Source organism: Pseudomonas sp. B15(2017) (assembly GCF_002113215.1).
GTDB lineage: Bacteria > Pseudomonadota > Gammaproteobacteria > Pseudomonadales > Pseudomonadaceae > Aquipseudomonas.
Window position 1 is genome coordinate 1 of sequence record NZ_NEJZ01000016.1, and the last position, 57671, is coordinate 57671.

Genomic DNA, 57671 nt, shown 5'->3' on the forward strand with positions numbered 1-57671 from the left:
TGACGCCAAGGATGCCCTGACCGCCATTGTGGATTACGCCGGCATGCAGCTCGGTGACAAAATCATTGCCACCTGGACCGGTGCGGCGGGCACACCAGCAGGAGGCTCACACACGGCGCCGGAAAAAACCGTCACCGTGCTCGGGGCGCAGGAGATACCGCTGGCCAAGAGCGTGGTGGCTTTCAACCTGAACAAAGCGGTGACGGTCAGATACACGGTGAAACGCGGCAGCGGTGAGCCGTTACCGTCGGATGTCCTCCCCTTGGCGGTAAAGGCACTGGAGTTGAATCAGTCGAACGTGCCGAAGATCCTTCAGGCGGCCAACGGCGGCGACGGACCAGAGCTGGATCTGAGTGTGATCAAAACTGCCGCCACTTTTCGCGCCCCCAACTGGCCACTGATTGCCCTGAATCAATATGTGTGGCTGTGGATCAAAGGCACATTGGCCAATGGCGACACGTACGAAAAATTGCTCTGGACACCGCCAGGATCTAAAACCAATCCAGACTGGATCACGAGTCACTACGATTACAACACTCCCGCAGCGATCTTGAACGAACTTCAGGGGCTCAAGCATGACACGCCGTTCACCCTCGAACTCAAGGCCGGGTTGGGGGGGAGTCTGACCGAAGCCGAAGCGGTGTCCTTCCCGCTGCGAACCTATACGGTCAAGGCTATCCCGGATGTAAAACCGGTCATCACCCGAGCGGAGGATTCCGAAGGCGTCGAAATCCCCGACGGCGGCGTCACCGTCAAAACCAGCGTGACGCTCATCGGCACGGCCGCCGAGAACCAGAAGGTCGAGGTATTCGATGGCACGACGTCCAAAGGGCAGCCTCCCGCCGATCCGACGACCGGGATCTGGAGGCTGACAGTGACCGACCTGACCGTAGCGCCTCACAGCTTCACCGCCAAGGCGTTGTATGGAGATGGGGCGACTTCGGCAGCGTGGGACTTCACCGTAGTGGCCCCTCTTTCGATTAAAACCAGCGACATGAATTTGGACGGTTTTTCTGTGAAGTACGATGGTTGGCCAAAAACTGGACAAGACTCTGTTGGAAACACAGAAGTTCGGCAAGCTCAGGGAGGAAAAAAACCCTACACTTACTCGTCGCTTGCTCCCTTGGTCGCTTCTGTGGATCAAAGCGGAAAAGTTGTAGGCAACCGCCGTGGCACAACAACGATTACGGTCACTGACGCCCTGCAAAACAGTGTTCAATACCGAGTTGTTGTGAGCAATATCTTCCGTCTTGTTATAAATGAGCAGCGAACTTCCAGCGCAACAGCGATTGCATGGATGCAGTCTCTTGGAGGCATTTCAACGCACGGAACACAGGTAAGTCGTGATCTCTCCCGTGTTTATTTTGCCCCAGTGCCAAGGGCATCCGAATATTGGGCGTGTGCTCGACCCCCCGATGCCCCGTATCTCAACTATGTCATGCAGCAAACTGGTTTTACTTACGGTAGTCGATATGATGATATCTTAATTGGCGCATGGTGCTTGATCCCATTCTGAGAGCTGCAAAAACCTCGGAATAAAAGGGGACGCATTTATTTACCAGTCCCCACTATGAAAACCCGCACTTCCTTTCAAGGGGGAGTGCGGGTTTTGTCGTTTCCGAGCCTTCGGAAACCCTCGTTGAAGAGTGTTGAAACTTATGTCCGCAAAGCTACATAACCTTGCGCCTTTGCCTACGCATCCGCCAGAATCCGCCGGCTTGTGCGCCTTGAGGGCGGGCTCTATTGTTTGGCGGTCGCTGAAAAACAGCGATCGGGTTTAGCAGCCCGGATCTACTCTAGACGCACAATGCCGTTCGTTCGTGATCAGGCTCACGCCTGTCAGTTCACGTTATGGCGGCTTTGCGTGGGGCACTTCGGTGCGCCGGGTTCTAGAGTCCTGGTCTGCTAACCCGCGTACGGCCGCCACCTCTTTCGTTTAGCAGCGAAGCGTGGCGCCTCCACTACTCTAGAGGCTTTATCCATGGTCAAACCCACGCCAAACCCGCCGGAAGTCGATTCGACTTCCCCCTACGAAACCCTCGATTCCAAGAAATTCCACGAAGCCGCCGAACGCGCCCTCGATCATTACCTCAATCCGCTGCTCCCCCGAAAACCGCTGCTCAAACCCAATACCCGCTACCTCATCGCCCCCGGCATCCCGAGCGAAGAGCTGCTGGCAGACGCCTGCGAAACTCTGACCTCGGCCAAAACCATGGCCAGCGATTTCGCCGGGATGATCGATGCGCCGCAACGGCACGTGCTGCTGGGCATCGGGCAGCTGATCATGCTGGCGGAACTGGCGGTAAATCGGGTGCTGGATGATGTGGAGTTGAAAGCAGAAGCGCCGCTATAACCTGAGCAAAGAAAAACCCGCTGCCCCGATCACTCGGGGCGGCGGGTTTTGTCATCTCAGCCCCGGCTCACACCGTGTCCACCTTCAACGAATGATCATTCAACATCCCGTTGATGATGGTCGCCGTGTCATGCCCGCCGGCAATCACTCCGCCCGCCCCCGGTGTCACGCCGTAATGGCTGGCCAGGTTGACGCCCGCCAGGTCAATGGTCTGAGTCGGCGTAGCACCGGCCATGGCGCTGACGTCAATGGTGGTGACCACCGAAGCGCCGCTGCCAGTGACGGTGAAGTGCAGGTAGTCATCCAGTGACGCCGCCGTGCCGTTTTCACCTTGCAGCAGTTGCGACAGGTCGAGCTTGTCTGTGCCGGGGGTGAAGTCGGTGACGAGGTCATGGCCGCTGTTGCCCTTGAGCCACTGGAAGGTGTCGGCGCCCGGCCCGCCGGTCAGGGTGTTGTTGCCCATCCCGCCGATCAGCAGGTCATCGCCCCCGCCGCCGTTGAGGATGTCGTTGCCCAGGCCACCGTTGATGACGTTGTTATTGTTGTCGCCGGTCAGGGTGTCGTTGAAGTTCGAGCCGACCAGATTTTCGATGCCGGTCAGGGTGTCTGTCCCGGCGCCAATGGTGTTTTGCGCACCGAGCAGGCCGAGGTTGACCGTCACCCCGGCGGTCGCATGGGCGTAGCTGGCGGTGTCGATGCCGCTGCCACCGTCGAGCAGGTCGTTGCCCGGGCCGCTGTAGAGCAAGTCGTTGCCGGCGCCGCCGTGCAGTTCGTTATTGCCGGAGCCTGCGGTCAGCACATCGTTGCCGTCTCCGGCATTGATAATGTTGTCACCGGTGCCGGCCACCAGCACGTCATCGCCCGAAGTGCCGGTGAGGGTGTGGCCGTCCTGGTAGCTGATGGTCACGTTCGCCGTATCGCTGCCGCCATGGTTGTCGTTGGCGGTGTAGGTGCCGTGGTAGTCCGGGGTGATGTCTTGGGCCCCGGCGTAGTTGAGGGTCATGGTCAGCTGGTAGTTCTCCGCCGCATTGGCGTTGCTGCCCGTGGTGTTGGTGATGTTGGTGATGTGGATCTGATAGACGCCGTCGGACGTCGCGGTCAGGGTCTGGCCGTCCGCGAGGGCGATGTACGCGCCGCCGTTGATCGAGTACTCCATGGTGATGTGACCGGCCGCCAGGTTGTGGTCCAGGTTGAGGGTTTCGCCCTGGCGCAGGTTGACGGTGATGCGGTCTTCATCGTTGGCGTTGGTGTTGGTCACCGCACCGAGGTAACCGCTGACCACCAGCACGGCGGTCATGGTCGCGGCGTTGGCGCTGAACGCATTGCGCACGTTGGCCAGGTTCTGGTTGGCGGCGGTGTTGGCATTGGTGCCGGTGAAGCTGATCGCGCCAGTGCCGGTGAAGTCTGCCGATTTGGAGATCCAGCCGGTGTTGAACGAGGTTGGCGTGGCGTTGAGGGTGTCGCCGTTCGGATCGGTGTCGTTGGCCAGCAGCAGTTCGCCCGGCACCACGATATTGCCCGACAGCACGTTGGTGATGATGTGGTCGTCCACCGCCACCGGAGGCGCGTTGGGGATCACTTTCACGGTCAGGGTCGAGCTGGCGAGGTCGCCGTCGTTGTCGCTGAGGGTGAAGCCGATGTTCTCGGTGATCACCACGCTGGTGGTTTTCTGCGAGGTGTAGCTGTAGTCGCCGGTGTCGAGGTTGACCACCAGGGTGCCGCTGTTGTTGGTGGCGATGCTCAGGGTGTTGTTTACCGTGTTGAAGGTGCCGTGGTTGGCGCCGCCGCTGGCGACCAGTGAACCCTGGCCGCCGTTGGCTTTCGGGTCATAGGTGTAGGTGGTGCCGTCGACCACGATGGACTTGATGAACCCGCCATCCGCGCCGAACGTGCCGCCCTCGCCCAGCAGCGAACCGGTGACCGGCGCACCCTCGACAGTGCCGGAGAGCACCGAGTTGAGCTGGTTGAGATCGGTGACCACCACCGCATTGGTGTTGGTGTGCGTGATGCCGTCGTAGGCCAGCGGATCGAGGTTGGCGTTACTCACGCCGCTGCCCAGGCCGATCGCGTAGTTCTTGATGTTGTTGGCATCGAGGAACGCCTTGAGCGTCGCCTCGTCGGCGGTGCCGATGTCACCCTCGTTGGGTTTGCCGTCGGAGAAGAAATAGCCGACGTTCTGCGCCCCGGTGAGTTTGCCGGAGGTGTTGAACGCGTTGTACATGGTCGCCACGGCCGCATCGTAGTTGGTGCCGCCGCCCGCACTCAGGCCGGCCAGAAGGGTCTTGGCCGTGGCGACATCGACCCACACCGAAGTGCGGTCGGTGGCGTTGCTGCTGAAGGTGACGAGCTGCACTTTCACATCACCCAGATCGTCGTACTTGTCGAGCAAGGCACTGATCGCCTGCTTGGCCAGGTCCAGCCGCGACAGGCCCGGTACGCCGGAGGCGTCGGCCATGCTGCCGGAGATGTCGAGGACGATGAGGATGTTGGAGTCGATCTCCACCGCCGCCACCGAACGATCCGACGCTACCGCTTTGGGCACGTCGTCGACGATGTTGACCACGAGGGTGCTGGTGGTGCTGTTGCCCAGCGCATCGGTGGCTTTGTAGGTGAAGCTTTCGCTCAGGGTGTTCGGCCCGTCGTTGGCGTTCGGCGTGGTTTTCGGCGCCGAGGTCAGGGTGTAGGTGTAGGTGCCGTCGGCGTTGAGCTGGATCTGCCCGTAAGTGCCGGTGGCGCTGCCGACCAGGGTGTAGGTGATCGCCCCGCTGCCGCCGCTGACCGAACCGACCAATGTGCCGCTGGCAGTTTCGCCGGTATTGGAAGGATCGCTGCCGGTGACCGTGCCGGGGGCCAGATCCTGGCCGTCCTTGGTCAGATCGAGGGCTTTTTCGTAGACGGTCACGTCCTGATCGGTCGAGGCCACGAGTTTGCTGTCGGCGACGTTGACGGTGATGGTGGTGGTGCTTTCGTCGCCGTCACTGTCGCGGATGGTGTAGGTGAACGTGTCGGTGGCGCCCGGCGGGCTCACCGAGTTCGGGTTGCTGTGATAGACCGCGTTGCCGGCCGCATCGAGGGTCAGGTAACCGTAGCTGCCGTTGATGTTGCTGTTGAGCCCGCCGATGGCCGAGGTCGCAGTGTCACTGCCGGCACGCACGCCGACCACGACGGCCGCACCATCGGCACCGCTGACATCATTGCCCAACACGCTGATGTTGACCGTGCCGCCCTCCGCCACCGAGCCGGTGTCGGCCTTGGCGGTCGGCAAGTCATCGATGATGTTGACGTTGATTTGCCCGGTCGCAGTGCTGCCATCGGTGTCCGTCGCCACCACGTTGAAGTTCTCGGTGAGGCTGTTGGCGCCGTTGGCGTTCGGGTGGGTTTCGTTATCGACCAGGGTGTAGCTGTAACTCACCACGCCGGTAGCCGGGTTGTAACCGGTGATGGTCAGCGTGCTGCCCAGCGGAGTGACGATCGATTGCGGGAAGCCTGCGGCGACGCCGTTGGTCATCACGGCAATGCCGCCCACGGTCAGGGTTTGCAGACCGTCGAGGGCCGTCACAGTGAAGGTGCCGCTCTGGGTCAGCGCCGGGATGTCGGGGCTGGTGCCGTCGCTGAGGTTTTTCTCGTAGACGGTGAGTTCGCCGCCATTCACGTCGAGGCCGTTGAGGACCACCGGATCGTCGTTGTTGTGGATGTTCAGCACCAGGTTGGCGGTGCTGGTGTCGCCGTCGGCATCGGTCAGGGTGTAGGTGAAGGTCTCGGTGCCGTTGCCGCCGCCGTGCAGGTTTTTGAAGTCTGCGTCGTTGGTGTCGAGGGTGTAGGTGTACGTGCCGTTGGCGTTCAGCACCAGAGTGCCGTAAGTGCCGGTGAAGGTGCCGGGAGTGATCGGGCCGGCATTCGGACCGGTCGCCACCACGTCGGCGCCTTGCACGTCGTTGGTCAGCACGTTGCCGTTGAGGGTCAACAGGGTTTCCGACGCGGTGCTGGCGTTGCTGTCGTTGATCGCCTTCGGTACGTCATCGACGATGTTGACCACGATGGTGCTGGTGACGACGTTGCCCAGCGAATCGGTGGCCTGGTAGGTGAAGGTTTCGGTCAGGGTGTTGGCGCCGTCATCGGCGTGCGGGGTGGTGCTGGCCGGTGAGGTCAGGGTGTAGGTGTACGTGCCGTCGGGGTTGAGCACGATCTGCCCGTAGTTGCCGGTGGCGCTGCCGACCAGCGCATAGCTGATCGCACCTACAGCGCCGGTGACCGAGCCGACCAGCGTGCCGGACGCTGTTTCCCCGGTGCTGGCCGGATCGCTGCCGGTGACCGTGCCGGCGGCCAGATCCTGGCCGTCCTTGGTCAGGTCGAGGGCTTTTTCGTACACGGTGACGTCGTTGTCGCTGACCGCTTTGAGGCAGCTGTTGTAGACGTCGATGGTGATAGTGGTGGTGCTTTCATCGCCATCGGAATCGCGCACGGTGTACACGAATACATCCACCGCACCCGGGCCGCTCACGGCATTCGGGTTGCTGTGATAGACCGCGTTGCCGTTGGCGTCGAGGGTCAGGTAGCCGTAGGTGCCGTTGATGTTGCTGTTGAGGCCGCCGATGGCTGAGGTCGAGGTGTCGGATCCGGCGCGCACGCCGACCACGGCACCGCTGACAGCCGGGCCGTCGGCGCCGCCGATGTCGTTGTCCAGCACGTTGCCGCTGACGGTGCCGCCCTCCTGCACTGACGTTGCGTCAGGCTTGGCGGTCGGCAGGTCGTCGATGATGTTGACGTTGATCTGCCCGGTGGCGGTGCTGCCATCGGTGTCGGTCGCCACCACGTTGAAGTTCTCGGTGAGGCTGTTGGCGCCGTTGGCGTTCGGGTGGGTTTCGTTATCGACCAGGGTGTAGCTGTAGCTGACAACGCCGGTGGCCGGGTCGTATCCGGTGATGGTCAGCGTGCTGCCCAGCGGCGTGACCGCCGATTGCGGGAACCCGGCCGCGACGCCGTTGGTGATCACGGCAATGCCGCCCACGGTCAGGGTCTGCAGACCGTCGAGCGCGGTGACGGTGAAGGTGCCGCTCTGGGTCAGGGCCGGAATGTTGGGGCTGGTGCCGTCGCTAAGGTTTTTCTCGTAGACGGTGAGTTCGCCGCCATTCACGTCGAGGCCGTTGAGGACCACCGGATCGTCGTTGTTGTGGATGTTCAGCACCAGGTTGGCGGTGCTGGTGTCGCCGTCGGCATCGGTCAGGGTGTAGGTGAAGGTCTCGGTGCCGTTGCCACCGCCGTGCAGGTTTTTGAAGTCCGCATCGTTGGTGTCGAGGGTGTAGGTGTAGGTCCCGTTGGCGTTCAGCACCAATGTGCCGTAAGTCCCGGTGAATGTACCCGCCGTGATCGGGCCGGCATTGGGGCCGGTCGGCACGCGGTCGGCGCCTTGCACGTCGTTGGTCAGCACGTTGCCAGTCAATGTGAGGTTGGTTTCCGAGGCAGTCCCGGCGTTGCTGTCGTCCACGCCTTTTGGCAGGTCGTCGACGATGTTCACGTCCAGCGTGGCGTTGGCAGTGGTGCCGTTGTCATCGACCACGGTCACGGCGAACTGCTCGTTCAGCACGTTGGCGCCGTTGGCGTTTGGATGCGCTTCGTTGTCGACCAGGGTGTAGCTGTAGCTGACGACGCCGGTGGCCGCGTTGAAACCGGTGATAGTCAGCGTGCTGCCCAACGGCGTGACGATGGATTGCGGAAAACCTGCGGCTACGCCATTGGTGACCACGGCGATGCCGCCGATGGTCAGCGTGGTGACGCCGTCCAGCGCGGTGATGGTGAAGGAGCCGCTCTGGGTCAGGGCCGCCGAATCCGGCGCACTGCCGTCGCCGAGGTTTTTTTCGTAGACGGTGAGTTCGCCACCATTCACGTCGAGGCCATTGATGATCACCGGATCGTCGTTGTTGTGGATCTGCAGGACGAGGTTCGCGGTGCTGGTATCGCCGTCGGCGTCGGTAATGGTGTAGGTGAAGGTCTCGGTGCCATTGCCGCCGCCATGCAGGTTTTTGAAGTCCGCATCGTTGGTGTTGAGGGTGTAGGTGTAGGTGCCGTTGGCATTCAGCACCAGCGTGCCGTAAGTCCCGGTGAAAGTGCCCGCCGTGATCGGGCCGGCATTGGGGCCGGTCGGCACGCGGTCGGCGCCTTGCACGTCGTTGGTCAGCACGTTGCCAGTCAATGTGAGGTTGGTTTCCGAGGCAGTCCCGGCGTTGCTGTCGTCCACGCCTTTTGGCAGGTCGTCGACGATGTTCACGTCCAGCGTGGCGTTGGCGGTGGTGCCGTTGTCATCGACCACGGTCACAGCGAACTGCTCGTTCAGCACGTTGGCACCGTTGGCGTTTGGATGCGCTTCGTTGTCGACCAGGGTGTAGCTGTAGCTGACGACGCCGGTGGCCGCGTTGAAACCGGTGATGGTCAGCGTGCTGCCCAACGGCGTGACGATGGATTGCGGAAAACCTGCGGCTACGCCATTGGTGACCACGGCGATGCCGCCGATGGTCAGCGTGGTGACGCCGTCCAGCGCGGTGATGGTGAAGGAGCCGCTCTGGGTCAGGGCCGCCGAATCCGGCGCACTGCCGTCGCCGAGGTTTTTTTCGTAGACGGTGAGTTCGCCACCGTTGACGTCGAGGCCATTGATGATCACCGGATCGTCGTTGTTGTGGACCTGCAAGACGAGGTTCGCGGTGCTGGTATCGCCGTCGGCGTCGGTGATGGTGTAGGTGAAGGTCTCGGTGCCATTGCCGCCGCCGTGCAGGTTTTTGAAGTCCGCATCGTTGGTGTTGAGGGTGTAGGTGTAGGTGCCGTTGGCATTCAGCACCAGCGTGCCGTAAGTCCCGGTGAATGTACCCGCCGTGATCGGACCGGCGTTCTCGCCGACTGGTACGCGGTCGGCGCCTTGCACGTCGTTGGTCAGCACATTGCCGGTCAGCGTCAGTTGAGTCTCTGTTGCCGTGCCATTTTGGTCATCGAACGCTTTCGGCACGTCATCGGTGATGTTGACGTCCAGCGTGCCGGTCGCGGTGTCGCCATTGCTGTCGCCGGCGATCACGGTGAATTGTTCGCTGAGGTTATTGGCACCGTCGCCCGCCGCGTGGGTTTCGTTGCCGTTGAGGGTGTAGCTGTAGCTGACCGTGCCGGTGGCCGGATTGTAGCCGGTGATGGTCAGGGTGTTGCCCAGTTGCGTGGTGATCGATTGCGGGAAACCGATCGGCACGCCACCGACAATCACGTTGATGCCACCGATGCTCAGGCTGCTCAGGCCATCCGGCGCCGACACCGTGAAGCTGCCGGTCTGGGTCAGCGCGCCAGGGTTGGCAGCGGAACCGTCGGGCAGATTGGCTTCGTTGAGGGTCAATTCGCCGCCGGGTACGGACAGGCCGCCGAGGGTCACCGGGTTGTTGACCGGCGGTGGTGGCGGAACAATCGGGGCGGCCTGGCCGTCACCATTGTCGATCACGGCGTTATGCCGCTCTTCGGGAAACTCCGGAATGCCGTTGAACCCGGCCGTCGGGAAACCGATGACCGGATCGACCCGGCCCGCCACTTCGGTCAGCAACACAAAACTGTGGCCGCCGCCCAGCGCGCCCGGCACGCCACCGGTGGCTCCGGGGCCGGCCGCCGTCGCTTCGGCGGTTTGAGTCGGGTCATCGCCGGCGGCAATGGCTTTCTGAATCTGTTCGACGTCGGTCAGTTGCGACTCGCTCGGGGTCACCGCTTCCGGGGCATTGACGTGGGCGGCCTGATCGGCCAGCAACTGGCCGCTCATGGTCAGGCTGCTGTCGCGACCGAGGGTCAGTTCCTGGCCATTTTGCAGATGGACGGCAACCGCCCCTTCTGCTCCGGTGATCAATTGATCGCCTGCAAACAGACGATCACCTTCGACCAATGGGCGCCGACTGCCGTCTGCCGATTGAGCGAAAACCTGACCAATGACTTTAGTGACGATCCCGATGAGCGTTGCCATGTGCATTCCTCCGCTGCCGACCACCGTCGGCGCTGGTTCGCGAAGCAGCCCATGGCTCAAGCGGGTTGTCGGGGCGACGCTCGCACCTCGACAGTTCGTTTCGCAGGTTGCACAAATCCAGAAACGCCAATGCCATCAAGCAGTTGGAGTCTCTGTTCAATGCTGCATTCCCACTAGCGCTACGTAACGGTGGTGAATCACCCGAGTGACAAAAAACTGTCGCTCATCAGCCGCTACGCGTCCCTCCCCTTTAGCAGTACTTCGCCGTATGTCGCAAAGTGAGTGGAACTTTCCTCAAGCCTTTCTGTGCTCCCTAACGCGCATAAAACAAAGGCTTTCGAGTGGAACAATGTGCTGGATTTGGCGAACCGCATAAGTTTTTTTTGGCATAACCCATATGAAAATTTTTTCTTAGCTACGCTTCAGGATGTTCTTAGCTCTGTTGTTACAGGCATGAAACGCTTTTTACTAAAAATATCGTCAATAAATTGGCGACAGCGAAACACCATCAGGACTCAGGGAGATGCACCCATGCGCGTACTAACCCCCCTCTGCAGCGCGGTTTTGCTGGCCATGGCTTGCACTTCCCAGGCACAGGCCATGAACCTCACCGAAGCGATCCAGAGCACTCTCGCCACCCACCCGGAACTTGCCTCACGCGTGGATGCGCGTCTGTCGGCTGATGAACAAGTGAAGGTCGCCAAGGGCGGCTTCTATCCGTCGGTGGATCTGAACGCTGCTTACGGGCGTGGCTACAGCGACAACACCAACACCCGGGCCTTCGGTAACCACCACACCGAAATCCTCAATTACACCCAGTCCGAGCTGCGTCTGCGGCAGATGCTGTTCGACGGTTTCAACACTGCCAACGAAGTCGAACGCACCAAGGGCGTTTCCAACTCGCGCGCGTATTACGCGCAAGGCACCGCTCAGGACCTGGCCCTGCGCACCATCGAGGTCTACCTCGAAGTGCTCAAGCGCCGTGAACTGGTGACCCTGGCCAAGAACAACCTGCAGGCGCACTTGCGCGTCAACGACCAGATCGGCCTGCGTACCGAGCGCGGCGTGGGCAGCACCGCCGACTCCGATCAATCGGTTGCCCGTAAGGCGCTGGCGCAGAACAACCTCGACACCGCCGAAGTCGACCTGGCGGACGCCGAATCGAACTTCTACAGCGTGGTCGGGCGCATGCCCGATGAGCTGGAAACGCCCGCCTCGACCCGTGGCGAGTTGCCCGCCACCCTGCCTGAAGCCCAGCAGAGCATGGTCGAGAACAACCCGTATCTGAAATCCGCCCAGGCCGACGTGCAATCGGCCGAGAGCCAGTACGAAGTCGCCAAGTCGCCGTTCTATCCACGCTTCGATGCCGAAGCCGCGGTTGGCGCCAACAACAACGTGCAGGGCGACGAGGGCCATGACAACGAATGGCGGGTCGGTGTGGTGATGAACTACAACCTGTTCCGTGGCGGCAGCGACAAGGCGCGGCTGGCCTCCGATGCGCATCAGATCAACCAGGCGATGGACATCCGCAACAACGCCCTGCGTCAGCTCAACGAGAACATTCACCTGGCCTGGAACGCCATGGTCAACGCCAAGAAACAGACCCCGACCGCCCGCGAATACGCCGAGACCACCAAGCGCGTGCGCGCCGCGTATCAGGATCAGTTCGGCCTCGGCCAGCGCACCCTGCTGGACGTGCTCGACAGTGAAAACGAGCTGTACAACGCCAACCGTCGCTACACCGAAATCCGCTACACCGAGGAATATTCGATGTACCGCGTGCTGGCGAACATGGGCCAGTTGCTGAACAAGCAGCGGATCGTGCTGCCGGCCGATGCGATAGCCGCGACCGAGGTGAAGAACGAAGCGCGCTTGCCTGAACTGAAGTAGTTCCGCGTGCGGGCGCTGCCGAAGGCCGCAACCTGATCGTTCCCACGTCGAGGCGTCGAACCGTCCGCGTGGGAATGCCTCTGGGGACGCTCCGCGTCCAGTGACGCGGAGCGTCACGGGCTGCATTCCCACGCAGAGCGTGGGAACGATCAGTACGGTTGAACGCCTCGCAGTAACACAGGGTTGATGTGGATAGCCGAGCCAGTTCAACGGGAGCGATCAATATGACCAGCATGCAACCCGGTAACACCGGGATCGATCCGCGGCTGAGCTTCGATGACCCGTTGCTCGACGGTCTGTTGATCCTCTGCAAACTCCATGGCGCGACGGTCAGTCGCGCCAGCCTGAGCGCCGGCCTGCCCCTGGACAAACAACGCCTGAGCCTGGACCTGCTGCCCCGCGCCGCAGCCCGGGCCGGGTTGCAGGCGCGCTTGCTGCGCCGGGAACTCAACGACATTTCAACGCTCAACCTGCCGGTGCTGTTGCTGCTGGGCAATGGGCGTACGGCAGTGCTGCGGCGGTTTGCCGAAGACGGCAAGGCGCTGATTCTGCCGAGTGAAGCCGACGGCGGCGAGCAATGGGTCAGTCGTGAAGAACTCACCGAACACTACAGCGGCCAGGCCCTGTTCGCCCGTCCCCGGCATGAACTGGAAGACCTGCGCTCGCCTTTGGTGCCACGAGTGCAGGCGTGGTTTCGCGACACCCTGAAGCTGTCGAAATGGCTGTACAGCGACGCGATCCTCGCCAGTTTCCTGATCAACCTGCTGGGCCTGATGGTGCCGCTGTTCGTCATGCAGACCTACGACCGCGTGGTGCCGAATCAGGCCACATCGACCCTGTGGGTGCTGGCGATCGGGTTGTTGATCGGCACCGGTTTCGAACTGGTGCTGCGGGTGGTGCGCGCGCACCTGCTGGACACCGCCGGCAAGAAGACCGACGTGATCCTTTCCGCGACTTTATTCGAGCGCATCACCGGCATGGCGATGAAGGCCCGGCCGGCGACCATCGGCGGATTCGCCCAGAGCATTCACGACTTTCAGGGCCTGCGGGAATTTCTCACCGCCGTGACCCTGACCAGCCTGATCGACCTGCCCTTCGTGGTGTTGATGCTGGTGGTGATCGGCCTGCTCGGTGGCTGGCTGGTGGTGATTCCGCTGCTGGCGTTTCCGATCACGATCGTGTTCGCGATGATCATTCAGGCCCGTCTGCGCGATACCGTGCAGAAAAGCCTGAGCCTCGGCGCGGAGCGTCAGGCATTGCTGATCGAAACCCTCGGCGGCCTGGAAACCCTCAAGGCGTGCAGCGCCGAAAGCGAGCGCCAGCACAGATGGGAAAGCACCCACGGCGCCCTCACCCGCCTCGACAGCCATGCGCGCAATCTCTCGGCGCTGGCCACCAACGGCACGCTGTTCATCCAGCAATTTTCGGGAATGGCGACGATTGTGGCCGGTGTCTACAGCATCATCGCCGGTAACCTCAGCGTCGGTGCGCTGGTGGCCAGTTACATGCTCGGCAGCCGCGTGCTCGCCCCGTTGGGCCAGATCGCCGGGCTGATTACCCGCTATCAGCAAGCGCAACTGACCATGAAAAGCACCGACGCGCTGATGTCCCTGCCCCAGGAGCGCGACGGCAAACAGCGGCCGCTGGAGCGCACGCAACTGCAAGGCGCGCTGGACGCCAACGCAGTGACCTTCCACTACAACGGCCAGAACGCCCCGGCCCTGAGCAACGTCAGCTTCAGCGTCAAACCCGGCGAACGGATCGGCATCATCGGTCGCAGCGGCTCGGGCAAAAGCACCCTGGCGCGGCTGGTGATGGGGTTCTACGAACCGGAAGAAGGCCAATTGCTGCTCGACAACCTCGACCTGCGGCAACTGGACGTCGCCGACCTGCGCCAGCAAATCGGTTATGTCGCCCACGACCTGCCGCTGCTGGCCGGCAGCCTGCGTGACAACCTGACCCTCGGCGCTCGCTACATCAGCGATTCGCGGATGCTCGAAGTCGCCGAACTGACCGGCGTCACCGAACTGGCCCGCCAGCATCCGCAAGGCTTCGATCGGCCGGTGGGTGAGCGCGGTCAACTGCTGTCCGGTGGCCAGCGCCAAGCGGTGCTGCTGGCCCGGGCGCTGTTGCTCGACCCGCCGATCATGCTGCTCGACGAACCCACCAGCGCCATGGACAACAGCAGTGAAGACGTCCTGCGCCAGAAGCTGCACGGCTGGGTGCAGGGCAAAACCTTGCTGCTGGTCACCCACCGCACCTCGATGCTGAGTCTGGTGGACCGGTTGCTGGTACTGGACAACGGCCGGATCGTCGCCGACGGTCCGAAAGAAGCGGTCATCGATGCACTGCGCAAGGGCCGGGTCGGCTCGGCAGCGGTCTAGGAGTTGCCCCATGTCTGCTTCGTCTTCTTCAAAACCGCGCGGTTACTTCGACAGTTTCGGCAAAAGCGCCGAAGCCGAATTCATGCCGGAAACCGCCGGCGCCTCGTTGCAGGACGCACCGCGCTGGTCGCGCATCACCGTGTGGCTGGCGGCAGCGCTGTTGATCAGTGCGCTGGTCTGGGCCAAGTTCGCGGTGCTCCAGGAAGTAACGATGGGCGAAGGCAAGGCGATTCCGTCGAGCAAGGTCCAGGTGATCCAGAACCTCGAAGGCGGGATCGTCACCGAGATCTTCGTGCGTGAAGGGCAAATGGTCAGCAAGGGCGACACCTTGCTGCGTCTGGATGACACGCGGTTTCTGTCGAACAAGGGTGAGAGCGAGGCCGATCGTTATGCCCTGACCGCGCAGGTCGAACGCTTGTCTGCCGAAGCCGAAGGCCGCCCGTTCAAGCTTTCGGACGAGGTGATCGCCAAGGCTCCGCAAGTGGCCGAGGACGAGCGCGCGCTGTATGAACAACGGCAACGGCGGCTGGCCAGCGAGCAGCGGACACTGTCGGAACAACTGAGGCAAAAAACCCAGGAACTGGCGGAGTTTCGCTCGAAAGCCAGCCAGTACAGTTCGAGCCTGGCGCTGGTCAATCAGGAAATGAACATGTCCGAACCGCTGGTCAAGACCGGTGCCGTGTCGCCGGTGGAGATTCTGCGGCTCAAGCGCAGCGCCGTGGAAATTCGCGGTTCGTTGAATGCCACGACCCTGGCGATTCCCCGCGCCGAATCGGCCATCGCCGAGATCCGCAGCAAGATCGACGAATCGGAACAGACCTTCCGTTCCGAAGCGGCCAAGGAGCTCAACGAGAAACGCACCGACCTGTCGAAAATCACTGCGTCGAGCATCGCCATCGACGACCGCGTCAGCCGCACCACCGTGACCTCGCCGGTGCGTGGGGTGATCAAGCAGATGAAGGTCAACACCATCGGCGGCGTGGTGCAGCCGGGCAGCGACATGGTGGAAATCGTGCCGCTGGAAGACAACCTGCTGATCGAAGCCAAGGTCCGGCCGCAGGACGTGGCGTTCCTGCATCCGGGCCAGAAAGCCATGGTCAAGTTCAGTGCCTATGACTACACGATCTACGGCGGGCTCAGCGCCAGGCTGGAGCTGATCGGTGCCGACACCATCACCGACGACAAGGGCAACAGCTTCTACCTGATCCAGGTGCGCACCGACAAAAACCATTTGGGCGGGGATGTGAAACCGCTGCTGATCATTCCGGGGATGGTGGCGACGGTGGACATCATTACCGGGGAGAAAAGCGTGCTGGATTACCTGCTCAAACCGGTGCTCAAGGCCCGGACCGAAGCGATGCGCGAGCGCTGATAATTAACCGGATTTTTGATCGTTCCCACGCTCTGCGTGGGAATGCATCCAGTGACGCTCTGCGTCACCGTCGCGAAGGGACGCGGAGCGTCCCGGGCGGCATTCCCACGCGGAGCGTGGGAACGATCAGGGCGAGTGCGATCAGCCTCCGTGATTCTTTTGGAAAGTCTCCTCCCCCATCGCCGCAATCTGCCCCTCGATCAACGCCTCGAACGGCTTGAGCAACGGCTCGAAAGAGGCTGGTGCTTCCAGCGTCTGCAACGTCTGCACAATCGCCTCAATCGTCGACAACGCCCCCGGCCCCGGTGCCTTGCGCAGCCGATACCGGGAAACCCCGCCCTCGGCCAGCGTCACCCGTGGCAACGCCGCCAGCAGCGGATTGAGGTGCAACATCTTGCGCGCCTTGCGCCACGTGCCGTCCGGCACCACCAGCAGAAGCGGTTCATCGGACGCGGTGTACGCCTGCATCGGCTGCGCATCATCCGCCGGGAACAGCAACCGCGCCTGATAGCCCGGCCGGTTCAGCAGCGCGGGCAGATCCTTGAACACCTCGCCGACAATCAGTTCGGCATTGTTCAAACCGAGCGCCGCCAGCCGTGCTGTGTTGAGCGCGTGGCTGACCTCGCTCGGGTGCTGCAACAGCAACACCCGGGTGCGGCTGTCGAGGCTGGGGATCAGCGGGCACAGGCAATGGGTTTGTGGGCGCAGGCAGCGCGGGCATTGGGGTCTGGACATGTGCTTATGCCTGATTGAGCTGCGCTTTGAGCAGATCGCGGAAAGTCTGGATCAGCGGCTCGCGGCTGCGGCCACGGCGCATGATCATGGAAAACGGCGCCTGATAACCGAAGGTCGCCGGCAGCAGCACCCGCAGGTCGCCCTTGTCGGCCCAGGCCTGGGCGTAGTGCTCCGGCAGGTAGCCGATGTAGGCGCCGGACAGCACCAGAATCAGCTGCGCTTCCATACTTTCTACCGTCGCAGCACTGTGTTTGAAACCGTGGCGCGCCAGTTCGGCCTGGCTCCAGTAGCCCCGACCGACCATGCGTTGCTGAGTGATGACCTGCTCGGGAATCCGCCGCTCGTTGAACAACGGGTGACGGCTGCTGCAATACAGCCAGTGCTGTTCACGGTACAGCGGCATGTACACCAGACCGCTCATGCGTGTGGAGAATGCACCAATGGCCAGATCGAGGCGGTTGTCCTGCACGCCAAGTTGCAGTTCGTAGGGACTCATCACCGACAGATGCAAATGCACCGCCGGGTGTTCCTGGCTGTAGGCGCCGATGGCTTCGGCAAACGGCAGGGCTTTGTCGCTGACCGTGGAATCGATCACCCCGAGGTTGAGCGTGCCGCGCAATTCGCCCTTGAGCGCGGCGGCGTATTGCTCGAAACCTTCGAGTTCGGCCAGCAGGCGCAGGGTTTCCTGATGGAACAGTTCGCCCTTGCTGGTCAGGCTGAAACCGCCACGCCCGCGGTGGCACAGCACCAGACCCAGCGCGGCTTCGAGCTGGCTCATGTAGGTGCTGATCGCCGACGTCGACAGGTTGAGTTCCTGCTGCGCGTTGGCAAACCCCTGATGACGCACGACGCTGACGAAGATGCGCAAAAGTTTCAGGTCGGGTAAAGCGTTGGCCATGTTTACTCCAAGGATCGTTCTGCGTAGATCGTTCCCGTGCTGCGCGTGGGAATGCCGCCTTGGACGCTCTGCGTCCGCTTCACGGCTGTGACGCGGAGCGTCACCGGATGCATTCCCACGAGAGCGTGGGAACGATCAGCGAGAAGTCTATCCACCTCCCTGGCATTAGTTTAGAAAATTCTGAACTAAGTATTTGCCCGTAGCGATTCTTCCGCCGCACTACATTTCGCAGAATCGGCCCACAGCGGTGCCCGTGACCTTGCGAATGCGGCGCGCCGACATAAATAAAACAAAGACGATGAGGCCCTACCCGTGGACAAGATTCTTCACCAACCACTGGGCGGCAACGAAATGCCGCGCTTCGGCGGCATCGCCACCATGCTCCGACTCCCCCATGTACCGACCGCTGCCGGCCTGGACGCTGCCTTCGTTGGCGTGCCACTGGACATCGGTACTTCGCTGCGCCCCGGCACCCGCTTCGGGCCGCGCGACATCCGCACCGAATCGGTGATGATCCGCCCGTACAACATGGCCACCGGCGCTGCGCCGTTCGACTCGCTGTCGGTTGCCGACATCGGTGACGTGGCGATCAACACCTTCAACCTGCTCGACGCCGTGCGCATCATCGAAGAAGCCTACGACAACATCCTCGAGCACAACGTGATCCCGATGACCCTGGGTGGCGACCACACCATCACCCTGCCGATCCTGCGTGCCATCCACAAAAAGCACGGCAAGGTCGGACTGGTGCACATCGATGCTCACGCTGACGTCAACGATCACATGTTCGGCGAGAAGATCGCCCACGGCACGACCTTCCGTCGCGCCGTCGAGGAAGGTCTTCTGGACTGCGACCGTGTGGTGCAGATTGGTCTGCGTGCGCAGGGCTATACCGCTGACGACTTCAACTGGAGCCGCGATCAGGGCTTCCGCGTCGTTCAGGCCGAAGAGTGCTGGCACAAGTCGCTGGAACCGCTGATGGCCGAAGTGCGCGAGAAAGTCGGTGGCGGCCCGGTGTACCTGAGCTTCGACATCGACGGCATCGACCCGGCCTGGGCGCCTGGCACCGGCACCCCGGAAATCGGTGGTCTGACGACCATTCAGGCGATTGAAATCGTTCGCGGCTGTCAGGGCCTCGACCTGATCGGCTGCGATCTGGTAGAAGTCTCGCCCGCTTATGACACCACCGGCAACACCTCGCTGCTGGCCGCCAACCTGCTGTACGAAATGCTCTGCGTACTGCCGGGTGTGGTCCACCGCTGAGGGTCGGGTCATGAACGAACGTGATCAGGTTCTGAAAGCGGCCGCCGATCTGGTGTCCGCCTTCGCCCGCAACGATCGCGAAGCCTACTTCGGCGCGTTCAGCGCCGATGCGAGCTTCGTGTTCTACACCCTCGAACAGCCCCTGCTGTCGCGCGATGCCTATCAGGCGTTGTGGGACAGCTGGCGCGCCGAGGATGGCTTCGAGGTGCTGTCGTGCACCTCGAGCAACGCCTTCGTCAGCCTGCAAGGTGATGTGGCGATTTTCATCCATGACGTGGCCACCGAGCTGCGCATGCAAGGGGAGCAACACTTCAGCCAGGAGCGCGAGACGATTGTTTTCAGAAAACAAGCGTCGAGCCTAGAACAACAAGGCCATTGGCTGGCCTGCCACGAACATTTGTCCGCAATGCCGGAAGGGCTGCCACCCCCTTAGCCAAACAGGTGACGCTCACGCACGATGAGCGCGCCTTTGTGATCGGAGCAGATCATGAATAACAACAACAAAGACCAAAGCCTTACGCAGATTGAAACCCACGGGGTCGAACAGATCCCGGACAACGAACGCACCGCCGGTCCTGTGGACTTGTTCCGCATGATCTTTGGCGGCGCGAATACCTTTGCCACCGCCGTGCTCGGCAGTTTCCCGGTGCTATTCGGCCTGTCCTTTCAGGCGGGCGTCTGGGCGATTGTTTCGGGCGTGCTGCTCGGCTCGCTGATCCTCGCACCGATGGGCCTGTTCGGTCCGCTCAACGGCACCAACAATGCCGTGTCGTCCGGTGCGCACTTCGGCGTGCACGGGCGGATCGTCGGTTCGTTCCTGTCGCTGTTGACCGCCATCGCCTTCTTCTCGCTCTCGGTGTGGAGTTCGGGAGATGCGTTGATCGGTGGTGCGAAACGCCTGATCGGCCTGCCGGAAACCGACCTGACCCTGGGCCTGGCCTACGGTCTGTTCGCGATTCTGGTGCTGACCGTGTGCATCTACGGCTTCCGTTTCCTGCTGTGGGTGAACAAGGTCGCGGTGTGGAGCGCGAGCCTGCTGTTCCTGCTGGGCATCTTCGCCTTCGCCGGTCCCTTCGATTCGCACTACGCCGGCACCGTCAGCCTCGGTCAGCCGGGCTTCTGGGCCGCGTTCATCGGCGCCGCGCTGGTGGCCATGAGCAACCCGATTTCCTTCGGCGCGTTCCTCGGCGACTGGGCCCGCTACATCCCGCGTGAAACTTCGCGTCAGCGGATCATGGCGGCAGTGATTTTCTCGCAGATCGCCACCTTCATCCCGTTCCTGTTCGGCCTGACCACCGCGACCATCGTGGCGATCCAGGCGCCGGACTACATCGCGGCCAACAACTACGTCGGCGGTCTGCTGGCGGTGTCGCCGAGCTGGTTCTTCCTGCCGGTGTGCCTGATTGCGGTGATCGGCGGCATGTCCACCGGCACCACGTCGCTGTACGGCACCGGGCTGGACATGTCGAGCGTGTTTCCGCGCCTGCTGTCGCGGGTCAAGGCGACGTTGCTGATCGGCGTGCTGTCGATCGCCTTCATCTTCATCGGGCGCTTCGCGGCGAACCTGGTGCAGAGCGTGTCGACCTTCGCCGTGCTGATCATCACCTGCACCACCCCGTGGATGGTGATCATGATCATCGGCCTGGTGGTGCGTCGCGGCTTCTACTGCCCGGACGACCTGCAAGTGTTCACGCGCGGCGAGCAAGGCGGACGCTACTGGTTCAGCCACGGCTGGAACTGGCGCGGTCTGGGCGCGTGGATCCCGAGCGCGGCGGTCGGCCTGTGCTTCGTCAACCTGCCGGGGCAGTTCGTCGGCCCGCTGGGTGAACTGGCCGGCGGCATCGACATCAGCCTGCTGGTGACCCTGGGCCTGGCCTCGGTGATGTACCTGATGCTGCTGAGCCTGTTCCCGGAACCGGCGCTGGTCTACGGCCCGAAGGATCCCCGGAGCAAAGGCGCCCATGCGCCGGCTGAAGCGGCGCTGCGTCAGGCCGCCTGAAGAAACGAATCGCCTGTGGGAGTCAGCCTTCTCCCACAGTGTTCCACCTCATAAAAAAGACAATCGGAGACACGCCATCATGGCTTTGGATTTATTCGTCGTCCTCATCTACGCGGCCGGCATGCTCTTGCTCGGCTACTTCGGCATGCGCAAGGCCAAGACCAACGAGGACTTCCTCGTCGCCGGACGTAACCTCGGCCCGAGCCTGTACATGGGCACCATGGCCGCGACCGTTCTCGGTGGCGCGTCCACCGTCGGCACCGTGCGTCTGGGCTACGTGCACGGCATCTCCGGTTTCTGGCTGTGCGCGGCACTGGGTTGCGGCATCGTGGCGCTGAACCTGTTCCTGGCCAAGCCGCTGCTGAAACTGAAGATCTACACCGTTACCCAGGTGCTGGAAAAACGCTACAACCCGATGGCCCGCTCGGCGAGCGCGGCGATCATGCTGGCCTACGCGCTGATGATCGGCGTGACCTCGATCCTCGCCATCGGCACCGTGCTGCAAGTGCTGTTCGGCCTGCCGTTCTGGGTCTCGGTGCTGCTCGGCGGTGGCGTGGTGGTGGTGTACTCGGCCATCGGCGGCATGTGGTCGCTGACCCTGACCGACATCGTCCAGTTCATCATCAAGACTGTCGGCCTGATGTTCATCCTTCTGCCAATCTGCCTGTACCGCGTCGGCGGCTGGGATGAGCTGGTGCTGAAACTGCCGGCGACGGCGTTCAACTTCACCACCATCGGCTGGGACACGATCATCACCTACTTCATGATCTACTTCTTCGGCATCCTGATCGGTCAGGACATCTGGCAACGGGTGTTCACCGTCAAGAACGAAAAAGTGGCTCAGTACGCCGGTAGCCTCGCGGGCATCTACTGCATTCTCTACGGTCTGGCCTGTGCTCTGATCGGCATGGCGGCACACGTACTGATTCCGGATCTGGACAACGTCAACAACGCCTTCGCCGCGATCGTCAAACTGTCGCTGCCGGACGGTATCCGTGGCCTGGTGATCGCCGCTGCCCTGGCCGCGATGATGTCCACCGCCAGCGCCGGCCTGCTCGCCGCGGCCACTACCCTGACCGAAGACCTGCTGCCGAAACTGCGTGGCGGCAAACAGTCGAGCCTGGGTGTGAACCGCCTGTTCACCCTGCTGACCGGTGCCGTGGTCCTGGCCATCGCGCTGGTGGTCAACGACGTGATCAGCGCCCTGACCCTCGCTTACAACCTGTTGGTGGGCGGCATGCTGATCCCGCTGATCGGTGCAATCTTCTGGAAACGCGCAACCACCGCCGGCGCCATCGCCAGCATGGGTCTGGGTTTCGCCACCGCCCTGCTGTTCATGTTCAAGGACGGCCTGGACGCCAACACGCCGATCTACTACAGCCTGGCTGTGGGTCTGGTGAGTTTTGTGGTGGTCAGCCTGATGTCCCGTCGCCCAAACGCGGTGGCCAGCGCGATCTAAGCTGAACACAACGACTTGATGCTTTCTTCGGCGGGTGTGGCGTCGGTTGCCACACCCGTTTTTTTCGTCTGGAGAAAATGCTTGATGAAGATTGTTTCTCGCGATCAGTGGTTCGAAGTGCAAACCCTGAGTGACGGCATTCGGCTGATTCACGAGCCGTACATCCGCCCGTTCTATCGCTGCAACCTGTGGCATGTTCAGGGTCGGGACAAGGATCTGCTGCTCGACAGCGGTTCCGGGCTGGTCAGCCTGCGCGAGCAACTGCCATGGCTGACCGAGCGGCCGCTGGTGGCGGTGGCCAGTCACTGCCATTTCGACCACATCGCCGGGCATCACGAGTTTGCCGAACGGCTGGTGCATCCCGCCGAGGCGAACATTCTGGCAGCGCCTAATGGCGAGAACGATCTGAGCCGGGCCTTCGTCGGCGATGACATGTTCGAAGCGCACCCGGATTGCCCGTTGTGCTACGCCGAATACCGGGTCAAGGCAGCGCCCGCTACCGGGTTTGTCGAGGAAGGCGATGTGCTGGACCTCGGCAATCGCACGTTGCAGGTGCTGCACACGCCGGGGCATTCACCGGGCGGGATCAGCCTCTACGAAGCGGCCACGGAAACCCTGTTCAGCGGCGACATCATTTACGACGGCCAGCTGATCGAAGACGCCTACCACTCCAACCTCGACGACTACGCCGCCAGCCTGCGACGCCTGCAGGCGTTGAAGATCCGCACGGTGCACGGCGGGCACTTCGGCAGTTTCTCGGGAGAGCGCTTACGTTCGATGATTGACGAATGGTTGCGCCGACACGCCTGAGGCCTGCTGTACTCCAGTCAGACCAACAACCATAAATATCTGCCATGAGAAGAGCTGCCGTGCGTGCTGCCGTGCACCGGTTCATCCTGCGCCTGCTGGAAAATCGTGAATTCGACGACAACACCAGCCTCGCGCAGCTGGGGCTGGAAAAAGCGGATATCGAGGATCTGATCTTCCATCTGGAAGATGAATTCGGACTGACGGCCTTCACCGCCGAAGAGGACCGGATGCTCAAGACCGCGAAAACCGCGAATGACCTGAGCCGGTTTCTGATGGAAATCGGGCGTCACTGAAAAAACAAAAGATCGCACCCGGTCGCCACTCCATGGAATGGCGACCGGGTGCGATCTTCTGTCGTTTAAATCCTTTGATCCTTCAAAGCGGGGCATTACCGCCGACGTGGCTGACGCCGACGCTGTTCGTCATCGGTGCGAATCGGGACCGGTTGCAGAGGCGGTTCGATCAAGCCGAGGGCAACACCCAAATCGTGCAGCCAGTTTTGAATTTTCTCTTTCATCGTCATGCCCCCTTCAGGGTGGTGCTGAGCGTCCGGAATTCTGAGGCCGCTTCGCACTGATAATAGTCCGAAGTCCTACGCAATGCTCGGCCAAATCCGCAATGATCTGTTACTGAATTGATCCAAATCCCTGACCGTTCGTTCAAGCCGTTTCCCGCACGTCTTCGCCAGCCACGGGATAGAGCGCCTGCTGCTGTTCGATCCACGCATTGAGGTTGGCCCCAACCATGCCCCGCCGCCACATCAGCCATGTTGTCGCACTGGCAAAAGGCTCGGCCAGCGGATGCACCGCCACGCTTTCGCGCCCCGGCAGGCTGGCGAGCATCGACTCCGACATCAGCGCCACGCCACTGCCGGCAATCACGCAGGCGAGCATGCCCTGATAGGACTCGATCTCCATCGCCCGGCCCATCGCCGCCTGATAGTGGGCGAACCACGCTTCCAGCCGCGCGCGATAGGCGCAGCCATGGCGAAAGGTAAACACCGCCCGCCCTTCAACATCCCTGGCGCTGCGCACCGGCGGGTGATCGGCCTCGCTGATCAGCACCAGCCGCTCATTACACAAAGGCACACCGTCGATCCCGGCCAGTTGCGGCGGGCCGTCCACCAGTGCGGCGTCGAGGCGTCCGGTGAGCAGGCCTTCGAGCAATTCACCACTGGGCCCGGACTGCACCTGAAGATTCACCGCCGGATACTGTTTGTGATAGCGCGCCAGCAACGCCGGCAGATGAATCGCTGCCGTGCTGTACAACGTGCCGAGCACGAAATCCCCCGCAGGTTGCCCGCCCATCACCGCCGCACTGGCCTGATCGCGCAAGGCGAACAGTTTGCCGGTGTAGTCCAGCAGGACTTTTCCTGCAGGCGACAACTGCAAACGCTGACGCTCACGGACGAACAATTCGACACCCAGTTGCTCCTCCAACTGCTTAAGCCGGGTCGACAGGTTCGACGGCACGCGGTGCAAACGTTCGGCGGCGCGGGTGATCGAGCCCTCCTGCGCCACGGCCTGAAAGATCCGCAATTGGCTGAACTCCACAACCTTTCTCCTGAACAGAACAAGTTGCTCACTATTATTCAATTTTAAAGAAAGTCAATCAGTCCTAGCCTGACGGTCATTGAACCACCAACGGAATTCAGACCATGTCCCCGCTGATTCGCTTATCCGCCTGCTTCATCGCCCTGATGATGGCCATGGGCATCGGGCGTTTCGCCCTCACCCCGCAATTGCCGCACCTGCTCAGCGAAGGCCAGATCGACCTGACCGCCGCCGGTCTGATTGCGGCAGCCAACTACCTCGGCTATTTGCTTGGTGCGGTGGATGCGATGTTTTCCCGCCGGCCGGATCAGGTCCAGCGTCGCCTGCACGGCGGTCTGTGGTTGTGCGTGCTGCTGACGCTGGCGTCGTTCTGGGCCAACGGTTTCTGGTCGCACCTGCTGCTGCGCTTCGGCACCGGAGTGGCGAGCGCCTGGGTGCTGGTGATGATTACTGCGTTGAGTCAGCCGCTGGCTGCGGCCACAGGTCGTCCGCGTCTGGGAGCGCTGGTGTTTGCCGGGCCCGGGCTGGGGATTTTTCTGACGGGACTGCTGGCTCTGTTCTCACATCTGGCGCAGCAGACTTCCGCGACTCTGTGGCTGATTTACGCTGCTGTGGCGCTGGGGATGTTGCTGGCGATCGTGCGGATCCTGCCGCAACCGGGCGTCGGTGTGCCGACCGCACCGACCGCCGTGAATTCGTCGAATCGCGGCATCGGGCGCTTGGCGGTGGTGTATGCCTTGTATGGTGTGGGCTACATCATTCCGGCCACGTTTCTGTCGCAGATGGCCAACGCGCAGTTTCACGGGCAATGGCAGGCCGATCTGTTCTGGCCGTGCTTCGGCCTCGCCGCTGCGATCGGGGTTTTGCTGGTGAGTTTGCGTCGGCATGATCCAGACACCACCCGGCACTGGTTGATGGCGACGTTGTGGCTGCAGGCTGCAGGGGTTTTCGCTTGCCTGCTGGGCAGTGGCCTCGGCCTGGCATTGGGCGTGATCCTGTGCGGCACGCCGTTCCTGGCCTGCATGCAACTGGTGATGCAACGCTCCCGGGAACTGGCGCCCCACGCCACCCAGCGCAACGCCGGCCTGCTCACCGCGTGCTTCGCCGTCGGCCAACTCAGCGGGCCGTTGCTGGCGGCGCTCAGCAGCCATTTCAGCGGTGGCCTGCAACCGGCGCTGGTGATCGCCGGCAGCGGCCTGTTGATTGCCGGCGGTCTGGCGTGCAAATCGATTACGGCTGACCGAGGGCTTTGCGCAAACGCCGACGCACCCACTGTTCCGCGCTGACGAAGGTGATGCCGAGCAGCACCAGCACGGCGCCGATGATGAAGTTCAGGCTCAGTTCTTCGCCGAGCAACACCACGCCGAAGGTCACGCCGAACAACGGCGTCATGAAGGAAAACACCGCGAGGTTGGCCGCCAGATAACGGCGCAGTAACCAGAACCAGGTCAGGTAACTGAAGAACGACACGACCAGGCCCTGAAACAGCACGCTGCCCACCGCCACGACGGTCAGGCTGACGTGGGTGATCTGGCCGCTGAGCAGCGCAATCAGCAACAGACCGATGAAACCGACGATCAGTTGATAGAACAGGGTCAGCGTCACCGGAGCCTCCGACAGACGCGAGGCGCGCACCACCACAGTGGTCGCGCCCCAACTGGCGCCGGCCAGCACGCCGAGGGCATCGCCCATCAACATGCGGCGGTCGAGGTTGGCCCACGACACACCGCCGGCAAACGCGATGGCAATGCCGACGAACGCGAGGAAAATCCCCAGCCATTGCACCGGCCGCAGACGCTCGCTGGGCAACAGGAAATGCACGCCAAGCGCGGTGAAGATCGGCGCGGTATAGAGGAACACCGACATGTGCGCGGCGGTGGTCAACTGCAAGCCTTCGGAGATGAACAGGAACTCGAGCCCGAACAAGGCACCGGCCAGCAAGCCGCCGCGCCAGGTCGTGCCGACCTGATCCCAGCCACCCTTCCAGCAGATCAACAGTCCTACCAGCAATGCGGAAATCCCCGATCGCCCCGCCGCCTGCATCACCGGCGCAATGTCGGTCGCCGCCCACTTGATCATCACCTGCTGTACGCCCCAGATCAGGCACAGGCCGATCATCACTTGCAGGGCAAAACCGTCGGCACTGCGCCGACTGACGCTCACCTCGACACCTCGAACACACAAGACATGGCAGTTTTTCCAATGGTCAAACAAAGCCCCGGCTCTTCGTCCGGGGCGAAAAATAGTGAGTGAATTATTAACCAGTCAGCCAGAAAAAGCCGTCTGGAAAAGACATCTGATGCTCCTGCAACGTCAGCGGCGAATGGCTGACGGCTGCACCGTCAATCGCTGGCAAGGCGTCAGTTCAAACAACCAAAAATCAGCGGGTTGATCTGCCAAACCGGCCAGCCACAACAAATCCGACCGAACAAGCCAGCGCCGTGGCAAACGTCCCCCAGGCCCAATCCATCAGCGACACCTGCGCCGACCAGCCGCGCAGCGTCGCCCAGTTGGTCAGGTCGTAAGTGCCATAAGCGACCACCCCTAGCAGCGCCCCCATCCGGGCGGCGCGTTGCCAGGTCAGCGACGGCATCACCACAAACACCACACAGCCGAAAACGTACAGGCAATAAAAAACCGTTGCCGGCACCAGCAACGGTTTATCGAGCATCAGCGAACCGAGCAGTTCGCGATAGGTCGGCGCCATCAACACACCGAGCCAGAGCCCGTCGAGCAAAAGAAACGTCAGCAGCGTGGCGACGTAGGCAATCAGTGCTTTTTTCATCTGCCCGACCTCGAGTAAGCCCATGCAACATGGGCCACGGGAGACTCAGGTTAGTTCAATGCGATCGGCGTGAATGACGATCTTGCCTTCCTTGTACAAGGAACCGATGGCCTTTTTGAAGTTGCCCTTGCTGACACCGAACAGGCTGCTGATCAGCGCCGGATCGCTCTTGTCGCTGACGGCCAGGGTGCCGTTGCTTTCGCGCAACTTGGCGAGGATCTTCGAACTCAGGCTGCTGGCCGCTTCCTGCCCTACCGGTTGCAGGCTCAGGCTGATCTTGCCGTCGGCACGCACTTCCTTGATGAAACCTTTCTCGCGCATGCCGGAACGCATGAACTTGAAGATTTCGTTCTTGTGAATCAGCCCCCAATGCTTGTTGTTGATGACTGCCTTGAAACCCATGTCGGTGGCTTCGGCCACCAGCAGATCAACTTCCTGGCCCACGCTGTAATTGGCCGGGGTCTTGTCCAGATAACGATCCAGGCGCGCGGTGGCGGTGATGCGGCGGGTGTGCTTGTCGAGGTAGACGTGCACCACGCAGTACTCGCCAGCGGTCATCTGGCGTTTTTCTTCGGAGTAAGGCAGCAGCAGATCCTTCGGCAGACCCCAGTCGAGGAACACGCCGATGCTGTTGACTTCAACAACTTTCAAACTGGCAAATTCACCGACCTGAACTTTTGGTTTTTCAGTGGTGGCAATAAGTTTGTCATCGCTGTCCAGATAAACAAAAACATTGAGCCAGTCTTCATCTTCGCTGGGAATATCTTTAGGGATATAACGGTTGGGCAAAAGAATTTCGCCGTCGGCACCGCCGTCCAGATATAAACCGAAGTTAGTGTGTTTAACCACTTGCAAACTGTTGTAACGCCCGACTAAAGCCATTTCCAATACCCTCATTGCGTGGGCGGCATTCTACCCGGTTTTGCCGGGTTCGTTGGTCGCCAGATCGGAGGACCGAATGAAAATCCGTGGGAAGCCTTGATTTTCCTGGATTTCGCGCCGCACATGTGCCATTCGTCAGGCCAGCGTGGCGGCTTTCGCCTGGTCCCGACGTAGCGCGGCATCCTCACATCGAATAAATGTTGTTATTTAAAACAGCGGGTTAGCGGGATATTTCGAATAATTAATCAAGAATAATCCACCTGCCCGCTGGGTTATTCCGGGGGATATTTACCAAGCAATTGTCAACTTATTCCTGTACGATGCCTGGCCGAGTTACTTTTCTACAGGTTAATGGCCGCCATGCGTGTAAAAGCATCCACCAGCAAAGCAAAGCCAGCTCCAGCCGTTGAAACCAGCGAATCGATCAACGATCAGATCGCTGCATTCCTCAAGTCCGGCGGCGAGATCCAGCAAATTGCCAAGGGCGTCAGCGGCCAGACGTTCGGCCCGTCCAAGCAGATCAGCCTGGGCAAGAAGTAACCCCCGCAGCACACCAGTCCAAAGGCGCTTTGAGCTTCGAAGCGTCTGGACCGGATCCCTCGCAAGAACTCTCTGGCGTTTAACCAAACATTCAAAACTACAGAAATCGACGAACGGCCATCGATGCCGATCATTCGCCGGTATCCTTGCACGCGTCTGGATCAAGCGTTTCAGCAGGTTTATCCGCCCTGCGCTCGCTGCTCACGGAGTGACGCATGTTCAAATATTCCTGTTTATTACTTGTAGGCCTGCTGGCGAGCCCTGCGGCGCACGCGCAGATTTTCCAGCGTGAGCTCGGCGATTTCGACCTCAAGCTCGGCACCACGCCCAGCCGCAGCATGGCTCAGGGGCTGGTCAAACCTTCGGCGGTCGGCTCGTTTCACGGCGGCCTGGACCTGAGCCACGACAGTGGCCTGTATGTCGGCCAGTACGCACCGAGCATGGGTCTCACGCCGGGGAAGAATCTCGAAATCGATTCCTACATCGGCTTTAAACAACCTTTCGATCAGACCCTCGGCTACGAAGTCGGGATGATCCATTACAGCTATCCCAAGGTCGACACCCTCGACAGCCAGGAATTGTTCGGTGGCCTGACCCTGCTCGGCAGCCGGATCGGCATCGCCCTGAGCAACGATCCGGATAAACAGAACAACACCCTGTTTGCCGACCTCGGCGGCAATGAGCCGTTCGGCATCGGGATCAGCATGAAATACACCACCCATCAGCTCAACACGCCGGTCTCGGTTGACGGGGGTTATGTCAGCAGTTTTACCGATTGGTCGGTGAAATTTTCCCGCCCGTTCATGGGCATCGACCTTGACCTCATCTACAGCAACTCCAGCCTCAGCGGCAGCGACTGCTCAGCCTATTCCGGGCATAACAGTCAGTGCGACGGGCTGGTCACGCTCAAGGCCGAACGCGCGTTCTATTGATTGGCTGAACTGCCGGGTCCATCCTGCGTTCACATGAGAATCAGACCCTCAAGGCTGGCTTTCGCAAGGACTCGCCCATGTCTAGCTGGTTCAAACGCCTCGCCGTTCTACTGATCCTGACCCTCGCACTCGGTGCCTGCAGCCGTGTCGGGCTGGCCTATCGCAATCTCGACGTGATCATTCCGTGGACGCTCAGCGACTACCTGGACATGAACGGCGAGCAGAAAGGCTGGTTCAACGAGCGCCTCAAGGAACATTTGAGCTGGCACTGCACCACGCAGTTGCCGGGTTATCTCGACTGGCTCGATCGCCTGCAAACCATGGTCGAGACCAATCAGGTCACCGACGACGCCCTCCAGGCCCGTACCGAAGAAGCCAAGCAGGCGATCGCCGAAACCGCCCGGGAAATCACCCCGTCGGCGATTGAATTGCTGCAAGGGCTGGACGACCGGCAAGTTGCCGAGATGAACGATGCCTTCGCCAAGGACCTGCAAAAGCGCCAGAAGGAATATCTCAAACCGCCGCTGTCGCAGCAGATTGCCGAACGTGGCGCGCGCATGGACAAGCGTCTCAACGACTGGCTCGGCCCGTTGAGTCCTGCTCAAGAGCAACGCGTGATGGCCTGGTCAACTGCACTGGGCGATCAGAATACTCAGTGGATCGCCAACCGCGCCCATTGGCAGAAGCAGTTCAGCGCGGCGGTGGCGCAACGCAAAAGTCCTGAATTCCCACAGCGGATCGAGACGCTTCTGGTCAATCGTGAGCGTTTATGGACAACGGATTACCAAAAGGCCTACGCCAATACCGAGGCGCAGGCCCGTTCGCTGTTCGTCGATCTGATGGCTGACAGTACGCCGCAGCAAAGGCAGCGCCTGTTGAAAAAGATCGAGGGGGTGCGCAAGGACTTCAATGATTTGAAGTGCCTGAAGGCTGCGCAGAAGAGCTGAGACGCCGCAGAAAGTGGGAGCGAGCAAGTTCGCTCCCACTTTTTGTACAAAGCCTCAGGCAATCTGCGCCTTGGAAGCGACCTCATCGAACGTCAGTTCATCCAGCGCATCTTCTTGGTCATCCAGCACTTCACGCGGATGATCATTGCCGGGAATGCTGCTGTCGATCAGGCTCAGCAGGCTGGAGCCGCGCGGGGTCAGGCTGAAGTTATTGCCGGTGCTGCCTTCGTCATCGCCACGGGGCTGGATGTAACCGCGCAACAGCAGCAGTTGCTCATAGTCGCAGGCCAGCGTTTTCAGGTGATCCAGATTCTCGATCGGCTGGCCCGCCGCCGCTTTTTCCGCCGCGTAGTCTTCGGCAAAAGACCGTGGCGCAAAGCTGTGGCCCGCGCCGTTCTGCACTTCATGCAGCAGGCGTTCAATCAAATCCCAGTTATAAGTCGTCATCCTGATTCAACCTCCGGTGCGCGTGATTTTTTGGCGCGTTCACAGGTTGTGACCGGAGCGTTGCGCCACCGTTCAGGATTATTCGGCGCCCCGACCGACCGGCGGTCTGTCGATTCCCCGGCGTGTTGAACGACTAGTCTGAGACAGACGGCTTCAACCCCGCAGGAGAAATCATCATGAACGTTGAGAATCATCCGGTGGTATCGCGCGAAGAATGGCTCGCCGCCCGCAAGCAGCATCTGGCCGATGAAAAAGCCTTTACCAGGGAACGCGACCGCCTCAGCGCCAAACGCCGCGCCCTGCCCTGGGTGAAGGTCGACAAGGATTACCGCTTCATGGGACCGAACGGCGAAATAAAGCTCGCGGATCTGTTCGGCAAACACAGCCAGCTCGTCGTCTACCACTTCATGTTCGCCAAGGGCTGGGAAGAAGGCTGCCCGGGCTGTTCATTCCTCAGCGACCACATCGACGGCGCCAACCTGCACCTGGCCCATCACGACATTGCGCTGGTGGCGGTGTCCCACGCACCGTTCGCCGAATTCCAGGCGTTCAAGCGGCGGATGGGCTGGAAGTTCGACTGGGTGTCGTCGGACGGTTGCGATTTCAACTACGACTTTGGCGTGTGCGCCCGCGCTGAAGATGTTGAAGCAGGCAAGGCTACGTACAACTACGAAAAGACCGACAGCGTCGAGGAAGAAATGCCCGGGCTCAGCGTGTTTTATCGCGCCGACAACGGCGAGATTTTCCACACTTACTCAACCTACGCGCGAGGGCTGGACATGCTGGTCGGCGCCTACAACTACCTCGACCTCACGCCCAAAGGCCGGAATGAGGACGAAATCATGGAGTGGGTGCGGCATCATGACCGGTATGACGGGGCAGCAAAATCCAGTTGCTGCCAAGGTGACTGAGCCCCAAACACACTGAACTTTTCACGGGTGACAGCCCTCAACCGGTTAACCCGCCTTAACCGGAACTGAGGCCTGCCCCCATGAAAATCCTGCTCAAACTCACTCTCGCCGCCACGCTCGCCTGCGCCCTGCCCGTCTGGGCCTGTACGCCGGAAGAAGCCACCGCCAAACGCGAACAACTGGCCCAGGAAGTCGCGAAGCTCACCGAGCAAAACCCGACCAAGGCCAAGGAAATCAACGCCGAGTTGCAGAAAATGGACCTGGGCACGGCCTCCGCCGATCTGCCGGACAAATGCCAGTTGATCGATCAGCGCTTGAAGGAACTGGGTTCGGCCGAGAAGAAAAGCGAGGGGTAACACCCGCTCAGACAACGGCAGGCTTTGGCATCGATCAGGCTAAATCGATACCAAAGCCTGCTTCCTTTCGCTCGGAATTTGCATTAGTGCATTTTGTTATTTGCATAAATGCATATTCAGACCTAGGGTTACCCCGAGCCTGATCGGAACCCGCCATCGGAGATGGCAACCGTTGAACACCGATTGCTCGGCAATACCGTTATCCCCGCAAATGCGGAACGTTTGTTTTCATTCATGGAGGATTGAAAAATGTTAACCACTGAAACAACGGCATTCACCGGCAATACCCTGCCCGAATGTCTGATCGGCCATCTGCTCGACCCGCAACTGGTCGAGGTCGAAACGGCTTTACAACAACGCGATCTGGCGGCCGCCAGCCTGAACTTCACGATGCAGCAACAAACCCGGACCAACTGGTGCTGGGCCGCCGCTTCCGCCTCGGTCGGCAATTATTACGGCACCGGGTCCTGGACCCAATGCGCCGTTGCCAGCGCCGCGCTGGATCGCAATTGCTGCAATCAGCCGGGGCCGTGCAACGTGTACGGCTATCTGGACGTTGCGCTGAAGATCACCCGCAGTTTCAACGGCATGAATTCGGGTTCGCTGCAGATGTCGGCCATTCAGAACCAGATCAATATGGGCCGCCCGATCGGCCTGCGCTGTGCCTGGTACGGCGGCGGTGCGCACTTCCTGACAATCTATGGCACCAATGGCAACTACGTGCTGGTCGCGGACTCGATCTACGGCTATTCGACCCGCGCACTGAACTCGTTCCCCGGTTCCTACAACGGCGGCGGCAACTGGACCCACACTTACTTCACGGCAAAAAATTAGGAGGGCGACATCATGCAACTGACTTATCCAAAGGCGCCTTCCAACGGCGTGCAGACATTGCGTCCGGTGCTGCAGGCTGCGTTGCAGACCCAGGGTTTTGGCGTCAATCGCCAGTTCGCCAGTGCTGCGCCCGCCGGGATCAGCCTCAGCGAAGCCTATCGCGGCTATTCGCTCAGCCTGGACGACTTGAGCCAGGGCAAAGGCCTGAAGCAAGCGCGAGTGGGTGACTGGCATTACCTGGTGTTTTCCGGCGGGGTGTCGATTGCCGATGCGCAATTGGCCGAAGTACGCGGTCACGTCGAGTTTGCCTCGTTGAACCACGGTAACCTGGCGAGCGCCACGGTGGATGCGCTGAAACTGGCGGAGCAATCGCCGCAACTGCAGGGCAAAACCGTCGAACTGCGGATGCTGTTTGTGTCGGCGCTGCACCTCGTGGCGATCTGGCTGCACGCGGCGGGCGAAGACGTGCTGATCCCGATCGAGCCAACCCCCAAGGAACTGGCACTGACCGGGCTGTACAGCGAGGCCGCCCTGCTCGCTCAGCTCAAACCGGCAGCCGATCAGGCCAAGCGGCGCTTTGATGCCGACACCACTGGTCTGCTGGGTAGTTGATAAACGCTGGCAATAAAAACCCGGACCATGTCCGGGTTTTTCTTTGCGTGCCTGAAACGGCTTATTCAGCCGCCGGCGCTGTCGGCTTGCGACGCTTCAGCGGGGCCATGCCGTCGCTGCTCACCAGAGAGTCCGGCTTTGGACGGTTGGCGCTCTTGCGCTTGGTCGGGGTCTTGGCGGCGGTTTTCTTCTTGTCACCCTTGGCGTCGGTCTTTTTCTTCTTGACGCCGACGGCTTTGCCCGAGGCCTTGACCTTTTTCGGCCCACCGTAGGTGCCTTTGACTTCCTTGATGGTGCGGCGCTCGAAGCTCTGCTTCAGATAGCGCTCGATGCTCGACATCAGGTTCCAGTCGCCATGGCAGATCAGCGAGATCGCCAGACCGTCGTTGCCGGCACGGCCGGTACGACCGATGCGGTGCACGTATTCGTCACCGCTGCGTGGCATGTCGAAGTTGATCACCAGATCCAGACCGTCAACGTCCAGACCACGGGCCGCCACATCGGTGGCCACCAGAATCTTCACGCCGCCCTGCTTCAGACGGTCGATCGCCAGTTTGCGATCCTTCTGGTCTTTCTCGCCGTGCAGCACGAACGCCTTGTATTCCTGAGCGACGAGGCGACCATAGATGCGGTCGGCCATGGCCCGGGTGTTGGTGAAGACGATGGCCTTCTGGTAGGTCTCGTTGGCCAGCAGCCAGTTCACTATCTGTTCTTTGTGCTGGTTGTGGTCGGCGGTGATGATCTGCTGACGGGTGGTGTCGTTCAGCTGGCTGACCGCGTTGAGCTGCAGGTGCTCAGGATTGTTCAGCACCTTGGCGATCATCTCGCGCAGGCCGGAACCACCGGTGGTGGCGGAGAACAGCATGGTCTGCTGACGGTTCGGGCATTCGTCGACCAGACGCTGCACGTCTTCGGCGAAACCCATGTCGAGCATGCGGTCGGCTTCGTCGAGCACCAGCACTTCGACTTCCTTGAGGTCGAGGTTGCCGGCGTTCAGTTGCTCGATCAACCGGCCCGGGGTGCCGATCAGGATGTCCGGCACCTTGCGCAGCATGGCGGCCTGGACCTTGAAGTCTTCACCGCCGGTGATCAGGCCGGACTTGATGAAAGTGAACTGCGAAAAGCGCTCGACTTCCTTCAGGGTCTGCTGGGCCAGCTCGCGGGTCGGCAGCAGGATCAGGGTCTTGATACTGACGCGGATCTTGGCCGGGCCGATCAGGCGGTTGAGGATCGGCAGGACGAAAGCGGCTGTCTTGCCACTACCGGTTTGTGCCGTCACCCGCAGGTCACGCCCCTGAAGCGCCAGCGGAATGGCCGCGGCTTGCACAGGCGTTGGCTCGACAAATTTCAGCTCGGCCACGGCTTTGAGCAGGCGTTCGTGCAGGGCGAATTGGGAAAACACGGGTGCTACCTCGAAGATATGCAAAAAATCAGCTGCATAGGTTACCGGTTTCGAGCGCTCAGGCCGAGTTTCTTTATGAAATACGCTGTAATCCGTGGCTTTTTTGTTGCTCGATTTGTCTCCAACGGTAATACACAGTGTCTTAAATGCTCTAATCCCCCGTCGTGTCTTACAGAAGAATCTTCTCTCTCATGGATTTCAAACAGCTCTGGCTCAACGCCCAAGACCTCTGGGGTACCCTCGAACAGCACCCGCTCCTGCACGCCGGCCTGGCTTTGATTCTGCTGCTGGTGATCGCGCTCATCCTCGGACGAGTGGCGCGCTACCTGATCCTGCACGCCAGCCGCATGCTCGGTCGCCAGCCCGCGCTTCACTGGATCAACGACTTTCGGCATAACAAGGTGTTTCAGCGTCTGGCGCAGATGACGCCGTCGCTGGTGATCCAGTTCGGCCTGCGCCTGGTGCCGGAGCTGAGCAAGACCGCCACAGTGTTCCTCGGCAACGTGGCGCTGGCGTTCACCATTCTGTTCCTGCTGCTGTCGGTCAGCGCGTTGCTCAACGCCCTGCTGGATATCTACGCACGCACCGAACACGCACGCACCCGCTCGATCAAGGGTTATGTGCAACTGGCGAAAATGGTTCTGTACGTGTTCGGCGCGATCATCATCGTCGCTACCCTGATCGACCGTTCGCCGCTGTTGTTGCTGTCGGGTCTGGGTGCAATGTCGGCGGTGATCCTGTTGGTCTACAAGGACACCCTGCTGTCATTCGTCGCCAGCGTGCAACTGACCAGCAACGACATGCTGCGGGTCGGCGACTGGATCGAAATGCCGCAGGTCGGCGCCGATGGCGATGTGGTGGATATCACGCTGCACACGGTCAAGGTGCAGAACTTCGACAAGACCATCGTCTCGATCCCGACCTGGCGCCTGATGTCCGAGTCGTTCAGAAACTGGCGCGGCATGCAGCAGTCGGGTGGGCGACGGATCAAACGCAGCCTGTTCATCGACGCCAGCGGTGTGCGCTTCATCCGCGACGATGAAGAAGAAAAACTCTCCCAGGTGCACCTGCTGACCGCGTACATGGGCCGCAAGAAAGCCGAGCTCAAGGCCTGGAACGAAGCGCAGGGCAACGTCGCGGCAATGTCGGCCAACCGCCGGCGCATGACCAACATCGGCACCTTCCGCGCCTACGCGCTGGCCTATCTGAAGAGTCATCCGGAGATCCAGCCGAACATGACCTGCATGGTCCGCCAAATGCAGACCACGGCCCAGGGCATTCCGCTGGAAATCTACTGCTTTACCACCACCACGGTGTGGGCCGATTACGAGCGGATCCAGGGGGATATCTTCGATTACCTGCTGGCGGTGCTGCCGGAGTTTGGATTGAGCCTCTATCAGCAGCCGAGCGGCGGGGATTTGCGTTCCGGGATATTGCCGGCAGTCCTTGGCGCAAGCCACACTCCACAAGCCGAAAAACATCTGATGTAAAGCCACAAAACCTGTGGGAGCGAGCTTGCTCGCGATGAGGGAGTATCAGTCACTTCATCACTGACTGAACCACCGCCTTCGCGAGCAAGTCGAATCGTCGCACCGTCGCTCCCACAAGTACTGCATCTATTTCGAAATGCCGACTTGTCAGGCCTGCCGTTGCGGTGCCTTGTGCACCATGGTGTAGGCGTAATCGACGCCCATGCCGTACGCGCCGCTGTGTTCCAGCACCAGGTCCATCACCGCTTGATAAGTGTCTTTGTGCGCCCAGTCACGCTGGTACTCGAGCAACACTTGCTGCCAAGTCACCGGCACTGCACCGGCCTGAATCATCCGCTGTACCGACATGTCATGAGCTTCTTTGGTGGTACCGCCGGACGCGTCGGTGACGATGTACACCTCGTAACCTTCGGCCAGGGCTTCCAGGGCCGGGAAGGTCAGGCAGACCTCGGTCCACAACGCGGCGATGATCAGCTTCTTGCGCCCGGTGGCCTTCACGGCGTCAACCAGCGCCTTGTCTTCCCAGGAGTTCATCGAGGTGCGCTCGATCGGCTTCTGCTCCGGGTGTACCGCCAGCAGTTCAGGCCAGATGTAGCCGCTGAAGCTTTCGGTTTCGACCGAGGTGTAGATGGTCGGTACGTTGAAGATCTTCGCTGCCTTGGCCAGGCCGACGGTGTTGTTCTTCAAGGTCTGACGGTCGATCGACTGCACGCCGAAAGCCATTTGTGGCTGGTGGTCGATCAGGATCAGGGCGGAGTTGGTTGGGTTGAGCAGTTCACGGATAGACATGGCGCGTTCCTTTTGATGTCGATTCAAAGTTTCGATTGGGTATTGGGTGAGTCGAGGCGTTTTGCCGTCTTCGGCGTTGTTGTCTCGGCTTGGATGTCACTTTAGGGGCTAGCCGATAAAGGGACAATTACCTAAAATCGAGAATCATTGATTCTAAAAAAGGGACAATCATGGATCGCATCGAATGCATGCGCGCCTTCGTAGTGACGGTCGGCGAGAACGGCTTCGCGGCCGCCGCCCGGGCCATGGACGTGCCCCGCTCGAAAGTCAGCAAACAGATTCAGGCGCTGGAAGAAGCCATCGGCGTGCAGCTGCTGCAACGCACCACCCGCAGCCTGCACTTGACCGAGGCTGGTGCCGAGTATTTCGAAGCAGCGCGGGAAGTGATTGCGGCACTGGACGAGGCCGAGCAGCGGGCGCGGGACGGGGTGGGTGAGTTGCGCGGCGTACTGCGCGTAAACGCACCGATGTCGTTCGGCCTGCGGCGACTGGGCAAGCTGATTCCGCTGTTCCACGAACAGCACCCGAACATCGAGCTGCAACTGGTGCTCAGCGACCAGCAGGTCGATCCGGTGCGCGGCGGGTTCGATGTGACGATCCGCATTGCGAGCATGCCCGACTCGACCATGATCGCCCGGCAACTGGCGCCGGCCCCACGCATCATGGTCGCCTCCCCCGCTTATCTCGAACGTGCGGGCACACCGCAGACACCGCAGGATCTGCGCTCACATCAATGCTTGAACTACGGTTATCTGCAAAGCGGCGTCAGCCTGCAACTGTGCAACGGCAAGGAGACCCAGCGCGTCAACGTCACCGGGCCGCTGCACGCCAACAACGGCGACTTGCTGGCGCAAGCGGCCGAGGCCGGCATGGGCATTGCGCTGCTGCCGGACTTCATCGTCGAAGAAGCGCTGGCGGCCGGGCGACTGGTGCCGGTGCTGTGCGAATGGCAAGCTCCGGCGATCACCATCAACGCGGTGTATTCGTCTGCGCGGCGGGTGCCGCAGAAGACGCGCGCGTTTATCGAGTTTCTGGTGGGGCAACTGGCGCCGAAATAATACCGGCAGGGTTTCTGAACATCACATACAGGGGCTCGAAGCCCGAGCCCTGAGGGAAAACCACCACATAGTCATCAAATCGAGCAGTTACCGAATCGCTGATTGTCTCCAGCACAGGCACTGGACTCGAGCGCAGAAATCCCAGCCGCGGCTCCCTTGCATCGTAAGGTGCCGGGGACGTTTCGAGTGTTTCGAGAGGGCACCAGTTTACGGTCAGCAGCCCGGCTTCATCAGTGGTGAAAGAGTAGGCTCGCACATGTTCATTCCATAACGCACCGCGCACTCGCACATGAGATAACGATTGGTTTGATGCCAGTGTCACCTGATGCAGCGTCTTGATCTCCCTAATACCTCGGTGCATGGTTTTCGCGGGAACGGTGTAACTTCCGCTGCTCATTCTGAAGGGCATCGCAACGGTTCCTGCCGTCACCGCCAGTTGCTGCCAATCCAGCCCCTCAAGCGGAAGGAATTCGGCCAAAGGAACGCATACGCCATACCAGCCCACCTCGGCTCTGCTGGAAAAGTCGAACTGCAGCACCGCTGCATGTTGACGCCGAGTGGCCTCTGCGCCCGAACTGACTTGCCAGGTCAAGTCTGCCACGACTGAACGAATGGACTTTTGCAGTTCGATTCGATGCTCTTCCAGTGATCCTGACAAAGCACCGTCGAGCATGATCGCCGGGCGTGCGTTAGCGTGCGCGAGTGGTGCAAACAGGTTTACTGGCAACCGCAGCGACCCGACTCCCTGATTACGCTGCTCGATCAGACATGCCTGCGCAGTCGTCAACAATGACTCTGCTTCAATTTGAGCCACTGACAAACGCTGATAGAGATCATTTGACCTAGCCGAAAAGCGGTCGCCCGTGGTACTGACTTGCAGGGCAATATTTTGCCATTGCCCCTGCTCTGAACGAGCGAACGTCACGTCACGCTGGGCACTCTCTCTTCGGAACTGAATACGCATTTTCCACGAGCCATATCGAGCCACGGCGGCACGCGAGTCGGCTTCCGCAACTTCCAGAGCACGAATATCCGCCTCTCTTTCAAGGAGATCCAACTGGGCACTTTGCCTCTCGCGCATCTGCCGGATTCGTTGTTGCAGTAAAACAAGAGAGGCCTCTGCAGTCTGTTCTGCTGCAGCCAGTTCCGCGTTCATTTTTTGAACATCCACCAGACTCTGGGCAAGACGCTGCTGCGCCCAGTTCGTTGTCACTGGAGGACTTGCAACGTTGGCCAGAGCCTGCCCTTTGAATATGGCTCGCCCCTGTTGGTGATGCCACGCCTTAAGGTATTCGACAACGGACTCGGATGAGTTGGGATTCGAAGTATCCTCCGGATAGAACAGCAGATCGGCCCCTTTGGCGTGACCTGAAATCTGATCGAAATGATTGATCAACCGGTCGTGGTCGACTTTTGCCAGATCAACTGCCCAGATCCGGTCAACCAATGCCTTGAACTCGGTTTCTGTATATTCATTGAGAGCGGGTTTCAGCTTCATACATTTAAACTTCCTTGTTTTTTGCACGTCGCCATGGATGACATCCAGAAAGGTGTCACCCATGAAGGCTCATTTGATATGAAATTACTCTGGTTTGAATCCAGGCTTGTTATTGAGTGCGCGCCACTCCTTCACTTCTTTCAGGATGCCTTCGGGGCTGTCTTCACGTCCCTCCTTGGGATAGAAGATGACGTCCGAGCGGTCGGGGTGTTCGGTGACTAGCTCGAAATGAGCGACAAGTTTGTCCAGATGGGCCTCTAACGCTACCCCCTCTAACCCGCTGGGAAAGTGCACGAATCCTTGTAGAAAAGATAAAAACTCGGCTTCGGTGTAGTACTCAAATTTATCTTTAAATTTCATTTCCTTTTTTCTCCTGGTGCAGTTGTATGTGTCGCCGTGGCGTCATCACCAAAATATTGTCGATCCCATAAACCTCACCTCCGCTTATAACTTCCACATCATGATGAAGTTCAAACGTCTTTCTTCCTCCTCTCTGATCTGCAACCGGTGGGAAAGGAGCAATGCCGGCCTGCATTCGCCTCAAATTGTGATCAGAAAACTGAAAGCTGAGATCTGAATCAGCAGCCACAGCCCTCCAAAACGCCTCTCTGAACCGATGAAAATTGGCAAACTCCTTCCCTCTCAACTGATCGGCAATCTGCACAGGAATTGACGCCCCCACAGTTCTCGCCGCCTCCCCCAACCAAACTCCGGTAACCGTTTTTCCGATTCCCGTCGCAACCCCCGGATCATCCCTTCGATCCAGAAACAGCACATCCGGCGAAGGCAGCTCCATATCCCCCGGGAACCCCGGAATACTCGCACCCGCCTGCCCTTCATCAACAGCCGGAAACGTCTCGTTTGCCGGTAGGATCGGGATGAGCGGGTTGCCGGGATAAGCCGTGGGGGTCGAGGGGGAAATCGGTGTGGTGGTCGGCCCGAGGTGTTCGCTGCCCGGTGGCACCAGAGGGGTCCAGGTTCCAATGCCCACCGGGGGAATCGGCCATGGCTGGACCGCAGGTAGAACGCCACGTCGTCCGTGGGCACTTTGCGGCGTGACGATGCTGACCCGGTCGAGATTGAACGGGTTCTCGCCGACTGACGCATCGTTCTGAAAGCGCAGTTCGAACTCCCGGCGTTCACCCACCCAGGTACTTTTCGGCGCATAAGGGGCGAAGCCTTGCTCGACGCGTTTTTTGTTGACCTCATCGAACTGGCTGGTGAGTGCCGATTGCTCACCCAATGTCCGCCACAGCGCGTCGCCAAATGCGCCGAACGACTGAATCTCCCGCCCGCGCAACTGGTCGCCGATCTGACTGGGAATGGCTGCACCCGTGCTGCGGCTGGCCGTGTTCCACCAGTCAGCCTTGGCGGGTTGCCCCTTGCCGGTGACGACGCCCGCGCCCAACGGTGGCAGGTTGAAGGACAGGTACATCGGCGCCGAACCCGGCACGCAGATGATGCAGTCCTGAATGCGCAGGTCGACGCCCTTCGGCAAGTCCTGAACAACCGGTGGCAGCAGCGCTATCCGGCCCTGGCTCGGAACCTCTTTGGTGATGCTGGCATCCGGCGTGAACTGCAGGTGTCGGGCCGGTGAGCCTGGGACTTCTGCGGTGTAGTTGCCCGTCAGCGGATCAAGCACCGCGTTGATGACCGGCACACTGGCGCTGATCTCTTTACCAGTGGTGACGGCGATGACGGCGGTACCTTGTGGTACGGCCTCGGGTTTGAGCCGATAAGGCATCTCCACTGATCCGCCGGTGTCAGCAATCGAGCGCAGCGCTTGCTCATCAGAAAGCCCCAGCGCCTGGGCAGGTACGGCGACAGACTGAAACAATCGTCGTCGCTGCTCCGGTGTCAGTTCTCCATCGCCCAGCGTTGGCGAGTACACCATCCCGGCGACGAACACCGTGAGCGGCTTGGGAGCCAGAGTCGCAAGGGAAGAAAGGGAAAGATGTCTGACCGCTTGCTGTACAGCAGCCTCGATGATTTTGCCCGTTTGCTGTGCAGCGCCCTCAATGATCTTGCCCGCTTGTTGGGCAGCGCCCTCAATGATCTTGCCCGCTTGTTGGGCCGCCTGCGCCCCGGCGTTCGTCAACACCATCGCGCCGTGCGTCATCGACGACATCGGAACGGTCAGCGTATTGGCCTGCCGGGTTCGACTTACCCGCGCATCTTCATCAGCCTGTTGCTTGAATCGAACCCGTGCCTCGCGTTGCGCAGCGTATTGGCGCTGAGCCTCCCAAACCGCTTCCCTTGCACGCCAGACCACGGTCTGCTCGGCGTGATGCCTGCCCAGAGCTGCGGACTTTTCCCGCAGGGCATGGATCTGCGAGGTGAGTAATCGCGCCTCATGGGCGGCGGTGTAAGCGCTTTCCCAGATCCGGTGGCCGTCGTCGAGCGCCTGGCCGAACTGGCCGAGTCGTGTCAGATAGTCGTGGGACGAGCGCGTCAGCGGGTCATGACCATCAAAGGAAAGGGCTGCCGCGTTCTTTGCATTGAGTTCCGCGGATTTGCGGGCGAGCAGCCCGTCGATTTCGCCTTTTTCCTTTGTGATCAGGTAAAGCTGCCAACGCTCACTGTCATCGCTGTTCGGTGGCTTGCGCGAAGCGAGGACTTCTTGCTCCAGTGATGTCGAGAGTTGACTGGCCCTTTCGGCAAATCGACGATCGACCTCGGCCCTGATGGCGTCATGTCGCTGCGCCAATCCCGCCAGGAACTGCATCAGCGCTTGTTGACGCGCCTGTTCCTGAACCTGTGCGGCGGCTGCCTGTGCCTGTGCCGCTTCGGCTTGTGCCTTGGCTGTTGCCTCAGCCTGCTCTTCCTGCTTTTTTTGAGCTGCCTCGGCTTTGGCCTTGGCCCGAGCCTTTTGTTTGCTCTTGCTGACCTTGCCGAAGCCGCCCGATACCCCGCCACCGCCGCCAAAACCACCGCCCGATCCGCCACTCGAAGCGGGCGGCCCGGTTCGGATGACGACGCTTCCCGACGTTCCATCGTTGAAATTGTTCTGTGCCATACAGTCACTCCTTGTCTGTAGGGCACAGCGTGTCGATCAAGCAGTAGTCAGGTGCGGTACATACTTATCGCGGTGGAAAAATGGGGTTGATAGGCGATTCAGCCAATGGCCTGCGGCTTGCGAATCCCCAACCGGCTGATCCACACCGCCGCCAGAATCACGCTGCCACCGAGGAACAACCGACCCAGCTCCTCATGCTGATTCCAGATCAACAGGTTCAGCAGCAAGCCCACCGGCACGTGCAAGTTGTTCATCACCGCCAGGGTGCCGCCGTTGACCAGGCATGCGCCCTTGTTCCACCAGTACAAACCGAGTGCGGTCGAGACCAGGCCAAGGAACAACAACACGCCCCATTGAAGCGGTGCTTCCGGCAGGAAGTTGGATTTGCCGAACAGCAGGAACGCCGGCAATGCCACCGCCAATGCGCCGAGGTAGAAGAAGCCGAAGCGTCGGTAATGCGGCAGATCGCTCGGGTGTTTCGCCACCAGATGCTTGTACAGCACCTGCCCGGCGGCGTAGGTGAAGTTGGCCAGTTGCAGCAGCAGAAAGCCCATGAAGAAGTCCGGGTTGATCCGGTCGTAGCGAATCACCGCCGCGCCCGCCACCGCCACCAGTGCGGCGATCAGCGCCCACGGGTTGAAGCGTCGGTTGAGCGCATCTTCGATCAGCGTCACATGCAATGGCGTGAGGATGGTGAACAGCAACACTTCCGGCACCGTCAGTACGCGGAAGCTCAAATACAGGCAGACGTAGGTCACGCCGAACTGCAACGCGCCGATCAGCAGCATGCCGCGCATGAACGCCGGCTCCACCGAGCGCCAGCGCGTCAGCGGGATGAACACCAGCCCGGCCAGCACCACCCGCACCAGTACCGCGAAGTAACTGTCGACATGACCGGCCAGGTATTCGCCGATCAGACTGAAGGAAAACGCCTGGATCAGCGTGACAAAAAGTAGATAGCCCATGCTCGCCTCGATTTCGAATGGCGGCGACGATAGCGGTTTTTGCTTCTGATCGCGAACCCTCAGACAACGGTGGCCCCTGTGGGCGCGGGCTTGCTCCCACAGGGGATGTGCTGCGTTGCAAAAAATCCCGGGCAAAAAAAAGCCCGATCTCGCTAAAGCGTTCAATCGGGCTAGAGCACTCAGGAGCAACAAGTGCAAAGGGAGGTTCGATGCGCGTAGAGCCTTGAAGGGGTTGCGCCAGGTCACTAAAACAATCGGCGATTATCTGGCGATTAACTTATCAAGCGACCTGAGACAGTTTGGCATTGGCCTGGTTGAGGCCTTTCTCCTGGAAGTCGCCGCCCAGGTTCATGCCTTCGGCGTGGATGAAGGTCACGTCGTGGATGCCGATGAAACCCATCACCTGACGCAGGTACGGTTCCTGATGATCCGCCGGGCCGCCGGCGTAGATCCCGCCGCGAGCGGTCAGCACGTAGGCACGCTTGCCGCTGAGCAGGCCTTGCGGGCCGGTTTCGGTGTACTTGAAGGTCACACCGGCACGCAGCACGTGGTCGAGCCAGGCTTTCAGGGTGCTTGGAATCGCGAAGTTGTACATCGGCGCGGCCATCACCAGCACGTCGGCGGCGAGCAATTCATCGGTCAATTCGTTGGAACGGTCCAGCGAAGATTGCTCGCTGTCGTTGCGCTGCTCGGCGGATTTCATCCAGCCGCCCAGCAGGTTGATGTCCAGGTGCGGCACCGGGTTCACGGCGAGGTCACGAACGGTGATCTGATCGGCCGGATGCGCCGCTTTCCACTGACTGATGAAGGTCTGGGTCAGTTGACGGGAAACCGAGTCTTGCTGGCGGGCACTGCTTTCGATGATCAGAACGCGGGACATGTTGTGTAGCCTCCATCCGAGAATGTTGTAAGTCGATGGAGTGAAGGTTAAACAGAGTCATATCGATGAAAAAGCGCAAATAATTGCTGCAAAGCATCGAAAAATTCGTTTAGATGCGAGCCATACCCTGTGGGAGCTCGCCCCCACAGGGACCGTGACGCTATTTCGGGGTGCAGCTCAACTTGATGCGCAGCTTGATGATGGTCCGGGTGAACTTGGCCGTGGCGTTCTTGTGCTTGCCCGCAGCCACGTCGATGTTGCGGGTGCGCGGCGCTTCCGGGCCGTTGGTGAACACCACCTTGCAGGTCGCGTCGACGTCGCCGTAGTTGTTGACCTGGATGGAGCCGATGTCGCTATCGGTGTCGAACGCGTTGTAGTCGATCTTCAGGCCGTTGAGATCCTTTTCCACATCGATCGGGTACGCGAATGCAGTCAGCGGAAGCAGCGCCAGCAACACACAACAGAATTTTTTCATTCGGCAGTCTCCATGAGGGACCGCCAGCTTAGGACAAGAGGAGCTATTGATGAAAGCGCCCCGCGTGACCCTTGATCAATGGCGAACGTTGCAGGCCGTGGTCGACCACGGCGGATTCGCCCAGGCCGCCGAGGCTCTGCACCGCTCGCAATCGTCGGTCAGTTACACCGTCGCCCGCATGCAGGATCAGCTCGGCGTGCCGCTGTTGCGCATTGATGGCCGCAAGGCTGTGCTGACCGAAGCCGGCGGCGTGTTGCTGCGCCGCTCGCGACAACTGGTGAAACAGGCCAGCCAGCTGGAAGACCTCGCCCACCACATGGAACAGGGTTGGGAGGCCGAAGTGCGGCTGGTGGTCGATGCCGCCTACCCGAGCGCCCGCATCGTGCGCGCGTTGACCGCTTTCATGCCGCAGAGTCGCGGCTGTCGCGTGCGTCTGCGTGAAGAAGTGTTGTCGGGTGTCGAGGAAGTGCTGCTCGAAGGTGTCGCCGATCTGGCCATCACCGGACTGAGCATTCCCGGTTACCTCGGCGCAGAGTTGAGCGATGTCGAGTTTGTCGCCGTCGCCCATCCTGATCATGCGCTGCATCGGCTCAACCGCGAGCTGAATTTCCAGGACCTGGAAACCCAGATGCAAGTGGTCATTCGCGACTCCGGCCGCCAGCAACCCCGGGACGTCGGCTGGCTGGGCGCCGAGCAACGCTGGACCGTCGGCAGCCTCGCCACCGCAGCGACATTCGTCAGCAGTGGCCTGGGTTTCGCCTGGCTGCCACGACACATGATCGAGCGGGAACTGAAAGACGGCTCACTCAAGCTGCTACCGTTGGACAGAGGCGGCAATCGCAACTCCAGTTTCTATCTGTATTCGAACAAGGACAAACCCTTGGGTCCGGCGACGCAAATCCTTATCGAACTGCTGCGTACCTTCGACACCATGCCGCTGGACGCACCGTTCGCCGCTCCCGAACAAGCCTGACATGGAGTTCACCGATGGCGTATTTCGAGCATGAAGGTTGCAACCTGCACTACGAGGAATATGGCCACGGCGATCCGTTGCTGCTGGTTCACGGTCTGGGCTCCAGCACCCTGGACTGGGAAATGCAGATTCCCGCGCTGGCCGCGCACTACCGGGTGATCGTCCCGGACGTGCGCGGTCACGGTCGTTCCGACAAACCCCGCGAGCGCTACAGCATCGCCGGTTTCAGCGCCGACATCGTCGCCCTGATCGAGCATTTGAAGCTCGGCCCGGTGCATTACGCCGGGCTGTCCATGGGCGGCATGATCGGCTTCCAGTTCGCTGTCGATCAGCCGCAGATGCTCAAGAGCCTGACCATCGTCAACAGTGCGCCTGAGGTCAAAGTGCGCAGCCGCGACGATTACTGGCAATGGTTCAAACGCTGGAGCCTGATGCGTGTGCTCAGCCTCGCCACCATCGGCAAGGCTCTTGGCGCCAAGCTGTTCCCCAAACCGGAGCAGGCCGATTTGCGCCAGAAGATGGCAGAACGCTGGGCAAAAAACGACAAACGTGCTTATCTCGCCAGCTTCGATGCGATTGTTGGCTGGGGGGTCCAGGAACGACTTTCCCGGGTCACCTGTCCAACCCTCGTCGTCAGCGCCGACCGGGACTACACCCCCGTTTCGCTGAAAGAAACCTATGTCAGACTGCTGCCCGATGCGCGGCTGGTGGTGATCGCCGATTCGCGCCACGCCACTCCGCTCGATCAGCCCGAACGCTTCAATCAAACGCTGCTGGAGTTCCTCGCCACAGCCGATAACCACCCTCAGGATCACTGACCCATGCTGAAAAAACTCGCCCTCGCCGCCGGCACCGTGCTGTTTGCTGCCAACCTGATGGCTGCCACGCCGGCCAAGGCGCCACACGTCGAACTGGTGACCACCAACGGCACCATCGAAATCGAGCTGGACCCGGTCAAGGCGCCGATCAGCACCAAGAACTTTCTCGATTACGTCGACAGCGGTTTCTACACCAACACCATTTTCCATCGCGTGATCCCGGGCTTCATGGCCCAGGGCGGCGGCTTCACCCAGCAGATGCAGCAGAAAGAAACCAAAGCCCCGATCAAGAACGAGGCCAGCAACGGCCTGCACAACGTTCGCGGCACCCTGTCGATGGCCCGTACTTCCGATCCGAATTCGGCCACCAGCCAGTTCTTCATCAACGTCGCCGACAACGCCTTCCTCGATCCGGGCCGTGACGCCGGTTACGCGGTGTTCGCCAAAGTGGTCAAGGGCATGGACGTGGTCGACATCATCGTCAACTCCCAGACCACCACCAAACAGGGCATGCAAAACGTGCCGGTCGACCCTGTGATCATCAAGTCGGCCAAGCGCATCGACTAAGCTTTACAGGGCATATCGAGCGGCGCTGACCTGATGTCACGCCGCTCACACTGATAAAAGGAGAGCCCGTGCTCCGGGCGGTTATCTGATGCTCTATCGCCGTTTCGAACAACTGATCGACATATTCCGCGATGCCCCGACTGCATCCCCGCCGGACCGCGTTCTGCCCTTCTATACCTATTACCTGAAGCAGGTCTGGCCGAGTTTCGCCGCCCTGCTGATCGTCGGCCTGTTCGGTGCATTGATCGAAGTGGCGCTGTTCAGTTACCTGAGCCGCATCATCGACCTCGCCCAGGGCACGCCCAACGTCGATTTCTTCAAAGTGCATGGCGCCGAACTGGCGTGGATGGCGGTGGTGGCATTGCTCCTTCGCCCTTTGTTCCTGGCCCTGCACGACATGCTGGTGCACCAGACCCTGAGCCCGAGCATGACCAGCATGATTCGCTGGCAGAACCACAGCTACGTGCTCAAGCAGAGCCTGAATTTCTTCCAGAACGACTTCGCCGGACGCATTGCCCAGCGCATCATGCAGACCGGCAACTCGCTGCGCGATTCAGCCGTGCAGGCGGTGGATGCGTTATGGCATGTGCTGATCTACGCGATCAGTTCGCTGGTGCTGTTCGCCGAGGCGGACTGGCGCCTGATGATTCCGCTGCTGACGTGGATCGCCGCCTACATCGGCGCGCTCTATTACTTCGTGCCACGGGTCAAGGACCGCTCGGTGGAAGCCTCCGATGCGCGCTCGAAACTGATGGGCCGGATCGTCGACGGCTACACCAATATCGCCACCTTGAAGCTGTTCGCCCACACCAATTTCGAACAGCATTACGCCCGCGAGGCGATCCAGGAACAGACTGAAAAAGCCCAAATGGCCGGCCGCGTGGTCACCAGCATGGACGTGGCGATCACCACCATGAACGGCCTGCTGATCGTCGGCACCACGGCGCTGGCCCTGTGGCTGTGGACGCAATCGCTGATCAGCGTCGGCGCGATCGCCCTGGCCACTGGCCTGGTGATCCGCATCGTCAACATGTCCGGCTGGATCATGTGGGTGGTCACCGGGATCTTCGAAAACATCGGCATGGTTCAGGATGGTCTGCAGACCATCTCGCAACCGGTCAGCGTCACCGACCGGGAGCAGGCCAAACCGCTGGCCGTGGCCCGTGGCGAAGTGCGTTTCGAGCACGTGGATTTTCACTACGGCAAGAAGAAAGGCATCATCGGCGACCTTAACCTGACCATCAAACCGGGCGAGAAAATCGGTTTGATCGGCCCGTCCGGCGCCGGCAAATCGACTTTGGTCAACCTGCTGCTGCGCCTCTATGACGTCGAAGGCGGGCGGATCCTGATCGACGGCCAGAACATCGCCGAAGTTGGCCAGGAAAGCCTGCGCGCACGGATCGGCATGATCACTCAGGACACCTCGCTGCTGCACCGCTCGATCCGCGACAACTTGCTGTACGGCAAGCCCGACGCCACCGACGCCGAGCTCTGGGAAGCAGTGCGCAAGGCCCGCGCCGATGAGTTCATCCCGCTGCTGACGGACGCCGAAGGACGCACCGGATTCGACGCGCATGTAGGCGAACGCGGGGTGAAACTGTCCGGTGGTCAGCGTCAGCGGATCGCGATTGCGCGGGTGCTGCTCAAGGACGCGCCGATCCTGATCATGGACGAAGCGACCTCGGCGCTGGACTCGGAAGTCGAAGCCGCGATCCAGGAGAGCCTGGAAACCCTGATGCAGGGCAAGACCGTGATCGCCATCGCCCACCGCCTCTCGACCATTGCCCGCATGGACCGACTGGTGGTGCTGGAAAACGGCAAGATCGCCGAAAGCGGCACCCACGCCGAACTGCTGGCCCATCGCGGCCTGTATGCGCGGTTGTGGGCGCACCAGACGGGAGGGTTTGTCGGCATCGACTGAACCGCGCTTCTGATCGTTCCCACGCGGACGGTTCGACGCCTCGACGTGGGAACGATCAACGTGAGATAAAACCGCCAGAGCCCTTTAACCACGGGCCCTGGCGGTTTTTTATCGCCTGCTGGAAATCCGCCCAAACCCTGCTGTACTGAGCCAAGGCTCCGGAACGGAACCTGTCGTAAATCTGCAGGGAAGCACCACTCGATCCAGTCTCGATAGCACGTCTATCAAGGACTCTCTCATGTCTCTGTTCAAACGTTCAGTTACTGAGTTGTTGGGTACGTTCTGGTTGGTTTTGGGCGGTTGCGGCAGTGCGGTAATCGCCGCGTCTTCACCATTGGGAATCGGCGTGCTGGGGGTCGCCCTGGCGTTTGGGCTGACGGTCTTGACCATGGCATTTGCCATCGGCCACATCAGCGGCTGCCACCTCAACCCGGCGGTGTCGGTCGGACTGTCCGTTGGCGGTCGATTCCCGCCCAAGGAGTTGCCCGCCTACATCATCGCCCAGGTGATCGGGGCGACTCTCGCGGCGGCGCTGATTGTCTACATCGGCAGTGGCAAGGAAGGCTTCGAAGTCGCCAACGGCCTGGCCTCCAACGGTTATGGCGAGCACTCGCCGGGCAAGTATTCGATGGCCGCAGGCTTCGTCACCGAACTGGTAATGACCGCCATGTTCGTGGTGATCATCCTCGGCGCCACCGACAAGCGCGCCCCGGCAGGACTGGCACCGATCGCCATCGGCCTGGCCCTGACGCTGATCCACCTGATCTCGATTCCGGTCACCAACACGTCGGTCAACCCGGCCCGCAGCACGGGACCGGCGCTGATGGTTGGCGGCTGGGCTATCGCGCAGCTGTGGATGTTCTGGGTCGCGCCGCTGCTCGGTGCGGTGGTCGGCGGCGTGCTCTATCGCTGGCTCGGCAAGGAAGACAGCTGAGGGTGCCGGCGAGGATCAGGCTTGCCGATACGGCAAGGCGTTCCTCGCCTCTTCGGCATAGGCCAGAACACCGGCGCGCTCCTGGTGCAGGAAGTCTTTGACCGCAGCTTTCAGACCGGGATGGCGCAGGTAATGCCAGGAATGGGTGATCACTGGTTCAAAGCCTCGAATCAGTTTGTGCTCGCCCTGGGCACCGGCATCGAAACGCTGAAAACCCTGGGCAATCGCATAGTCCATGCCCTGGTAGAAACAGGTCTCGAAATGCAGCCGGTCGAACTCGGCGAGGCATCCCCAATAGCGTCCGTAAAAACTGTCGCCGCCCACCAGACTGAACGCCATCGCCACCGGCCGTGAGCCTTGCCGGGCCAGCACCACGCGAATCGATTCCGGCATGCGCTCGGCCAGCAGACTGAAGAATTCCCGGGTCAGGTACGGCGCCTGCCGGCGCACTGCGTAGGTGTTGGCATAGCAGGCGTAGACAAAATCCCACTGCGCCTCGTCCAGCTCGCGCCCCTCCAGCCATTCGAACTCGAAGCCCTGCCCCGCCACTTGCTCGCGCTCCTTGCGCATCTGTTTGCGCTTGCGCGAGGCGAGTACGTCGAGGAAGTCCTGAAAGTCGCGGTAGCCGCGATTCTGCCAGTGATATTGACAGCCGATGCGTTGCAGCCAGCCCGGCTGCCCGGCCATGGCGGCATCGGTGAACGCGTCGGTGAAATTGATGTGGGCGCTGGAGAGCTCTTCGATTTCCAGATAGCCCGGCAGGCTCTTGAGCAGTTCGAATCCGTCCTCGACATTTGCCGCCAACAACCGTGGACCGCTGACCGGGCTGAACGGCACGGCGCTCAAGAACTTGGGGTAGTAATCGATGCCGGCCCGGGCGCAGGCATCGGCCCAGCCGTGATCGAACACGTATTCGCCATAGGAGTGCCACTTGCGATAACCGGGCAGCGCCGCGATCACGCGCCCCGCTTCAACGTGCAGCAGATGCTCCGCCTGCCAGCCCGTGTGCGGGCCGACGCTGCCGCTGTCCTCCAGCGAAGCCAGAAAGGCATGGCGCAGAAACGGCTGGTTTTGCGGTACCAGAACATCCCAGTCGGACGCAGGAATTTCCGACAGTTTGTGCAGACGTTGCAGCGGCATTTTCCTCTCCACTTTCGGACGTGAACGCCCGGCGAGTATCGCTGATCGGCCTGGCCTTGCACACGACCAAATGCGCGACAGCGCTCTAGCTCAATAGTTCACGGCAGTTTTGCATCGTCATCAACCTGCCATCATCGCGCCACTGCTCTGTCATAAACCATCGCGATACTGGCGCCTGTTTTTAGAGCGCCGGGTTCTACCCGGACACTGTTTTCCGACCGTCAAACCGTCGGTTGTGCCCAGGATGGTTCAGCCATCCCCTCTCATCTTCGGAGATTGCTATGCGTCTTGCTTCCACGAAAACTGCGGCGGCCCTGTGCGGTGGCCTGTTGCTGGCCATGAGTGTACCGGCCAGTGCCGCAGTCGACGCCAAACTGCTCGACATGCTCAAGGCTAACGGTTCTATTTCCCAGGCGCAGTACGTTGAACTGCAAACAGAACTGGCCAAGGATCAGAAGGCCCAGCAAATCGCGCAGCAGGCGCAGCAAGAGACCAACGAGCAAATCGCGGCGACCGCGAAGAAAACCAACGAGCTCAGCAGTTTCGACCAGAAACTGGCCTGGGCCGCCAAGACCCAGTTCAAGGGCGACGTGCGTATTCGTCAGGAGACCATCAAGATCGACGGCGAACCGAACAACGGTGGCCGCGACAAGGATCGCCAGCGCATTCGTGCCCGTCTGGGCGCCTACACCGAGATCAACCCGCAAGTCGACACCGGCATCCGTATCGCCACCGGCGGCGGCGACGACGCCCGTTCGACCAACCAGGACCAGGACAACTACTTCGACAAGAAGCAGATCTGGCTCGACCTCGGCTACATCGACTACCACCCGGACCAGATCAAGAACCTGCACATCATCGGCGGCAAGATGCTGCAACCGTGGGTGAGCATGGGCGACGTGATCTGGGACAGCGACATCAACCCGGAAGGTCTGGCCGTTACCTACAAGTATCCATTGGGCAGCAGCGTCGAGCTGTTCGGCAGCCTGGGTAACTACAACCTCAAGGACAACGTCGACGGCGACGGCGTGCAATTCCGTCACGACCTGCGCCTGACCGCCGGCCAGCTGGGTAGCCGCTTCGCCATCACCGACAACCTGAAACTGACCCTGGGCGGCAGCGTCTACGCCTACCAGAACGACGAAGACAGCCGTTGCACCGGTACCTCCACGCCATGCGCCCTGGCCGTCAACGGCAACTCGGCGAACAACGAATTCCGGCTGTACGAAGGCTTCAGCCAGGTCGACATCGGTGGCCTGCCAATGCCGCTGTCGTTCTACGGTCAGTACGTGAAAAACAACGATGCAGTGACCGATCAGGACACCGCATGGCTGGTGGGTGCCAAGTCGAAAGTCTTCGGCCTGAACCTCGACTACAACTATCGTGACGTGCAGCGCAACGCTGTGGTCGGTGCCTTCACCGATTCGGACTTCGCCAACGGCACCACCGGCTCCCGTGGCCACAAGTTCAAGGTCGGTTACGACATCGACAAGAACTTCGCCATCGGTGCGACTTACTTCCTGACCAAGGCCGACTTCTCCAGCCGTACCCAGCGTGATGCAGACACCAACACCCTGCAGCTGGACGCGGAAGCGAAGTTCTAAGCAACCCGGCAACAGACTTCAAACGATGGGCTGTGCCTTAGGTTCCATCGTTTGAAGAGGCTTCAACAGACTGGCGCGGCCGCAGCGATCCCCATCATCCGTTCGCTGCGGCCGCGCCAGCCTGTGTTTTCAGGATCGATGCTTGCGCCGCAGCTCAGCCAACTGCTCGGCCAGCGCGTCCACGCCCTCTTCCGGCTTCTGCGGCATCGCCCGTAACGTCGCCTGCATCAAACGCATTTGGCGAATGAAACGCCGGCAATTGCGGCAGAACATCAGGTGATGACGCACCATCAGTTTTTCGCGAAAGCTCAATTGGCCATCGAGATAATCGCTGGACCGCGCTACTTGCTCCTTGCACGTCAACATTCGCCGGTCTCCTCAAAATGCTCCACGGTCGCGAAGACCTTCAAGCGTGCCCGATGCAGCAGCACGCGGACATTGGAGAGCGAGATCTCCAGAAGATTACAGATTTCCTCCAGCTCCAGGCCCTGCCGCTCACGAAGCGACAGCACGCTGCTTTGCAATTGCGACAGGCTCGACAGCGTGTGCTCAAGGCACTCACGCAGCTCGCCTTCGGTCAGCAGCGCTTCGGGTGTGTCCTGGTGCCAGGCGAATGGTGCGACCAGCCAGTGGCCGTCGCCGGGAGAAAAACGATCGTCGTCGATGGTGCCGTGGGGTGACGGCAGATCATCCAGCAACACTTCGCGACGATTGAGTTTGTAGCGGCTCTTGGCCGAGTTGGCAGTGATGGTCAGCAACCAGGTCTTGAGGCTGGAGCGCCCCTCGAAACGGCCGATATTGCGCACCACCGACAGCCACGCGTCCTGTACCACCTCTTCGACATGGCGCTGGCCGACAATCGCGTAGGCCACCGCGCGCATGGGGCTTTGATAGGTACTGACCAGTTCCTTGAAGGCTTTCTGTTCGCCTGCCAACAACCGTTCGAGCAGTTGTGTGTCGTCAACCGCCATCCATCAATCCCCTTTTCCCCGCCCGAAAATGATTGCGGCAGGAGGTCGCTTGAAGCGACGTCCTGCCGCAGTCTCCGAAAGTTACAGCGTTCTCGCTGATTCGGATGCAGGAAAGATTAGCGCGATTAAGAGGACATGAACGAGTCCACTCAACGTTTGCGCAGAATCACGCTGCCGATCGAGTAACCGGCACCGAACGAGCTCAGTACCGCCAGCGAACCGGCCGCCAGATCGTCCTGATATTTGTGGAACGCGATCACCGAACCGGCGGAGCTGGTGTTGGCGTAGGTGTCGAGAATCACCGGGGCTTCTTCTTCGGTGGCTTCGCGGCCCAGCAGCTTGCGCACGATCAAGTGGTTCATGCTCAGGTTGGCCTGGTGCAGCCAGAAGCGCTTCACGTCACCGACGTTGAGCTTGTTCTCTTCCAGATGCTCGCCGATCAGCTCGGCCACCATCGGGCAGACGTCCTTGAACACCTTGCGGCCTTCCTGCACGAACAGTTTGTCGCGGGCGCCAATGCCCTCTTCAGCTGCGCGGTTGAGGAAGCCGAAGTTGTTGCGGATGTTGTTGGAGAACTTGGTCAGCAGTTTGGTGCTGACCACGTCGAACTGATGTTTCGACGTTGCCAGATCGGCACGCTCGATGATCACGGCAGTGGCGGCATCACCGAAGATGAAGTGGCTGTCGCGGTCACGGAAATTCAGGTGACCGGTGCAGACTTCCGGGTTGACCATCAGGATCGCCCGGGCCTGGCCCAGTTGCACGGTGTTGGCCGCTTGCTGGATGCCGAAGGTCGCCGAGGAGCAGGCAACGTTCATGTCGAAACCGAAACCCTGGATGCCCAGCGCTTCCTGGACTTCGATGGCGATCGCCGGGTAGGCGCGCTGCAGGTTGGAGCAGGCGACGATCACGCCGTCGATGTCGGCGGCGGTCTTTCCGGCACGTTGCAGGGCTTGTTCGGCAGCGCCGATGGCCATCTGGCAGAGCACCGACCATTCGTCGTTGGAACGCTCCGGCAGGCGTGGCGTCATGCGCGCAGGGTCGAGGATGCCGTCCTTGTCCATGACAAAGCGGCTCTTGATGCCGGAAGCTTTTTCGATGAACGCGGCGCTGGACTCGGTCAGGGCCTGGACTTCACCGCTGGCGATGGCCTCGGCGTTGTCCGCGTTGAACTGGGCGACATAGGTATTGAAAGACTGCACCAGCTCTTCGTTGGAGATGCTGTTGGCCGGGGTATACAGGCCGGTGCCGCTGATGACGACGTTATGCATGGTCGTTTCTCTAATCTGTTCAGTCAGAAAATGCTGGCACCGACGTGCCAACACGCAAAGGGTCCATTCCCGTATCAAGGGACACAAAAACCTGGCATCGCTTTATTCCGACCTCGCCCGCGGTTGAGAAGGCTCAAAACCGCGGGGCCGGCGTTTATAGGCGCGAAGTTTGCCATAAACCTTGGCTTTTGGCGCCTTTTGCTGATCGTTCCCACGCTCTGCGTGGGAATGCAGCCAGGGACGCTCCGCGTCCCAAAAGCGGACGCAGAGCGTCCGTGGAAGCGCTACCAAGCAGAGCGTGGGAGCGATCAGGCACTCGCTAGGGTTCTACCTGGCTCCACTGCTTGTTCAGCCGTTTGTCGGAGATCGGCACTTTCGTTCCCAACTGCTGGGCAAACAGCGAAACCCGATACTCCTCCAGCCACCAGCGATACAGCTCAAGCTGCGGATCACGTTTGCCTTCCTGTGCATGTTTGGCGACGCGGGTCTGGTATTGCGTCCAGAGCCCGGCAAGTTCGCCGCTCCACACTCGATCCTTCTGCACCTGCGCGCCCAGCTTCTCGAAACGCTGTTCGACCGCTTTCAGGTAACGCGGCAGCTCCTTGAGCCACACCATCGGTGTTTCCCGGACGAAGCCCGGATACACCAGATGACTGAGCTGCTGCTTGATGTCGTTAAGCGCTACCGCCTGGGCCAGATCGATCTTGCCCTTGAAGCGCTTTTGCAGACCGTGCCAGAGCTTGAGGATTTCCAGGGTCAGGCGTGCCACCCGCTCGGCGTGCTCGGTCCAGTTGCCGCGTTTGCGCTCAGCCAGTGCCGCCAGCCCGGCGCCGTCACGTGGCAACGGGTCTTCGCCATCGAGAATGCAGCTGTCGAGGCTGGCCAGCAGAATGTCTTCCACCAGCGCATCGACCCGACCCAGTTCGCGGTACAGCAGGCCCAGTTCGGTCAGGCCCGGCAACTTGCCGCGCAGGAACTTCGCAGGTTCAGCCAGTTGCTGCATCAGCAGGCGCTGCAAGGCGCGGCGGTGCTGGAATTCGGCTTCGGCTGGGGTCGAGAAGCGCCCTTCCTTGACCGTGCCGCCCTCTTCCACCAGCGCCGGATACACCGTCATCGACAGCCCGGCGATCTTCTGCTGAGTCTTTTCCGCCACCGGCGCGAAGACCTTGGCCTCCACCGGTTGCTGGCTCTTCGCGCTCTGCGGCACGGCCAAAGCAGCCTGGCTGGCTTCAGCGAAACGCGCGGTCAGCTCCGCCAGATCCCGCCCTTCGCCGAGGAACTTGCCTTGGCCATCGACGATTTCCAGGTTCATCCGCAAATGGCTTTCAACCTGCTGCGCCGCTTCGGCCCAGGCTTCGTCGCTGACCCGCGCGCCGGTCATGCGCAGCAGTTCACGGCCCAGCGCCTGCGGTAACGAACCTTCGGCAAAGGTCATGCGTTGCAGCGCGGCCTTGATGAAGTCCGGTACCGGCACGAAGTTTTTGCGCAAGGCCTTGGGCAGGTTGCGCACCAGCGCAATGCACTTGGCCTGGATCAGCCCCGGCACCAGCCATTCCAGACGTTCCGGCGGCAGCATCGGCAACAGCGGCGCCGGCACCCGCAGGGTCACGCCGTCACGCGGGTGGTTCGGTTCGAAGTGATAACTCAGGGCCAGTTCCAGATCGCCGATGTGCAGGGTGTCCGGGTAATGCTGCGCGGTGACTTCACTGGCTTCGCGCGCCAGCACGTCTTCCTCGCGCATGATCAGCAACTGCGGGTCTTTCTGGCTGTTGACCCGATACCAACTGTCGAACGTTGCGGTCTGGTGAATCTCCGCCGGCAGTCGCGCGTCGTAGAACGCGTAAAGGGTTTCTTCGTCGGCCAGAATGTCCCGCCGGCGGGCCTTTGCTTCCAGTTCGTCGAGCTGTTCGAGCAATTGCTTGTTGGCGCTCAGGCATTTGGCCCGTGACTGAATCTCGCCCC

Annotated in this window: 49 protein-coding genes (1 of these 49 running past the window's edge); 27 read left to right on the forward strand and 22 right to left on the reverse strand. The window is 60.8% G+C overall.

The annotated features are described in order from the left end of the window. Positions 1-1516 (forward strand): Ig-like domain-containing protein (locus CAF73_RS21500; protein WP_085703779.1); only part of this gene is annotated, 1516 nt, incomplete at its 5' end. 465 nt (positions 1517-1981) lie between these two features. After that, positions 1982-2353: a DUF6124 family protein gene (locus CAF73_RS21505; RefSeq protein ID WP_085703780.1), complete on the forward strand. Its 372-nt coding sequence runs from the start codon at positions 1982-1984 to the stop codon at positions 2351-2353. Between the two features lie 67 nt (positions 2354-2420). Here CAF73_RS21505 and CAF73_RS21510 read toward each other — a convergent pair whose 3' ends face one another. Then, entirely contained in the window at positions 2421-10328 is a 7908-nt protein-coding gene (locus tag CAF73_RS21510; protein ID WP_085703781.1) for a retention module-containing protein, read from the reverse strand. Positions 10329-10859: 531 nt separating this feature from the next. Between CAF73_RS21510 and CAF73_RS21515 the strand changes: the two genes are divergently transcribed. The 3 genes from CAF73_RS21515 (at position 10860) to CAF73_RS21525 (ending at position 15974) form a co-directional block, all read left to right on the forward strand. Next, positions 10860-12218, forward strand: a complete 1359-nt coding sequence (locus tag CAF73_RS21515) for a TolC family outer membrane protein (protein ID WP_085700673.1) — start codon at positions 10860-10862, stop codon at positions 12216-12218. 224 nt (positions 12219-12442) lie between these two features. Then, positions 12443-14602 (forward strand): type I secretion system permease/ATPase, encoded by a 2160-nt coding sequence (locus tag CAF73_RS21520; RefSeq protein ID WP_085703782.1) that lies wholly within the window; start codon positions 12443-12445, stop codon positions 14600-14602. Positions 14603-14612: 10 nt separating this feature from the next. Further along, complete coding sequence (locus CAF73_RS21525; protein WP_085703783.1) at positions 14613-15974, forward strand: HlyD family type I secretion periplasmic adaptor subunit; 1362 nt, start codon at positions 14613-14615, stop codon at positions 15972-15974. Between the two features lie 141 nt (positions 15975-16115). On the opposite strand, the gene CAF73_RS21530 is transcribed toward CAF73_RS21525, so the two are convergent. Next, positions 16116-16709: a tRNA-uridine aminocarboxypropyltransferase gene (locus tag CAF73_RS21530; protein WP_085703784.1), complete on the reverse strand. Its 594-nt coding sequence runs from the start codon at positions 16707-16709 to the stop codon at positions 16116-16118. 4 nt (positions 16710-16713) lie between these two features. Continuing rightward, the gene (locus CAF73_RS21535; protein WP_007956593.1) at positions 16714-17607 is read right to left on the reverse strand and encodes a LysR family transcriptional regulator; all 894 of its coding nucleotides are present in this window, start codon (positions 17605-17607) and stop codon (positions 16714-16716) included. Between the two features lie 312 nt (positions 17608-17919). Between CAF73_RS21535 and speB the strand changes: the two genes are divergently transcribed. The 6 genes from speB (at position 17920) to CAF73_RS21565 (ending at position 23431) form a co-directional block, all read left to right on the forward strand. Then, the gene (gene speB, locus CAF73_RS21540) at positions 17920-18870 is read left to right on the forward strand and encodes an agmatinase (protein WP_007956591.1); all 951 of its coding nucleotides are present in this window, start codon (positions 17920-17922) and stop codon (positions 18868-18870) included. 10 nt (positions 18871-18880) lie between these two features. Next, positions 18881-19303 carry a nuclear transport factor 2 family protein gene (locus tag CAF73_RS21545; protein ID WP_085683062.1) on the forward strand — a complete coding sequence of 141 codons (423 nt, stop codon included), beginning with the start codon at positions 18881-18883 and terminating at the stop codon, positions 19301-19303. Positions 19304-19357: 54 nt separating this feature from the next. Continuing rightward, positions 19358-20869, forward strand: coding sequence for a cytosine permease (locus CAF73_RS21550; protein ID WP_011332981.1), 1512 nt, complete (start codon positions 19358-19360; stop codon positions 20867-20869). 79 nt (positions 20870-20948) lie between these two features. Next, complete coding sequence (locus CAF73_RS21555; RefSeq protein ID WP_085700669.1) at positions 20949-22328, forward strand: sodium:solute symporter; 1380 nt, start codon at positions 20949-20951, stop codon at positions 22326-22328. A gap of 84 nt (positions 22329-22412) precedes the next feature. After that, positions 22413-23138: an MBL fold metallo-hydrolase gene (locus tag CAF73_RS21560; RefSeq protein ID WP_085703785.1), complete on the forward strand. Its 726-nt coding sequence runs from the start codon at positions 22413-22415 to the stop codon at positions 23136-23138. 44 nt (positions 23139-23182) lie between these two features. Beyond that, complete coding sequence (locus CAF73_RS21565; protein WP_007956577.1) at positions 23183-23431, forward strand: hypothetical protein; 249 nt, start codon at positions 23183-23185, stop codon at positions 23429-23431. Positions 23432-23526: 95 nt separating this feature from the next. On the opposite strand, the gene CAF73_RS30530 is transcribed toward CAF73_RS21565, so the two are convergent. Both CAF73_RS30530 and CAF73_RS21570 read right to left on the reverse strand, forming a co-directional pair. Then, entirely contained in the window at positions 23527-23655 is a 129-nt protein-coding gene (locus CAF73_RS30530; RefSeq protein WP_003184145.1) for a PA1414 family protein, read from the reverse strand. Between the two features lie 142 nt (positions 23656-23797). Then, positions 23798-24691: a LysR family transcriptional regulator gene (locus tag CAF73_RS21570; protein ID WP_085703786.1), complete on the reverse strand. Its 894-nt coding sequence runs from the start codon at positions 24689-24691 to the stop codon at positions 23798-23800. Between the two features lie 104 nt (positions 24692-24795). On the opposite strand from CAF73_RS21570, the gene CAF73_RS21575 reads away from it, so the two are divergent. Further along, positions 24796-25977 carry an MFS transporter gene (locus tag CAF73_RS21575; protein WP_085703787.1) on the forward strand — a complete coding sequence of 394 codons (1182 nt, stop codon included), beginning with the start codon at positions 24796-24798 and terminating at the stop codon, positions 25975-25977. On the opposite strand, the gene CAF73_RS21580 is transcribed toward CAF73_RS21575, so the two are convergent. From CAF73_RS21580 to CAF73_RS21590, 3 genes are all read right to left on the reverse strand, one after another. Further along, a complete protein-coding gene (locus CAF73_RS21580; RefSeq protein WP_085703788.1) occupies positions 25922-26854 on the reverse strand; it encodes a DMT family transporter in 933 nt (310 codons plus the stop codon). The two genes, CAF73_RS21575 and CAF73_RS21580, sit on opposite strands and share 56 nt — an antisense overlap. A gap of 217 nt (positions 26855-27071) precedes the next feature. Beyond that, entirely contained in the window at positions 27072-27476 is a 405-nt protein-coding gene (locus tag CAF73_RS21585) for a DUF2177 family protein (RefSeq protein WP_085703847.1), read from the reverse strand. 45 nt (positions 27477-27521) lie between these two features. Continuing rightward, positions 27522-28358 (reverse strand): S1 RNA-binding domain-containing protein, encoded by an 837-nt coding sequence (locus tag CAF73_RS21590; protein ID WP_085700664.1) that lies wholly within the window; start codon positions 28356-28358, stop codon positions 27522-27524. Between the two features lie 351 nt (positions 28359-28709). Between CAF73_RS21590 and CAF73_RS21595 the strand changes: the two genes are divergently transcribed. The 3 genes from CAF73_RS21595 to CAF73_RS21605 all read left to right on the forward strand — a co-directional run bounded on the left by CAF73_RS21595 (position 28710) and on the right by CAF73_RS21605 (position 30777). After that, the gene (locus CAF73_RS21595) at positions 28710-28898 is read left to right on the forward strand and encodes a hypothetical protein (RefSeq protein WP_016985943.1); all 189 of its coding nucleotides are present in this window, start codon (positions 28710-28712) and stop codon (positions 28896-28898) included. Positions 28899-29113: 215 nt separating this feature from the next. Then, entirely contained in the window at positions 29114-29830 is a 717-nt protein-coding gene (locus tag CAF73_RS21600; protein WP_085703789.1) for a TorF family putative porin, read from the forward strand. Positions 29831-29907: 77 nt separating this feature from the next. Beyond that, positions 29908-30777 (forward strand): DUF6279 family lipoprotein, encoded by an 870-nt coding sequence (locus CAF73_RS21605; protein ID WP_085700662.1) that lies wholly within the window; start codon positions 29908-29910, stop codon positions 30775-30777. Positions 30778-30831: 54 nt separating this feature from the next. Here the strand turns inward: CAF73_RS21605 and CAF73_RS21610 are convergent, their stop codons facing one another. Next, positions 30832-31224 (reverse strand): transcriptional regulator, encoded by a 393-nt coding sequence (locus CAF73_RS21610; RefSeq protein WP_085700661.1) that lies wholly within the window; start codon positions 31222-31224, stop codon positions 30832-30834. Between the two features lie 176 nt (positions 31225-31400). On the opposite strand from CAF73_RS21610, the gene CAF73_RS21615 reads away from it, so the two are divergent. From CAF73_RS21615 to CAF73_RS21630, 4 genes are all read left to right on the forward strand, one after another. Next, positions 31401-32135, forward strand: a complete 735-nt coding sequence (locus tag CAF73_RS21615) for a thioredoxin family protein (protein WP_085703790.1) — start codon at positions 31401-31403, stop codon at positions 32133-32135. Positions 32136-32215: 80 nt separating this feature from the next. After that, on the forward strand, positions 32216-32491 hold the full coding sequence (locus CAF73_RS21620) for a hypothetical protein (RefSeq protein WP_085703791.1): 276 nt from the start codon (positions 32216-32218) through the stop codon (positions 32489-32491). 249 nt (positions 32492-32740) lie between these two features. Beyond that, complete coding sequence (locus CAF73_RS21625; protein ID WP_085700658.1) at positions 32741-33325, forward strand: papain-like cysteine protease family protein; 585 nt, start codon at positions 32741-32743, stop codon at positions 33323-33325. A gap of 12 nt (positions 33326-33337) precedes the next feature. Further along, positions 33338-33937 carry a hypothetical protein gene (locus CAF73_RS21630; RefSeq protein WP_085700657.1) on the forward strand — a complete coding sequence of 200 codons (600 nt, stop codon included), beginning with the start codon at positions 33338-33340 and terminating at the stop codon, positions 33935-33937. Between the two features lie 61 nt (positions 33938-33998). Here CAF73_RS21630 and CAF73_RS21635 read toward each other — a convergent pair whose 3' ends face one another. Continuing rightward, positions 33999-35339 carry a DEAD/DEAH box helicase gene (locus CAF73_RS21635; protein WP_085700656.1) on the reverse strand — a complete coding sequence of 447 codons (1341 nt, stop codon included), beginning with the start codon at positions 35337-35339 and terminating at the stop codon, positions 33999-34001. A 191-nt stretch (positions 35340-35530) separates the two neighbouring features. On the opposite strand from CAF73_RS21635, the gene CAF73_RS21640 reads away from it, so the two are divergent. Continuing rightward, complete coding sequence (locus CAF73_RS21640; protein ID WP_085703792.1) at positions 35531-36829, forward strand: mechanosensitive ion channel family protein; 1299 nt, start codon at positions 35531-35533, stop codon at positions 36827-36829. Between the two features lie 147 nt (positions 36830-36976). Here CAF73_RS21640 and CAF73_RS21645 read toward each other — a convergent pair whose 3' ends face one another. Next, on the reverse strand, positions 36977-37618 hold the full coding sequence (locus CAF73_RS21645) for a hydrolase (protein ID WP_007956548.1): 642 nt from the start codon (positions 37616-37618) through the stop codon (positions 36977-36979). 170 nt (positions 37619-37788) lie between these two features. Between CAF73_RS21645 and CAF73_RS21650 the strand changes: the two genes are divergently transcribed. Then, positions 37789-38676 carry a LysR family transcriptional regulator gene (locus CAF73_RS21650; protein WP_085703793.1) on the forward strand — a complete coding sequence of 296 codons (888 nt, stop codon included), beginning with the start codon at positions 37789-37791 and terminating at the stop codon, positions 38674-38676. Here the strand turns inward: CAF73_RS21650 and CAF73_RS21655 are convergent. The 6 genes from CAF73_RS21655 to CAF73_RS21680 all read right to left on the reverse strand — a co-directional run bounded on the left by CAF73_RS21655 (position 38639) and on the right by CAF73_RS21680 (position 45510). Then, positions 38639-40237 carry a bacteriocin immunity protein gene (locus CAF73_RS21655; protein ID WP_227234766.1) on the reverse strand — a complete coding sequence of 533 codons (1599 nt, stop codon included), beginning with the start codon at positions 40235-40237 and terminating at the stop codon, positions 38639-38641. The genes CAF73_RS21650 and CAF73_RS21655 overlap by 38 nt on opposite strands. Before the next feature lie 21 nt (positions 40238-40258). Further along, a complete protein-coding gene (locus CAF73_RS21660) occupies positions 40259-40534 on the reverse strand; it encodes a bacteriocin immunity protein (RefSeq protein ID WP_085703794.1) in 276 nt (91 codons plus the stop codon). After that, a complete protein-coding gene (locus CAF73_RS21665; RefSeq protein ID WP_085703795.1) occupies positions 40524-43190 on the reverse strand; it encodes an S-type pyocin domain-containing protein in 2667 nt (888 codons plus the stop codon). The genes CAF73_RS21660 and CAF73_RS21665 overlap by 11 nt, the downstream gene beginning before the upstream one ends. A gap of 98 nt (positions 43191-43288) precedes the next feature. Then, on the reverse strand, positions 43289-44155 hold the full coding sequence (locus CAF73_RS21670; RefSeq protein WP_085703796.1) for a carboxylate/amino acid/amine transporter: 867 nt from the start codon (positions 44153-44155) through the stop codon (positions 43289-43291). Positions 44156-44435: 280 nt separating this feature from the next. Then, positions 44436-45035, reverse strand: coding sequence for an FMN-dependent NADH-azoreductase (locus CAF73_RS21675; protein WP_007956545.1), 600 nt, complete (start codon positions 45033-45035; stop codon positions 44436-44438). 160 nt (positions 45036-45195) lie between these two features. Then, a complete protein-coding gene (locus CAF73_RS21680; RefSeq protein ID WP_085700650.1) occupies positions 45196-45510 on the reverse strand; it encodes a 3-phosphoglycerate kinase in 315 nt (104 codons plus the stop codon). Positions 45511-45559: 49 nt separating this feature from the next. Here CAF73_RS21680 and CAF73_RS21685 point away from each other — a divergent pair, with 49 nt between their 5' ends. From CAF73_RS21685 to aqpZ, 5 genes are all read left to right on the forward strand, one after another. Continuing rightward, positions 45560-46483, forward strand: a complete 924-nt coding sequence (locus tag CAF73_RS21685; RefSeq protein ID WP_085700649.1) for a LysR family transcriptional regulator — start codon at positions 45560-45562, stop codon at positions 46481-46483. A gap of 14 nt (positions 46484-46497) precedes the next feature. Continuing rightward, positions 46498-47301: an alpha/beta fold hydrolase gene (locus CAF73_RS21690; RefSeq protein ID WP_085700648.1), complete on the forward strand. Its 804-nt coding sequence runs from the start codon at positions 46498-46500 to the stop codon at positions 47299-47301. A gap of 3 nt (positions 47302-47304) precedes the next feature. Then, complete coding sequence (locus CAF73_RS21695; RefSeq protein WP_085700647.1) at positions 47305-47868, forward strand: peptidylprolyl isomerase; 564 nt, start codon at positions 47305-47307, stop codon at positions 47866-47868. A gap of 88 nt (positions 47869-47956) precedes the next feature. Beyond that, complete coding sequence (locus tag CAF73_RS21700) at positions 47957-49789, forward strand: ABC transporter ATP-binding protein (RefSeq protein ID WP_085703797.1); 1833 nt, start codon at positions 47957-47959, stop codon at positions 49787-49789. 238 nt (positions 49790-50027) lie between these two features. After that, positions 50028-50723: an aquaporin Z gene (gene aqpZ / locus CAF73_RS21705; protein WP_085700645.1), complete on the forward strand. Its 696-nt coding sequence runs from the start codon at positions 50028-50030 to the stop codon at positions 50721-50723. A 15-nt stretch (positions 50724-50738) separates the two neighbouring features. Here aqpZ and CAF73_RS21710 read toward each other — a convergent pair whose 3' ends face one another. Then, the gene (locus tag CAF73_RS21710) at positions 50739-51863 is read right to left on the reverse strand and encodes a GNAT family N-acetyltransferase (protein ID WP_085700644.1); all 1125 of its coding nucleotides are present in this window, start codon (positions 51861-51863) and stop codon (positions 50739-50741) included. 281 nt (positions 51864-52144) lie between these two features. Between CAF73_RS21710 and CAF73_RS21715 the strand changes: the two genes are divergently transcribed. After that, entirely contained in the window at positions 52145-53467 is a 1323-nt protein-coding gene (locus tag CAF73_RS21715) for a putative porin (RefSeq protein WP_011332954.1), read from the forward strand. Positions 53468-53596: 129 nt separating this feature from the next. Here CAF73_RS21715 and CAF73_RS21720 read toward each other — a convergent pair whose 3' ends face one another. From CAF73_RS21720 to hrpA, 4 genes are all read right to left on the reverse strand, one after another. After that, on the reverse strand, positions 53597-53833 hold the full coding sequence (locus CAF73_RS21720) for an anti-sigma factor (protein ID WP_085700642.1): 237 nt from the start codon (positions 53831-53833) through the stop codon (positions 53597-53599). Then, entirely contained in the window at positions 53827-54438 is a 612-nt protein-coding gene (locus CAF73_RS21725; protein ID WP_085700641.1) for an RNA polymerase sigma factor, read from the reverse strand. Before CAF73_RS21725 ends, CAF73_RS21720 begins: the two co-directional genes overlap by 7 nt. Before the next feature lie 149 nt (positions 54439-54587). Beyond that, positions 54588-55709, reverse strand: coding sequence for a beta-ketoacyl-ACP synthase III (locus CAF73_RS21730; RefSeq protein ID WP_085700640.1), 1122 nt, complete (start codon positions 55707-55709; stop codon positions 54588-54590). 319 nt (positions 55710-56028) lie between these two features. After that, positions 56029-57671, reverse strand: the 3' portion of a protein-coding gene (gene hrpA / locus CAF73_RS21740; RefSeq protein WP_085703799.1) for an ATP-dependent RNA helicase HrpA. Its footprint extends 2269 nt past the window's final position; 1643 of the gene's 3912 nt are visible here — the last part of the coding sequence; the start codon falls outside the window, past its right edge; it ends in the stop codon at positions 56029-56031.

What these genes read in the sequence shown, in the direction of transcription:
- CAF73_RS21630 (WP_085700657.1), top strand. Translation starts at nt 33,338, where the DNA reads ATGCAACTGACTTATCCAAAGGCGCCTTCCAACGGCGTGCAGACATTG.
- CAF73_RS21690 (WP_085700648.1), top strand. Translation starts at nt 46,498, where the DNA reads ATGGCGTATTTCGAGCATGAAGGTTGCAACCTGCACTACGAGGAATAT.
- CAF73_RS21725 (WP_085700641.1), bottom strand. Translation starts at nt 54,438, where the DNA reads ATGGCGGTTGACGACACACAACTGCTCGAACGGTTGTTGGCAGGCGAA.
- CAF73_RS21660 (WP_085703794.1), bottom strand. Translation starts at nt 40,534, where the DNA reads ATGAAATTTAAAGATAAATTTGAGTACTACACCGAAGCCGAGTTTTTA.
- CAF73_RS21720 (WP_085700642.1), bottom strand. Translation starts at nt 53,833, where the DNA reads ATGTTGACGTGCAAGGAGCAAGTAGCGCGGTCCAGCGATTATCTCGAT.
- CAF73_RS21520 (WP_085703782.1), top strand. Translation starts at nt 12,443, where the DNA reads ATGACCAGCATGCAACCCGGTAACACCGGGATCGATCCGCGGCTGAGC.
- CAF73_RS21575 (WP_085703787.1), top strand. Translation starts at nt 24,796, where the DNA reads ATGTCCCCGCTGATTCGCTTATCCGCCTGCTTCATCGCCCTGATGATG.
- CAF73_RS21510 (WP_085703781.1), bottom strand. Translation starts at nt 10,328, where the DNA reads ATGGCAACGCTCATCGGGATCGTCACTAAAGTCATTGGTCAGGTTTTC.
- CAF73_RS21665 (WP_085703795.1), bottom strand. Translation starts at nt 43,190, where the DNA reads ATGGCACAGAACAATTTCAACGATGGAACGTCGGGAAGCGTCGTCATC.
- CAF73_RS21685 (WP_085700649.1), top strand. Translation starts at nt 45,560, where the DNA reads ATGAAAGCGCCCCGCGTGACCCTTGATCAATGGCGAACGTTGCAGGCC.
- CAF73_RS21505 (WP_085703780.1), top strand. Translation starts at nt 1,982, where the DNA reads ATGGTCAAACCCACGCCAAACCCGCCGGAAGTCGATTCGACTTCCCCC.
- CAF73_RS21555 (WP_085700669.1), top strand. Translation starts at nt 20,949, where the DNA reads ATGGCTTTGGATTTATTCGTCGTCCTCATCTACGCGGCCGGCATGCTC.
- aqpZ (WP_085700645.1), top strand. Translation starts at nt 50,028, where the DNA reads ATGTCTCTGTTCAAACGTTCAGTTACTGAGTTGTTGGGTACGTTCTGG.
- CAF73_RS21565 (WP_007956577.1), top strand. Translation starts at nt 23,183, where the DNA reads ATGAGAAGAGCTGCCGTGCGTGCTGCCGTGCACCGGTTCATCCTGCGC.
- CAF73_RS21640 (WP_085703792.1), top strand. Translation starts at nt 35,531, where the DNA reads ATGGATTTCAAACAGCTCTGGCTCAACGCCCAAGACCTCTGGGGTACC.
- CAF73_RS21585 (WP_085703847.1), bottom strand. Translation starts at nt 27,476, where the DNA reads ATGAAAAAAGCACTGATTGCCTACGTCGCCACGCTGCTGACGTTTCTT.
- CAF73_RS21680 (WP_085700650.1), bottom strand. Translation starts at nt 45,510, where the DNA reads ATGAAAAAATTCTGTTGTGTGTTGCTGGCGCTGCTTCCGCTGACTGCA.
- CAF73_RS21595 (WP_016985943.1), top strand. Translation starts at nt 28,710, where the DNA reads ATGGCCGCCATGCGTGTAAAAGCATCCACCAGCAAAGCAAAGCCAGCT.
- CAF73_RS21695 (WP_085700647.1), top strand. Translation starts at nt 47,305, where the DNA reads ATGCTGAAAAAACTCGCCCTCGCCGCCGGCACCGTGCTGTTTGCTGCC.
- CAF73_RS21625 (WP_085700658.1), top strand. Translation starts at nt 32,741, where the DNA reads ATGTTAACCACTGAAACAACGGCATTCACCGGCAATACCCTGCCCGAA.
- CAF73_RS21620 (WP_085703791.1), top strand. Translation starts at nt 32,216, where the DNA reads ATGAAAATCCTGCTCAAACTCACTCTCGCCGCCACGCTCGCCTGCGCC.
- CAF73_RS21590 (WP_085700664.1), bottom strand. Translation starts at nt 28,358, where the DNA reads ATGGCTTTAGTCGGGCGTTACAACAGTTTGCAAGTGGTTAAACACACT.
- CAF73_RS21605 (WP_085700662.1), top strand. Translation starts at nt 29,908, where the DNA reads ATGTCTAGCTGGTTCAAACGCCTCGCCGTTCTACTGATCCTGACCCTC.
- CAF73_RS21670 (WP_085703796.1), bottom strand. Translation starts at nt 44,155, where the DNA reads ATGGGCTATCTACTTTTTGTCACGCTGATCCAGGCGTTTTCCTTCAGT.
- CAF73_RS21715 (WP_011332954.1), top strand. Translation starts at nt 52,145, where the DNA reads ATGCGTCTTGCTTCCACGAAAACTGCGGCGGCCCTGTGCGGTGGCCTG.
- CAF73_RS21600 (WP_085703789.1), top strand. Translation starts at nt 29,114, where the DNA reads ATGTTCAAATATTCCTGTTTATTACTTGTAGGCCTGCTGGCGAGCCCT.
- CAF73_RS21650 (WP_085703793.1), top strand. Translation starts at nt 37,789, where the DNA reads ATGGATCGCATCGAATGCATGCGCGCCTTCGTAGTGACGGTCGGCGAG.
- CAF73_RS21610 (WP_085700661.1), bottom strand. Translation starts at nt 31,224, where the DNA reads ATGACGACTTATAACTGGGATTTGATTGAACGCCTGCTGCATGAAGTG.
- CAF73_RS21545 (WP_085683062.1), top strand. Translation starts at nt 18,881, where the DNA reads ATGAACGAACGTGATCAGGTTCTGAAAGCGGCCGCCGATCTGGTGTCC.
- CAF73_RS21645 (WP_007956548.1), bottom strand. Translation starts at nt 37,618, where the DNA reads ATGTCTATCCGTGAACTGCTCAACCCAACCAACTCCGCCCTGATCCTG.
- CAF73_RS21655 (WP_227234766.1), bottom strand. Translation starts at nt 40,237, where the DNA reads ATGGGTGACACCTTTCTGGATGTCATCCATGGCGACGTGCAAAAAACA.
- CAF73_RS21550 (WP_011332981.1), top strand. Translation starts at nt 19,358, where the DNA reads ATGAATAACAACAACAAAGACCAAAGCCTTACGCAGATTGAAACCCAC.
- CAF73_RS21560 (WP_085703785.1), top strand. Translation starts at nt 22,413, where the DNA reads ATGAAGATTGTTTCTCGCGATCAGTGGTTCGAAGTGCAAACCCTGAGT.
- CAF73_RS21535 (WP_007956593.1), bottom strand. Translation starts at nt 17,607, where the DNA reads ATGGCCAACGCTTTACCCGACCTGAAACTTTTGCGCATCTTCGTCAGC.
- CAF73_RS21675 (WP_007956545.1), bottom strand. Translation starts at nt 45,035, where the DNA reads ATGTCCCGCGTTCTGATCATCGAAAGCAGTGCCCGCCAGCAAGACTCG.
- CAF73_RS21730 (WP_085700640.1), bottom strand. Translation starts at nt 55,709, where the DNA reads ATGCATAACGTCGTCATCAGCGGCACCGGCCTGTATACCCCGGCCAAC.
- CAF73_RS21525 (WP_085703783.1), top strand. Translation starts at nt 14,613, where the DNA reads ATGTCTGCTTCGTCTTCTTCAAAACCGCGCGGTTACTTCGACAGTTTC.
- CAF73_RS21615 (WP_085703790.1), top strand. Translation starts at nt 31,401, where the DNA reads ATGAACGTTGAGAATCATCCGGTGGTATCGCGCGAAGAATGGCTCGCC.
- CAF73_RS21515 (WP_085700673.1), top strand. Translation starts at nt 10,860, where the DNA reads ATGCGCGTACTAACCCCCCTCTGCAGCGCGGTTTTGCTGGCCATGGCT.
- CAF73_RS21710 (WP_085700644.1), bottom strand. Translation starts at nt 51,863, where the DNA reads ATGCCGCTGCAACGTCTGCACAAACTGTCGGAAATTCCTGCGTCCGAC.
- CAF73_RS21700 (WP_085703797.1), top strand. Translation starts at nt 47,957, where the DNA reads ATGCTCTATCGCCGTTTCGAACAACTGATCGACATATTCCGCGATGCC.
- CAF73_RS21530 (WP_085703784.1), bottom strand. Translation starts at nt 16,709, where the DNA reads ATGTCCAGACCCCAATGCCCGCGCTGCCTGCGCCCACAAACCCATTGC.
- CAF73_RS30530 (WP_003184145.1), bottom strand. Translation starts at nt 23,655, where the DNA reads ATGAAAGAGAAAATTCAAAACTGGCTGCACGATTTGGGTGTTGCCCTC.